This is a genomic window from Streptomyces sp. NPDC093094, from assembly GCF_044754345.1.
Classification (GTDB): Bacteria; Actinomycetota; Actinomycetes; order Streptomycetales; family Streptomycetaceae; genus Streptomyces.
The window spans coordinates 521,769-577,606 of the sequence record NZ_JBIVOX010000002.1; the positions used below are offsets into that span (position 1 = coordinate 521,769).

At 71.7% G+C, this 55,838-nt stretch carries 49 protein-coding genes, 3 tRNA genes and 2 pseudogenes (1 of these 54 only partly in view); 25 read left to right on the plus strand and 29 right to left on the minus strand.

Annotation, left to right across the window (positions count from 1 at the left end):
- Positions 1–205 precede the first annotated feature (205 nt).
- The 3 genes from ACIQGV_RS05125 to ACIQGV_RS05135 all read left to right on the plus strand — a co-directional run bounded on the left by ACIQGV_RS05125 (position 206) and on the right by ACIQGV_RS05135 (position 1,383).
- Positions 206–571, plus strand: coding sequence for a hypothetical protein (locus ACIQGV_RS05125; RefSeq protein ID WP_402490634.1), 366 nt, complete (start codon positions 206–208; stop codon positions 569–571).
- 121 nt (positions 572–692) lie between these two features.
- Positions 693–1,319: a hypothetical protein gene (locus ACIQGV_RS05130; protein ID WP_402490636.1), complete on the plus strand. Its 627-nt coding sequence runs from the start codon at positions 693–695 to the stop codon at positions 1,317–1,319.
- Positions 1,310–1,383: transfer RNA gene (locus tag ACIQGV_RS05135), tRNA-Lys, on the plus strand. The genes ACIQGV_RS05130 and ACIQGV_RS05135 overlap by 10 nt, the downstream gene beginning before the upstream one ends.
- Positions 1,384–1,459: 76 nt before the next feature.
- Here ACIQGV_RS05135 and ACIQGV_RS05140 read toward each other — a convergent pair.
- Positions 1,460–2,722 carry a M6 family metalloprotease domain-containing protein gene (locus ACIQGV_RS05140; protein ID WP_402490639.1) on the minus strand — a complete coding sequence of 421 codons (1,263 nt, stop codon included), beginning with the start codon at positions 2,720–2,722 and terminating at the stop codon, positions 1,460–1,462.
- 379 nt (positions 2,723–3,101) lie between these two features.
- Between ACIQGV_RS05140 and ACIQGV_RS05145 the strand changes: the two genes are divergently transcribed.
- Positions 3,102–4,934, plus strand: coding sequence for a putative bifunctional diguanylate cyclase/phosphodiesterase (locus ACIQGV_RS05145; protein ID WP_402490641.1), 1,833 nt, complete (start codon positions 3,102–3,104; stop codon positions 4,932–4,934).
- A 34-nt stretch (positions 4,935–4,968) separates the two neighbouring features.
- On the opposite strand, the gene ACIQGV_RS05150 is transcribed toward ACIQGV_RS05145, so the two are convergent.
- From ACIQGV_RS05150 to ACIQGV_RS05160, 3 genes are all read right to left on the minus strand, one after another.
- Complete coding sequence (locus ACIQGV_RS05150; RefSeq protein ID WP_402490644.1) at positions 4,969–6,057, minus strand: LLM class flavin-dependent oxidoreductase; 1,089 nt, start codon at positions 6,055–6,057, stop codon at positions 4,969–4,971.
- A gap of 118 nt (positions 6,058–6,175) precedes the next feature.
- Positions 6,176–6,862 carry a decarboxylase gene (locus tag ACIQGV_RS05155; protein WP_402490647.1) on the minus strand — a complete coding sequence of 229 codons (687 nt, stop codon included), beginning with the start codon at positions 6,860–6,862 and terminating at the stop codon, positions 6,176–6,178.
- A 128-nt stretch (positions 6,863–6,990) separates the two neighbouring features.
- Positions 6,991–7,752, minus strand: a complete 762-nt coding sequence (locus ACIQGV_RS05160) for a hypothetical protein (RefSeq protein WP_402490650.1) — start codon at positions 7,750–7,752, stop codon at positions 6,991–6,993.
- Positions 7,753–7,847: 95 nt separating this feature from the next.
- On the opposite strand from ACIQGV_RS05160, the gene ehuB reads away from it, so the two are divergent.
- From ehuB to ACIQGV_RS05190, 6 genes are all read left to right on the plus strand, one after another.
- On the plus strand, positions 7,848–8,738 hold the full coding sequence (ehuB, locus tag ACIQGV_RS05165; RefSeq protein ID WP_402490652.1) for an ectoine/hydroxyectoine ABC transporter substrate-binding protein EhuB: 891 nt from the start codon (positions 7,848–7,850) through the stop codon (positions 8,736–8,738).
- Entirely contained in the window at positions 8,735–9,382 is a 648-nt protein-coding gene (gene ehuC, locus ACIQGV_RS05170) for an ectoine/hydroxyectoine ABC transporter permease subunit EhuC (RefSeq protein ID WP_402490654.1), read from the plus strand. Before ehuB ends, ehuC begins: the two co-directional genes overlap by 4 nt.
- A complete protein-coding gene (gene ehuD / locus ACIQGV_RS05175) occupies positions 9,379–10,029 on the plus strand; it encodes an ectoine/hydroxyectoine ABC transporter permease subunit EhuD (RefSeq protein ID WP_402490657.1) in 651 nt (216 codons plus the stop codon). The genes ehuC and ehuD overlap by 4 nt, the downstream gene beginning before the upstream one ends.
- Positions 10,019–10,750, plus strand: coding sequence for an ectoine/hydroxyectoine ABC transporter ATP-binding protein EhuA (gene ehuA / locus ACIQGV_RS05180; RefSeq protein ID WP_402490660.1), 732 nt, complete (start codon positions 10,019–10,021; stop codon positions 10,748–10,750). Before ehuD ends, ehuA begins: the two co-directional genes overlap by 11 nt.
- Positions 10,751–10,946: 196 nt before the next feature.
- Positions 10,947–11,705 carry an IclR family transcriptional regulator gene (locus ACIQGV_RS05185; protein ID WP_402490663.1) on the plus strand — a complete coding sequence of 253 codons (759 nt, stop codon included), beginning with the start codon at positions 10,947–10,949 and terminating at the stop codon, positions 11,703–11,705.
- A gap of 123 nt (positions 11,706–11,828) precedes the next feature.
- Positions 11,829–11,902: transfer RNA gene (locus ACIQGV_RS05190), tRNA-Lys, on the plus strand.
- A gap of 59 nt (positions 11,903–11,961) precedes the next feature.
- On the opposite strand, the gene ACIQGV_RS05195 is transcribed toward ACIQGV_RS05190, so the two are convergent.
- The 4 genes from ACIQGV_RS05195 to ACIQGV_RS05210 form a co-directional block, all read right to left on the minus strand.
- Positions 11,962–12,417, minus strand: a complete 456-nt coding sequence (locus ACIQGV_RS05195) for a hypothetical protein (protein WP_402490666.1) — start codon at positions 12,415–12,417, stop codon at positions 11,962–11,964.
- A gap of 106 nt (positions 12,418–12,523) precedes the next feature.
- The gene (locus tag ACIQGV_RS05200) at positions 12,524–13,129 is read right to left on the minus strand and encodes a lytic polysaccharide monooxygenase (RefSeq protein ID WP_402490668.1); all 606 of its coding nucleotides are present in this window, start codon (positions 13,127–13,129) and stop codon (positions 12,524–12,526) included.
- 97 nt (positions 13,130–13,226) lie between these two features.
- Positions 13,227–14,330 carry an SPFH domain-containing protein gene (locus ACIQGV_RS05205; RefSeq protein WP_402490671.1) on the minus strand — a complete coding sequence of 368 codons (1,104 nt, stop codon included), beginning with the start codon at positions 14,328–14,330 and terminating at the stop codon, positions 13,227–13,229.
- Between the two features lie 127 nt (positions 14,331–14,457).
- Positions 14,458–15,771, minus strand: a complete 1,314-nt coding sequence (locus ACIQGV_RS05210) for a peptidoglycan-binding protein (protein WP_402490674.1) — start codon at positions 15,769–15,771, stop codon at positions 14,458–14,460.
- Positions 15,772–15,965: 194 nt separating this feature from the next.
- Here ACIQGV_RS05210 and ACIQGV_RS05215 point away from each other — a divergent pair.
- The 3 genes from ACIQGV_RS05215 (at position 15,966) to ACIQGV_RS05225 (ending at position 20,260) form a co-directional block, all read left to right on the plus strand.
- Positions 15,966–16,039 (plus strand) — tRNA-Lys (locus ACIQGV_RS05215).
- 346 nt (positions 16,040–16,385) lie between these two features.
- Positions 16,386–18,326 (plus strand): glycosyltransferase family 2 protein, encoded by a 1,941-nt coding sequence (locus ACIQGV_RS05220; protein WP_402490677.1) that lies wholly within the window; start codon positions 16,386–16,388, stop codon positions 18,324–18,326.
- Complete coding sequence (locus ACIQGV_RS05225) at positions 18,323–20,260, plus strand: galactose oxidase-like domain-containing protein (protein WP_402490679.1); 1,938 nt, start codon at positions 18,323–18,325, stop codon at positions 20,258–20,260. The genes ACIQGV_RS05220 and ACIQGV_RS05225 overlap by 4 nt, the downstream gene beginning before the upstream one ends.
- Before the next feature lie 58 nt (positions 20,261–20,318).
- Here the strand turns inward: ACIQGV_RS05225 and ACIQGV_RS05230 are convergent, their stop codons facing one another.
- The 6 genes from ACIQGV_RS05230 to ACIQGV_RS05255 all read right to left on the minus strand — a co-directional run bounded on the left by ACIQGV_RS05230 (position 20,319) and on the right by ACIQGV_RS05255 (position 27,002).
- Entirely contained in the window at positions 20,319–21,365 is a 1,047-nt protein-coding gene (locus ACIQGV_RS05230) for a glycoside hydrolase family 6 protein (protein WP_402490682.1), read from the minus strand.
- Positions 21,366–21,504: 139 nt separating this feature from the next.
- Complete coding sequence (locus ACIQGV_RS05235) at positions 21,505–22,161, minus strand: class F sortase (RefSeq protein WP_402490685.1); 657 nt, start codon at positions 22,159–22,161, stop codon at positions 21,505–21,507.
- Between the two features lie 5 nt (positions 22,162–22,166).
- Complete coding sequence (locus tag ACIQGV_RS05240; protein WP_402490688.1) at positions 22,167–22,727, minus strand: hypothetical protein; 561 nt, start codon at positions 22,725–22,727, stop codon at positions 22,167–22,169.
- A gap of 104 nt (positions 22,728–22,831) precedes the next feature.
- Complete coding sequence (locus ACIQGV_RS05245) at positions 22,832–23,611, minus strand: HAD-IIA family hydrolase (protein WP_402490691.1); 780 nt, start codon at positions 23,609–23,611, stop codon at positions 22,832–22,834.
- Positions 23,612–23,881: 270 nt separating this feature from the next.
- Complete coding sequence (locus tag ACIQGV_RS05250) at positions 23,882–24,742, minus strand: hypothetical protein (protein ID WP_402490694.1); 861 nt, start codon at positions 24,740–24,742, stop codon at positions 23,882–23,884.
- 973 nt (positions 24,743–25,715) lie between these two features.
- Positions 25,716–27,002: an ROK family protein gene (locus ACIQGV_RS05255; RefSeq protein WP_402491051.1), complete on the minus strand. Its 1,287-nt coding sequence runs from the start codon at positions 27,000–27,002 to the stop codon at positions 25,716–25,718.
- 215 nt (positions 27,003–27,217) lie between these two features.
- On the opposite strand from ACIQGV_RS05255, the gene ACIQGV_RS05260 reads away from it, so the two are divergent.
- The 3 genes from ACIQGV_RS05260 to ACIQGV_RS05270 all read left to right on the plus strand — a co-directional run bounded on the left by ACIQGV_RS05260 (position 27,218) and on the right by ACIQGV_RS05270 (position 29,832).
- Positions 27,218–28,321 carry a Gfo/Idh/MocA family oxidoreductase gene (locus ACIQGV_RS05260; protein WP_402490696.1) on the plus strand — a complete coding sequence of 368 codons (1,104 nt, stop codon included), beginning with the start codon at positions 27,218–27,220 and terminating at the stop codon, positions 28,319–28,321.
- Positions 28,322–28,341: 20 nt separating this feature from the next.
- Positions 28,342–28,827, plus strand: coding sequence for a heme-degrading domain-containing protein (locus tag ACIQGV_RS05265; protein WP_402491053.1), 486 nt, complete (start codon positions 28,342–28,344; stop codon positions 28,825–28,827).
- A 150-nt stretch (positions 28,828–28,977) separates the two neighbouring features.
- Positions 28,978–29,832 carry a TIGR03620 family F420-dependent LLM class oxidoreductase gene (locus ACIQGV_RS05270; RefSeq protein WP_402490698.1) on the plus strand — a complete coding sequence of 285 codons (855 nt, stop codon included), beginning with the start codon at positions 28,978–28,980 and terminating at the stop codon, positions 29,830–29,832.
- A gap of 113 nt (positions 29,833–29,945) precedes the next feature.
- Here ACIQGV_RS05270 and ACIQGV_RS05275 read toward each other — a convergent pair whose 3' ends face one another.
- From ACIQGV_RS05275 to ACIQGV_RS05285, 3 genes are all read right to left on the minus strand, one after another.
- Positions 29,946–30,803, minus strand: coding sequence for a fumarylacetoacetate hydrolase family protein (locus tag ACIQGV_RS05275; RefSeq protein WP_402490701.1), 858 nt, complete (start codon positions 30,801–30,803; stop codon positions 29,946–29,948).
- A gap of 131 nt (positions 30,804–30,934) precedes the next feature.
- Positions 30,935–31,630 carry a YidC/Oxa1 family membrane protein insertase gene (locus tag ACIQGV_RS05280; protein WP_402490703.1) on the minus strand — a complete coding sequence of 232 codons (696 nt, stop codon included), beginning with the start codon at positions 31,628–31,630 and terminating at the stop codon, positions 30,935–30,937.
- A gap of 84 nt (positions 31,631–31,714) precedes the next feature.
- Positions 31,715–32,026: a DUF6412 domain-containing protein gene (locus ACIQGV_RS05285; RefSeq protein ID WP_402490706.1), complete on the minus strand. Its 312-nt coding sequence runs from the start codon at positions 32,024–32,026 to the stop codon at positions 31,715–31,717.
- Positions 32,027–32,321: 295 nt separating this feature from the next.
- On the opposite strand from ACIQGV_RS05285, the gene ACIQGV_RS05290 reads away from it, so the two are divergent.
- The gene (locus ACIQGV_RS05290; RefSeq protein ID WP_402490708.1) at positions 32,322–33,347 is read left to right on the plus strand and encodes an SEC-C metal-binding domain-containing protein; all 1,026 of its coding nucleotides are present in this window, start codon (positions 32,322–32,324) and stop codon (positions 33,345–33,347) included.
- Positions 33,348–33,356: 9 nt separating this feature from the next.
- On the opposite strand, the gene ACIQGV_RS05295 is transcribed toward ACIQGV_RS05290, so the two are convergent.
- Positions 33,357–34,346 carry a YDG/SRA domain-containing protein gene (locus ACIQGV_RS05295; protein ID WP_402490711.1) on the minus strand — a complete coding sequence of 330 codons (990 nt, stop codon included), beginning with the start codon at positions 34,344–34,346 and terminating at the stop codon, positions 33,357–33,359.
- Positions 34,347–34,502: 156 nt separating this feature from the next.
- On the opposite strand from ACIQGV_RS05295, the pseudogene ACIQGV_RS05300 reads away from it, so the two are divergent.
- Positions 34,503–37,381: pseudogene (locus ACIQGV_RS05300) on the plus strand (DUF3427 domain-containing protein).
- A gap of 14 nt (positions 37,382–37,395) precedes the next feature.
- Here ACIQGV_RS05300 and ACIQGV_RS05305 read toward each other — a convergent pair.
- Positions 37,396–38,052, minus strand: coding sequence for an ATP-binding protein (locus ACIQGV_RS05305; protein ID WP_402491055.1), 657 nt, complete (start codon positions 38,050–38,052; stop codon positions 37,396–37,398).
- Positions 38,053–38,274: 222 nt separating this feature from the next.
- On the opposite strand from ACIQGV_RS05305, the gene ACIQGV_RS05310 reads away from it, so the two are divergent.
- Positions 38,275–39,120: a helix-turn-helix domain-containing protein gene (locus ACIQGV_RS05310; RefSeq protein WP_402490714.1), complete on the plus strand. Its 846-nt coding sequence runs from the start codon at positions 38,275–38,277 to the stop codon at positions 39,118–39,120.
- Positions 39,120–39,359: a DUF397 domain-containing protein gene (locus tag ACIQGV_RS05315; RefSeq protein WP_402490717.1), complete on the plus strand. Its 240-nt coding sequence runs from the start codon at positions 39,120–39,122 to the stop codon at positions 39,357–39,359. Before ACIQGV_RS05310 ends, ACIQGV_RS05315 begins: the two co-directional genes overlap by 1 nt.
- Positions 39,360–39,375: 16 nt before the next feature.
- Here the strand turns inward: ACIQGV_RS05315 and ACIQGV_RS05320 are convergent, their stop codons facing one another.
- On the minus strand, positions 39,376–39,678 hold the full coding sequence (locus tag ACIQGV_RS05320) for a hypothetical protein (RefSeq protein ID WP_402490719.1): 303 nt from the start codon (positions 39,676–39,678) through the stop codon (positions 39,376–39,378).
- A gap of 307 nt (positions 39,679–39,985) precedes the next feature.
- Here ACIQGV_RS05320 and ACIQGV_RS05325 point away from each other — a divergent pair.
- A pseudogene (locus ACIQGV_RS05325) lies at positions 39,986–40,435 on the plus strand (DUF2267 domain-containing protein); the annotation flags it as partial.
- A gap of 215 nt (positions 40,436–40,650) precedes the next feature.
- Positions 40,651–42,318 (plus strand): glycosyltransferase, encoded by a 1,668-nt coding sequence (locus ACIQGV_RS05330; RefSeq protein ID WP_402490721.1) that lies wholly within the window; start codon positions 40,651–40,653, stop codon positions 42,316–42,318.
- Positions 42,319–42,333: 15 nt separating this feature from the next.
- On the opposite strand, the gene ACIQGV_RS05335 is transcribed toward ACIQGV_RS05330, so the two are convergent.
- Positions 42,334–42,855, minus strand: a complete 522-nt coding sequence (locus ACIQGV_RS05335) for a hypothetical protein (RefSeq protein WP_402490723.1) — start codon at positions 42,853–42,855, stop codon at positions 42,334–42,336.
- Positions 42,856–42,865: 10 nt separating this feature from the next.
- On the minus strand, positions 42,866–43,831 hold the full coding sequence (locus ACIQGV_RS05340) for a GlxA family transcriptional regulator (RefSeq protein WP_402490726.1): 966 nt from the start codon (positions 43,829–43,831) through the stop codon (positions 42,866–42,868).
- A 187-nt stretch (positions 43,832–44,018) separates the two neighbouring features.
- Between ACIQGV_RS05340 and ACIQGV_RS05345 the strand changes: the two genes are divergently transcribed.
- Entirely contained in the window at positions 44,019–44,468 is a 450-nt protein-coding gene (locus ACIQGV_RS05345; RefSeq protein WP_402490729.1) for a hypothetical protein, read from the plus strand.
- A gap of 376 nt (positions 44,469–44,844) precedes the next feature.
- Here ACIQGV_RS05345 and ACIQGV_RS05350 read toward each other — a convergent pair whose 3' ends face one another.
- Both ACIQGV_RS05350 and ACIQGV_RS05355 read right to left on the minus strand, forming a co-directional pair.
- Positions 44,845–46,383, minus strand: a complete 1,539-nt coding sequence (locus ACIQGV_RS05350) for an MFS transporter (RefSeq protein WP_402490731.1) — start codon at positions 46,381–46,383, stop codon at positions 44,845–44,847.
- 54 nt (positions 46,384–46,437) lie between these two features.
- Positions 46,438–47,781: a DUF445 domain-containing protein gene (locus tag ACIQGV_RS05355; protein ID WP_402490734.1), complete on the minus strand. Its 1,344-nt coding sequence runs from the start codon at positions 47,779–47,781 to the stop codon at positions 46,438–46,440.
- A gap of 178 nt (positions 47,782–47,959) precedes the next feature.
- Between ACIQGV_RS05355 and ACIQGV_RS05360 the strand changes: the two genes are divergently transcribed.
- The gene (locus ACIQGV_RS05360) at positions 47,960–49,336 is read left to right on the plus strand and encodes an SGNH/GDSL hydrolase family protein (protein WP_402490736.1); all 1,377 of its coding nucleotides are present in this window, start codon (positions 47,960–47,962) and stop codon (positions 49,334–49,336) included.
- A 30-nt stretch (positions 49,337–49,366) separates the two neighbouring features.
- Here the strand turns inward: ACIQGV_RS05360 and ACIQGV_RS05365 are convergent, their stop codons facing one another.
- The 4 genes from ACIQGV_RS05365 to ACIQGV_RS05380 all read right to left on the minus strand — a co-directional run bounded on the left by ACIQGV_RS05365 (position 49,367) and on the right by ACIQGV_RS05380 (position 53,240).
- The gene (locus ACIQGV_RS05365) at positions 49,367–50,146 is read right to left on the minus strand and encodes a DUF1707 domain-containing protein (protein WP_402490739.1); all 780 of its coding nucleotides are present in this window, start codon (positions 50,144–50,146) and stop codon (positions 49,367–49,369) included.
- 387 nt (positions 50,147–50,533) lie between these two features.
- On the minus strand, positions 50,534–51,562 hold the full coding sequence (locus ACIQGV_RS05370) for an ATP-binding cassette domain-containing protein (protein WP_402490741.1): 1,029 nt from the start codon (positions 51,560–51,562) through the stop codon (positions 50,534–50,536).
- 6 nt (positions 51,563–51,568) lie between these two features.
- Positions 51,569–52,333 carry an ABC transporter permease gene (locus ACIQGV_RS05375; RefSeq protein WP_402491058.1) on the minus strand — a complete coding sequence of 255 codons (765 nt, stop codon included), beginning with the start codon at positions 52,331–52,333 and terminating at the stop codon, positions 51,569–51,571.
- A gap of 106 nt (positions 52,334–52,439) precedes the next feature.
- Positions 52,440–53,240 carry an ABC transporter permease gene (locus ACIQGV_RS05380; RefSeq protein WP_402490744.1) on the minus strand — a complete coding sequence of 267 codons (801 nt, stop codon included), beginning with the start codon at positions 53,238–53,240 and terminating at the stop codon, positions 52,440–52,442.
- A gap of 204 nt (positions 53,241–53,444) precedes the next feature.
- Between ACIQGV_RS05380 and ACIQGV_RS05385 the strand changes: the two genes are divergently transcribed.
- A complete protein-coding gene (locus ACIQGV_RS05385) occupies positions 53,445–55,820 on the plus strand; it encodes a transglycosylase domain-containing protein (protein WP_402490746.1) in 2,376 nt (791 codons plus the stop codon).
- 4 nt (positions 55,821–55,824) lie between these two features.
- Here ACIQGV_RS05385 and ACIQGV_RS05390 read toward each other — a convergent pair whose 3' ends face one another.
- Positions 55,825–55,838, minus strand: partial view of a DMT family transporter gene (locus tag ACIQGV_RS05390; RefSeq protein WP_402490749.1) — the end only. It continues 307 nt past the right edge of the window; 14 of the gene's 321 nt are visible here — the last part of the coding sequence; the start codon falls outside the window, past its right edge; the stop codon is at positions 55,825–55,827.

The following is a 55,838-nucleotide window of genomic DNA, read 5'->3' on the forward strand; positions in this document are numbered from 1 at the left end:
ACACAGCCCGGACGGCTGGGAGGCCAACCACGCCGTACCGGCCCGCCTCGCGGAACACCGCATCCCCTGGCGCCCCTGAAAGCGCACGGCCCCGCCGCTGCGGTGGGTGAATCCGTCCCCCGAGGGCCCTCTTGCGCCCCCGCGGGACAATGGAGGGTGGTCCGCCCCCAGGCGCGCCATCGGACACGTACGAGGAGGACCTGACATGGCGGAGCCCACGCCGCGCCCCCACGAGCCGCGGCTACGCCCCGCGCCCCTGCTCTTCGAGCCCGCGGAGGCCGCCGGGGACCCGGAGCACTTCTTCGACCTGGAGTCGATCGACGACCCGCGGGCGCTGCTCGCGCGGGCGACGGAGCTGACACAGGCATTCCGTGCGGCGGCCGACCGGGCGATGGAGTTCCAGGCGATCGCGGCGGCCCAGCTGGCCGACCCGCGGCGCTTCGACCGGCTGACGGACGCGGAGATCGCGGAGCGGGCCGAGTGGACCGAGGACTATGCCAAGAAGATGGTCGAGTTCGGCCGGGACCTGCAGCGCGGCGAGAACGGCCTGGGCCGCGCCGAGCAGATCTGAGCCCCGCGCCCGCCTGGCATATGCCAGGCGGGCGGGCAAGATACTCCTCTCCACCCCCGTCTGTCCCGGATTCCGGCAACCCAGGGAAACCGGGTGTTCACACCCGGTACTTGTGGGTGGCATGAGCAGCTTTCGGAACGAACCGCACTCCGGTCTCCTCCCCGAGGGCCACGGCAGCACCGGCCTCACCCCGGACGGGGCCGCCTGGCTCGCCTCGGCAGGAACGTATCCGCGCAGCACGCTCGCGCTCTGGGAGGAGCGCCCGGACACACCCGCGGTCCTGCCCTGCGGCACCGCGTTCGACGTGGTGAGCGCCCCGGCGATGTTCGGCCGCAGGATGCTGGACCGGCTGTGGGACGACGGGCCCGGCTCCGGTCCGGTGGCGGCGTACCGCGGACGCATCCTGCTGTTCGCCGCGCCCGGCACGGCCCAGCGTCTGCCGTCGCTGCTGACGTGGGAGGAGTTCGGCTCCCGCGGCCCGGACGGCCGTACGGCGGCGGTCCCGCCCCTGCTCTGCCACGGCACCGGCGACGCCGTGACGGTCCCCGCGCCCGTCGGCGGCCCCGGTGCCCAGGGCCCGCTCGACTCCCGCTGGCTCGTCGCCCCCGACACCCGGCACCCCTGGCTGCCGGGCCCGGAGGTGCTGCTCTGGGCGGCCGTGCGGGCGGCCCGCGCGGCCGTGCGGATATCGATTTTTCCTCCCGCCGATCAGGATGCTAAGGTCTACGACGTCAGCAGGCGCCGCTAGCTCAGTTGGTTAGAGCAGCTGACTCTTAATCAGCGGGTCCGGGGTTCGAGTCCCTGGCGGCGCACAGCTAACAGGTCGCTGACCTGCAATGAGCACCCTCGGTTCTCCGAGGGTGCTCATTCGTCTGCCCGGCTCCGTTCTCAGGCCGGGACGATCTTCACCGTCCAGGCCCCCGCCGGGGTGCGGCCCTCGACCTCCACCCGGACCCCCTCACCGGGCACGGTGAAGCTCTCGCCGACGCCGACGGGCGCGTCCGCGAGGGGCGGATAGACGGAGTTCTCCCAGCACGCCTCGGTGCGCGGGTGCGCGTCGACCACCTCGACCGGGCCGCTGCCGGACGCGGCCGAGCTGCTCACCCGGTACACCAGCACTCCCGACCGGCAGGCGTCCTCGTCGTTGCCGAGCCGGCCGCGCGCCTCGAAGGCCAGCACGCTGTCCCGCCCGGTGCGCACCACCGCGAGCTTGGTGCCGCGGCCGAGCCCGAAGGACGGCGCCCCGGCGGCTCCGGTCACCGTCACCCCGGGGCCCGCCCCGAGCGGCTCCAGCGTGAGCCGGGCCGGATCGGGGCCGGGCACGCAGACCACCTGGCGCGGATCCAGCCAGCCCAGCTTCCACTTGTGCCAGCCGAAGAGATCCGGGGCGAGTCCGAACTGGCTGCCCATCAGGTCCCAGTCACCCACATGGGTGTCCCAGTCACCCTCGCCGTCGACGGGGCGGTGGTAGAGGTCGGGCAGGTCGAAGACATGCCCGGTCTCATGGGCGAGGACGAGCCGGTCCGGCGGATGCCTCTCGAACACGGTGACGAAGCGGCGGATGTCCGTGCCGTCGGCCCGCAGCGGCACGTTCAGGTTGACCACCTTGGTGGCGTCGGAGTCCACGCCGGGCGCGTCCGGGTCGGCGACGAAGTACACGATGTCGTACGCGGAGAAGTCGACCCGTTCGTCGGCGACGGCGAGGGCGTCGCGCAGGTAGGCGGCCCGGTGGACGGCGTTCCAGTCGCGCCGTATGGCGTACGCGGTGGAGGGGCGGGGCATGGTGAGCCACGTGCGCAGCGGCTTCGGGCGCAGGGTGAACCTGCCGTAGGAGGCGCGCGCGAAGAAGTCGCTGGTGGCGGGGAAATGATCGGCCGTCAGCTGGTCGGGGGTGGTGAGCGGGGCGGAGTCCGGGAAGGACAGGAAGATCAGCACGGCCTTGAGCTCACGGGCCGGCCTCGGATAGACGGCGTTCCAGGTGTCGACCCCTTCGGAGTGATGGACGTCGGTGCGCTCCAGGGCGCACGGGGAGGCCGAGAAGGGCTCGGCGACGGAGGGGGCGCCGATGAGGGAGGTGGCGGCGAGCGCCGACATCGTGGTGAGGACGGCCGCGGTGCTGCGCAGTCGAAGGCGCGGGAACTGACGCGGCACAGGGACCTCCGGATGCGGTTCGGGCACCCCCGCGCCGCGCGGCGCCGGGAAGCGGACTCCACATCCAGCTTGTACGACTTTAATGCTATATGTCCTATTTGCCTGCATCGGACGAGTGAGCAGCCCCTGGCCGCATCGGCGACACCCCCGAACCGCTCACGGTCCGTCACAATCGGTCGGTCGCAGAAGAAACCCGTCCAGCCAGGGCAGAAACGATCCGTCAGAAAGGCGGGTGATATCGCGGTGCACGGGGGACACTGGAGAACGGCTGGAAGGGCCAGAAGGCAGCCTCTATGATCGGCACACTTTCCTGACACTTCCTGCCCGGACAGAGATCGAGCAGAGACCCAGCAGATCGAGTGCACTGCGGGAGCGAGCGGTGAGCGGAACGTCCGAAGGGTCGACACCCGCGGCAGACCTCATCCGGCCGGCCGTCACAGAGAGTGATCACGAAGCATCTCGTCGTACCGGCGCCGAGGCCGTCGGCGCGAGCGACTCCTTCCGGTCCGCGTTCGCCTCGGCCCCGCTGGCGATGGCCGTCGTCGACCGGGACGGACTGGTCGTGAACGCCAACGACGGTTTCGCCGCCCTTTTCGGGACGCCCGCGCGCCCGCCGGCCGGACAGGTCGCCGCCGACCTGGTCGACCTGACCTCCGACGGCCGGACCTGGCACGCCTACCGCGAGGTGCTGCGCGGCCGCCGCGCCCGGCTGCGCTGCACCCGCCGGGTCAAGCACCCCGACGGGCACGCGGTGTGGGTCCAGGTCACGGTGTCGCCGCTGGAGGAGGGCGACGAGGGCGTACTGCTGTCCGTCAGCGACATCAGCGCCCGCCGTGAACTCCAGGCGCGGCTGCGGCACTTGCAGATGCACGACCCGGTCACCCGGCTGCCCAACCGCACCCTGTTCTTCGAGCGCCTGACCGCGGCTCTGGAAGCCGTGCCGGAGGAGCGCGGCGGCACCGGCCGGGTCGGCCTGTGCTACCTGGACCTGGACGGCTTCAAGGCGATCAACGACACCCTCGGCCACCGGGTCGGCGACCGGCTGCTGGCCGCCGTCGCCGAACGCCTCACCCGCTGCGCCGACGAGGCCGGGTACGCCCGCGCGGGCGCTCCCCTGGTCGCCCGGCTCGGCGGCGACGAGTTCGCCCTGCTGGTCGAGGACTCCACCGGCACCGACCAGCTCGCCGACCTCGCCGAGTCCGTGCTCGGCGCCGTGCGTGAGCCGTTCGACCTCTCGGGCCGCCGGCTGTCGGTCAGCGCCTCCGTCGGCGTCGTGGAGCGGCTCGCCGCCGACGCCACGGCGACGGGGCTGATGCAGGCCGCCGACACGACGCTGTACTGGGCCAAGGCCGACGGCAAGGACCGCTGGACGCTGTTCGACCCCGAGCGCAACGCCCACCGCATGACCCGCCAGGCCCTCGCCTCCACCCTGCGCCCCGGCATCGAGCGCGGCGAGTTCCGGCTGGAGTACCAGCCGCTGGTCGGCATGGCGGACGGCCGGCTGCGCGGGGTGGAGGCGCTGGTGCGCTGGGACCACCCGCAGTTCGGCACCCTGACGCCGAATCGGTTCATCGGACTGGCGGAGGAGGACGGCGCGATCGTGCCGCTCGGCCGGTGGGTGCTGGCCACCGCCTGCCGGCAGGCCCGCCGCTGGCAGCTCGAACACCCCGGCGAGGAACCCCTGTTCGTCAGCGTCAACGTCGCCGTCCGCCAGGTGTGGGACTCCGACCTGGTCACGGACGTGCGCCGGATCCTCGCCGAGACCGGGCTCGCCCCGGGACTGCTCCAGATCGAACTGACCGAGTCGGCCGTGATGGGCTCCGCCGGACGTCCTCTCCAGGTCCTCCAGGCCCTGAGCGCCATGGGCGTACGCCTCGCGATCGACGACTTCGGCACCGGCTACTCCAACCTCGCCTATCTCTCCCGGCTCCCGGTGGACGTGCTGAAGCTGGACGGCTCCTTCGTGCGCGGTTTCCAGTACGAGGGCGAGGGCGCACCGCCGAACCCCGCCGACGAGGTGGTCGTCGAGGCGATGATCCAGCTCGCCCACCGGCTCGGGCTGACCGTCACGGCGGAGTGCGTGGAGACGTCGTCGCAGGCCGAGCGGCTGCGGCGGATCGGGTGCGACACCGGCCAGGGGTGGCTGTACTCGCGGCCGGTGCCGCCGGACCGTATCTCCGGGCTGCGGGTGGGGACGTCCTGCGCGGGCTGACCGGTCCGCCGCCCGCGGCCCCGGAGCGGCCCCGCTACGCCGCGGGCAGGCCGTAGGCGTCGGCGATCAGCTCGTAGGAGCGCAGCCTGACCTCGCCGCTGTGGGCGTTGGCGGTGAGCATCAGCTCGTCGGCGCCGGTGCGCTTGTGCAGTTCGTCCAGGCCCGCGCGGACCTCGTCGGCGGTGCCGTGGACGACATTGGCGTTCCAGGAGTCCATGAACTCCCGCTCCAGGGGGCTGAACGCGTACGCCTCCGCCTCCTCCGGTGTCGGCACCAGGCCCGGACGTCCGGTGCGCAGCCGGATCATGTTCAGCGCGGCGGCCCTGACCTGGCGGCGGGCCTCCCGCTCCTCGTCGGCGGCGAGCGCCGAGACACCGATCAGCGCGTACGGCTCGTCGAGCACCGCGGACGGCCGGAACGACTCCCGGTACAGGTCGAGCGCGGGGACGGTGTTCTGCGCCGAGAAGTGGTGGGCGAAGGCGAAGGGCAGCCCGAGCGCTCCGGCCAGCCGGGCGCTGAACCCGGAGGAGCCCAGCAGCCAGACCGGCGGCCGGTGCGGGGACTGCACCCCGCCGGGCGCGGTCGCCTGCACCGGGCCGGGGACCGCGTGGATGCGGCGGTAGGGATGGCCGTCGGGGAAGTCGTCGTCGAGGAACCGGACCAGTTCGGCGAGCTGCTGCGGGAAGTCGTCGGCGCCTTCGTTCAGCGAGTCGGAGCGGCGCAGGGCCGCCGCGGTGGCGCCGTCGGTGCCGGGGGCGCGGCCGAGACCGAGGTCGATCCGGCCGGGGGCCATCGCCTCCAGGGTGCCGAACTGCTCGGCGATGACCAGGGGGGCGTGGTTGGGCAGCATGACGCCGCCGGAGCCGAGCCGGATGCGGCCGGTGTGCGCGGCGAGATGGGCGAGGATCACGGCCGGGGAGGAGGAGGCCACCCCGGGCATGGAGTGGTGCTCGGCGACCCAGTAGCGGTGGAAGCCGCGGGACTCCGTCAGTGTGGCGAGCCGCACGCTGGTGCGCAGGGCGTCGGTGGCGGTGCGGCCGGAGCCGACGGTGACGAGGTCCAGCACGGAGAGGGGGACGGGGGCACTGCCCCGGGTCGTTCCTCGGATCTCGTCCGCCGTCATCGGGAGCCTCCTGCTCGTCGCCGTGTCCTGCTCGGCCGCACCACCGGGCCTCGCCGCCGGTCCTTAACAGGAGACTGTCTCCGTTTATTCCCCCGGGTCCGTCCGGTGCGCGGGGAGCTCAGACCTGGACGACCGGCTCCCTGGTGAACAGGGCGCCCAGCCTCGGCGCGTTCACCCTGCGGTCGGTCAGACGCAGGCCCTCCCACACGGTGACCTGGTGGGCGGTCAGCAGGGGTTTGTCCAGGGAGCGCTCCAGCGCGGGGAGGTGGGCGACCGTGCTGAGGCCGGTGTCCGGGAGGAGGATCGCGTCGGTGCCGGGGGCGTCGGCGGCGCGGGTCAGGGCGAGGAGACGGGCCTCGTCCCCGGCCTCCTCGCCGGCCGCGGCGCCCGCGCTGTGCACGGCCGTCACCTCCAGGCCGCCCGCGCGCAGGAACGCGGCGAACTGCTCGGCGGCCTCGCGCGGACCGGGCGCGGCGACGGCGACCCGGCGGGCCTCGATCTCGGCCGCGGCGTGCACGAAGCCGAAGGGGGTGGAGGAGGCGGGCATGCCCGCAGCCTGCGCCAGGACGCGGATCTCGGCCTGGGCCTCCTCCCGGCGGGGTGTGGTGCCGTCCGCCGGGCCGGCCCACACCAGCGCCTCGGCTCCCGTCAGCCGCAGTTGCTCGACGTCGGCCCTGAGGCGCCCGGAGTCGGCGATGTCCGTGTGCACCACGTCGACCCGGATGTCGCTGCCCAGAAGCTGCTCGATCCGCGGATAGTCGTCCTCGGCCGCCTGGCCCGGGTGGAGGATTCCGAGTGCGGTCATGTCCTGCCTTTCCTGGTGTCCGTCGGGCGTCGGGGCCCGCGCGCCCTCTTGTCGAGCAGCGTCGGACACGGACCCTTCCCCCGGGTACCCAGCAGGCGGAGTGCCGCGCCCGGCATCACCCGGTCGGGTCACAGGAACGGGAACAGGGCCCCGGCCAGGCCCAGCGCGAGACAGCCGAGCGCACAGACCGCGCCGGCCAGGAACTGCAGCGCCACCAGGACCCACCACTGCCGCGCGACCTTGCGGCCGGGGCGCTGCGGGTCGTAGACGACGAGGAGGGTCTCCCCCTTGCGGCCGGAGTAGTGGTGGTGCGGGGCGCCGGCCGCGTCGGTGTAGGCGTGGTGGCCGAGGGCGCGCCCGTCCGCCCCGTAGGCCCGGACGGCCCGGACGGTGATGCCGCGCCGGGCCAGCACCAGCCGGTCGTACAGGGAGGTCAGCAGCGCGAAGGTGCCGAGCAGGCCGAGCAGGAGCGGCAGGCCGGAGACGAACACGAAGAACCAGCTGCCCGGTTCGCGCGAGCCGGCCCACACGGTCCAGCCGGTCCACGGGAGCACGAGGGCCGCGAGCGCACCGGTGACGTAGCGCATCTTCAGCGGCACGCCCGCGGGCTCGGTGACGACCGAGGCGCTGCCGGCCGGGTCCCGCTCCTCGGGCAGGGCGGCGTCGAGCGCACCGAGGAACGCGGCGGTGGCGGTGGGGTTGGGCCCCTCCAGCCGGTGCACGACGCCGTCGGTCAGGACGACCTCGATCGCCGTGGCCCCGTCCGGCCGTGCCTCGCGGACCGCCGCGAGCGGGATCTTCGTGTACGTCCGGTCCCGTTCGACGGTGATCCGGTCGGGGTCGAGACGCGCGCTGGCGTACCCCTTGACGAGGACTTGTGCAGAGGCCATGACCTGATCGACTCGTGTGCCGGGCGCCGGGTTGTACGCGAACGCCCTTGAACTGCCGGGGCATAACTCATGAGACCCCGGGTAGCCGCGCGGCCATGGCTCGTTCACTTGTCTCGACCACCTCACGCCGGTCGCTGCTCGCGGGGGTGGCGGCGCTCGGCGCCCTGGGGGCCGCGGGCTGCTCGCGTGTGGCCTCGGCCTCGGACACCCCGGGGGGTGATCTGCTGGAGCGGCTCAGAGCCCAGGGGGTCGTCCGGCTGGGCATAGCCGGGGAGATCCCCTTCGGATACATCGACACCGACGGCCGGCTGACCGGTGAGGCGCCGGAGCTGGCGAAGGCCGTGTTCAAGCGGCTCGGGGTGGACCGGGTGCAGCCCGTGCCGACCGAGTTCGGATCGCTGATACCCGGGCTGAACTCGCAGCAGTTCGACGTCGTCGCGGCCGGGATGTACGTCAATCCCGAGCGGTGCGAGCAGGTCGTCTTCGCCGATCCCGACTACCAGATGCTCGACTCGTTCATCGTGCGCAAGGGCAATCCGCTGGGCCTGCGCGACTACCGGGACGTCGTCGCCAGGAAGGCCCGGTTCGCCACCGGCACCGGGTACGCCGAGATCGACTACGCCGTCGGGGCGGGGTACGACGAGGGCGACATCCTCGTCGTACCGGACCAGGTCGCCGGCCTGAACGCCGTGGAGGCGGGGCGGGTGGACGTGTTCGCGGGGACGGCCGTCACCGTGCGGGAGGTGGTGAAGAAGTCCCGCAAGGCCGAGGCCACGAAGCCGTTCGCGCCGCTGGTGGACGGAAAGCCCCATGTCGACGGGGGCGCGTTCGCCTTCCGGGCCTCCGAGACCCGGCTGCGCGACGCCTTCAACCGTGAACTGCGCGCGCTGAAGAAGAGCGGCGAACTCCTGCGCATCCTGCGGCCGTTCGGCTTCACCGAGGCCGAGATGACCGACCTGACCGCGAAGGAGCTGTGCGGACCGTGACGCCGGGACTGTGGGAACTCGTGCTCAGGGGCACCTGGACGACGGTCCAGCTGCTGGTGTGCAGCGCGCTGCTGGCCGGTGCCGTCTCCTTCGTGGTGGGGGTCGCCCGCGTCCACCGCCGGTGGGCGGTCCGCTTCCTCGCGGGCTTCTACACCGAGGTGTTCCGCGGCATCTCCGCCCTGCTGATGATCTTCTGGGTGTTCTTCGTGCTGCCCCTCGCCTTCGGCTGGCAGCTGGTCCCGCTGTGGGCGGGCACGCTCGCGCTGGGGCTGACGTACGGGGCGTACGGCGCGGAGATCGTGCGCGGTGCGCTGAACGCGGTCGATCCGGCGCAGGCGGAGGGCGGGATCGCGCTGAGCTTCACGCCCTGGCAGCGGATGCGGCTGATCCTGCTGCCGCAGGCGGTGCCGGAGACGGTGCCGTCGTTCTGCAACCTGCTGGTCGAGCTGCTCAAGGGCACCGCGCTGGTGTCGGTGATGGGCATGGGCGACCTGGCCTTCAGCGGCAACCTGGTCCGTCTCGCGCTCCAGGAGAGCGCGGAGATCTACGGCTATGTCCTGCTGATCTACTTCGTGATCGCTTTCGTGCTCACCCGGCTGATGAAGGGCCTGGAGCGCCGGCTGAAGGCGGGGGTGGCCCGGTGAACTGGGACTGGAACGCCGTACGGGACTTCATGCCGTACTTCTGGGACGGGCTGCTGGTCACGCTGCGGGCGCTCGCGCTCGGCTCGCTGGTGTCGTTCGCGCTGGGGCTGGTGTGGGCGCTGCTGATGCGCACGCCGACCCGGTGGGTGCGCTGGCCGGTGGGTGCGGTGACGGAGTTCGTCCGCAACACCCCGCTGCTGGTGCAGCTGTTCTTCCTCTTCTACGTGCTGCCCGAGTGGGGGCTGGCGTTCTCGGCGCTGACCACCGGCATCCTCGGCATCGGGCTGCACTACTCGACGTACACGATGCAGGTCTACGGAGCCGGTATCGACGCCGTGCCCGCCGGGCAGTGGGAGGCGGCGAAGGCGCTGAGTCTGCCGCGACGGCGGACCTGGACGGCGGTGATCCTGCCGCAGGCGGTCCGCCGGGTGGTGCCCGCGCTCGGCAACTACGTCATCGCGATGCTCAAGGACACTCCGCTGCTGATGACGATCACCGTGCTGGACATGCTGGGCCGGGCGCGGCTGTTCTCGCAGTCGAACTTCCGGTTCACCGAGCCGCTGACCGTGATCGGCGTGGCCTTCGTCCTCATCTCCTACCTCGCCTCCGTCCTTCTGCGCACCCTGGAGCGTCGCCTTGTCCGTTGAGATCAGCAATGTCACCAAGAGGTTCGGCGATCAGACGGTCCTCGACCGGCTGGACCTGACCGTGAAGGCCGGCAGTCACGTCACCCTGATCGGGCCGTCCGGGTCCGGCAAGACCACGATCCTGCGGATGCTGATGACCCTGACCAAGCCCGACGAGGGCACGATCACGGTCGACGGGCAGCGGCTGTACCCCGCGTCCGACAAGGAGTGCCGCGAGGTCCGCAGGAACATCGGGATGGTGTTCCAGCAGTTCAACCTGTTCCCGCACATGAGCGTGCTGCGCAATGTCACCGAGGCGCCGGTCACGGTGCTCGGGCTGTCCCGGGACGAGGCCGAGCGGCGGGCCCGGGAGCTGCTGGAACTGGTCGGGCTCGCCGACAAGGCCGGCGAGAAGCCGGGTCGGCTGTCCGGCGGGCAGCAGCAGCGGGTGGCGATCGCGCGGGCGCTGGCGATGCGGCCGAAGGTGCTGCTGCTGGACGAGGTGACCTCGGCGCTGGACCCTGAGCTGGTCGCGGGCGTGCTGGACGTGCTGCGGGACATCGCGCGCAGCACCGACATCACGATGCTGTGCGTGACCCATGAGATGAGCTTCGCCCGGGACTTCTCCGACCAGGTGCTGATGTTCGACTCGGGGCGGATCGTGGAGTCGGGGCCGCCGGAGAAGATCTTCAGCGACCCGGCTCAGGAGCGGACCCGGGAATTTCTCGGGGCGGTGCTCTGACGACAGGGTGTGAACGCTCGAACACCCCAGGTCTCGACACCAGCTCATGACACGGGCATGTGCCAGAGTGCCGGCGTCCCAGACGGGAGGGCCGCTTTCTCGCCAACAACCGCTCCACATCAGCCGTTTGACGGTTATCGTTGAGTGGGTCCGACCCTCGGACCACGGCCCTAGGAAGCGACCGCAGGGGGAAACCGTGGCGCTGAAGCACGAGCCGACCACGCCGTACCACTCGGCACAGGACGCCCTGCGCGTCCTGGAGACCGTGGCACGGCACACCGCCGGCGTCACCGACGCCGAGCTCGCCCGCGAGACCGGCCTCGGCACGGAGCGCCTGACCAGCCTCCTGCCGATGCTGCGCCGCGAGGGCTATGTCGAGCAGACCTCCGACGGGGTGTACGTCACCGGCGAGGCGCTCGGCCGTCTGGGCTCGGCCCATCATCACGAGGAGGCACTGCGGGACAAGCTCCAGCAGACGCTCGACCGGCTGCGCGACTCGGTCGGCGCCGCCGTCTACATCAGCCGCTACGTCGACGGCGAGGTGAAGGTCACCCAGTACGCCGCGGGCCCGGCCACGCCCGCGGTGAACGAGTGGGTGGACTTCCGCTACTCGGCGCACGCCACCGCGGTCGGCAAGAGCCTGCTGGGCCAGCTCGACCACAACGGCCGGCGTGACCATCTCTCCCGGCACAAGATGGCCCGTCTCACCTCGCGCACGATCACCAGCGACGCGCTGCTGCTGTCCCGGCTGGAGGCCCAGCCCCCGACCGTGCCGGTCCTCGACCTCCAGGAGTACGCGGTGGGCACGGTCTGCGCGGCCGTCCCGATCACCGCGGGCTCCTCGGTCGGATGTCTGGCGCTGTCCCTGCCCGTCGAGCACGCCCACCGCCTGCGCCAGGCCGCCGACACCCTGAACCGGAACGCGGCGCCGGTCCTGCTGTCGCTGGCGATCTAGGACCCTTCCGGCGGGCTCCGGACGTCCTGGACCCGGTCCCGGTGCAGGTGGTCGGAAGCACCGGCCGGGACCAGGTAGTATTTTCCTCGTCGCCGACCGCGGAAAGCGGAAGGCGAGGGTCATGCGCCGCTAGCTCAGTTGGTTAGAGCAGCTGACTCTTAATCAGCGGGTCCGGGGTTCGAGTCCCTGGCGGCGCACGGAGGAAGGGCCTCTCGCGAGAGCGAGGGGCCCTTCCGGCATGTCCGGCGCGACCCGCTCAGCCGGGGAAGTCCTGGAAGACGGTGGCGTAGGTCACCATGAAGCCGACGCAGAACGCGACGATCACCCCGAGGAAGACCAGGGTGCCCACGGCGCCCGCCGCGGCCCTGCCGTGGCGGGGGGCCAGGGCCGTGGCCACCACCTCCGGGCCCTCCGCGTAGCGCACCGTGACGTAGTCGCCCTCGACGGTGGTCCCCGGGCCGCCCTCCTCCTCGAAGCGGACGGTGCGGCCGTCGCGGGCGGTGAACTCGTAGACGTGGTGCAGCGCCGTGCGCACGGAGGTGTCGCCTCCGCCGCCGTACGTGGTCGTGTACGTGCGCAGACAGCGGGCCTCCGCGGTCAGTCCGCTGTTCCAGGCCGCGCCGAGCTGGAGCCAGCGGCGCACCACGCGGGAGGCCATGAAGAGCGCGCCGGCGATCATGACGCCCGGCACCAGAAAGAAAAAGACGTCCATCACGCTTCCCCCTGAAGTCGTGTCGGTGTTCCCCCTGCGCCGCCCTGGTCGGGGCGGCGCAGGAGGAACGTACCCGCGGGGGGAGACGGATTCGCTCAAGCAATGCTCAGAAAGTGACGTCCGAGCAGGCATAGAACGCGTTGCCCGTGTCGGCGATCGTCCACACCGCGAGGATCACGTGCCGACCGCTGAGCCCGGACGGCACCCTTCCGCTGTGCGAGAGCGTGGCCGGAGGCCGCTGACCGCCGTAGGGGACGGTGAAGAACGGGGTGAGGTTGAGGTCGGACCGGGCCAGATTGTGGTTCTGGTTCCAGCCCTGCCTGGTGATGTAGTACTTGAAGTCGGTCGTGGCGTGCATGGCGGTGAACTGCCAGCGGAAGGTGTAGTTCTGGCCGCCGGTGACGCGGGTGGCCGGCCAGGCGGCGCCCGACGGGGTGCGCGGCGAGCTGAGCGGGGCGAACTGGCCCAGGCCCGCGTTGCAGAGGGCTCCGTCGGCGGGGCCCGAGGCCGGGAAGCCCTTCGGGCCCTCGACGCTCTGCGGCTCCCACTGGATCGAGCCGCAGCCGGTCACGGTGCCGTTCTGACAGAGCTTCTGCCGGCTGACGGGGAGGTCGGTGTAGCCGTGACCGCTGGCGCCGCCGGAGGAGAGCACGATCGCTCCGGTGGTGGCGAGCCCCACCGCCGCGGCGTACAACTTGGTCCTTTTTCGCATTCTGCCGCTCCTGGAGAACGTGGGGGAGGTTCAGTGAGCCGTGCAGGTCTAGACCAAGTCTGAGGTTATTGCCGTTAGTTGAACATGTCCATACCAATCACGAGCCTGTTTCCCCGCGCCCCGCGCAGAAGGCGACCGTCAGATCCTTCACCAGCGCCTTGCGCTCGTAGTCGTCCAGCTCGACCAGGCCGCGCATGGTCAGCCGGGTCACCGTGTCCTCGACGGAGTCGACCACCGAGGTGAGCACGGTCGCCCGGTGCCGGGCGTCCAGGGCGGCGATCCTGCGGCGGTGCATCGCCGCGGCCACCTCCGGGGCGTACTCCACCCGCACCGGCTGCACCGAGAACACCTCAAGACCCACCGGCGCAGCCTCCGCCGCCACCAGCCGGGTCAGCCTCTCCCCCGCCGCCGCCACCGGTCCCTCCCCCGGCATCTCCAGCGGCACCCGGACGAGCGCGGCCTCCACGCACTCGCGCAGATAGCCCTCGTGGTCCTCCACCCCCAGCACGGCCCGCGCGGTGTCCCGCACCCGCCACACCACCAGCACGGCCACCCGCAGCGCCACCCCGCTCGCGTCGGCCGCGGGCATCGCCTCACTGCGCCAGTGCCGCAGCCGCACGTCCACCCGGCGGCGCAGCAGCAGCGGGTTCACCCACATCAGGCCGGTGCGCCGGACGGTCCCCCGGTAACGGCCGAACAGGCCCAGCACCGAGGCCCGCCCGGTCCGGCCGCGGGCCAGCCCGCCGAAGCCGAACAGACCGAGGGCGCCGGCCCCGGCGTAGGCGGCCCACTGGACGGGGCCGAGGCCCACCGCCGCGGACGCCGGCAGCCCGAGCGCGGCCGGCGCGGACGCCGGCAGCGAGCCCGCCCACCAGGAGGTGGCCAGGGCGCCCGCCGCACCGCAGGCCCCGGCGAGCACGCCCGCCGCCCCGGGCAGCACCCGGGCCCGCCGTTCCACCAGCTCGGGGTCGACCTGGGGCAGCGTGCGCGCCTTCGCCGGGCCGGGCCGGCGCACCCGGGGCTGCTCGCCGGTCCCCTGGCGGCGGGCCACCACCGCGGGGGCGAGGGGCACCGGGGCGGGGTCCGGCTCGTCACGGAACAGCAGATGGACGGGGATCTCGGTGGTCGACTCGTTCTGGATGAGGCGGACTGGCCTCGGGGGGCCCTCCGGCTCCGGTGTCGGGGAAGTGGTCGTACTCATGCGTGCCTCCAGCCTCCGCGCCAGATACGTCATGACAGTGGGTGGTTCCGCGATCCGCGGGTGCGGGCCGTGCGCGGCCGGCCGTGCGGTTGCCCGCACGACCGGCCCGGACCGGTCCGTGCGCCCTCTAGAGGAACAGGCGCCTCCAGGTCTCCGGGCCCGGGTAGCCGTCCGCCGCCGCGCCCCGCCAGCCCTGGACGCGCTGGAACGCCTCCACCGCGCGGCGGTCGGCCTCGCCCCAGCGGGGGCCCGGGCCGGTCGTGTAGTACCTGCCGAACCCTTTCTTCACCAGGTGCCGGCCGAGCAGCGTGATGCGCTGGTCGACCGCCCCGGGCCGGAACAGCGCCCGGCCGGGGAACGCGGGGACCCCGGGCGAGGAGGGCGCGGGCGGCCCCGCGGCCCCGCCGACGATGTCCCGCCCCTGACCGCCGGCCAGCAGGGCCCAGGTGTGCGACCCCGGCAGGCCGTCCGCCTCCGCGCCGGTCCAGCCCTGGGCCTGCTGGAACGCCTGGGTCGCCCTGCGGTCGGCGTCCGTCCAGCGCGGGCCGGGACCGGCCGTGTAGAAGCGCTTGCCGCCGCGCTCGACCAGCATGCGGCCCAGCTCCGTGACGTGCTTGTTGTTCGCGCCCGGCCCGAAGTACGCCGCTCCCGGGTACGGCTTGCGTGTCTCGGGCTCCGGGACGGGCTCCGGCTCGGAGCCTCCGGTCGAGGCGACAAGCCCTTTGTAGCGGTGGGCGACATACCGGTCGGAGTGACTCCAGTAGGCGTACGGGGTCGCCTGTCTGCGGGCGTGGGGACGGGTCGACTCGTAGGCGATGTAGTAGCTGTGGGTGTAGTCCGTCCAGCCGCCGAAAAGGACGACGTGCGAGCCCGACTGGGGGTTCGCGGGATTGTGGAACAGCAGAATGTCGCCGGGCTGGAGATCCTCCTTGGAAATCCGCTCCCCGTACGTGCCGAGGCTGCCCGTCCATTCGTTGCCCGGCAGGTTCCACGCCATCGACACGAACCCCGAGCAGTCCTGCCGGTAACCGTCGGACCAGTAGGCGGTCATGCTGTACGGCACTTTCGCCGCGACCCATTTCTTCGCCCGGTTGATGATCTCCGCACGGGTGATCGCGGGCGTCCTCGTCCCGGCCGTCTCCTTGGCCGGGACCCCCGCGGGGCCGTGCAGCGGGGCTACCTTGCCCTGCGGGGTATCGGGCTCGTCACCTGCGGGAACGCCGGGGATCCGGGGGGCGTGGGAAGCGGCCGCGGCCGGGAGGGCCTGCCCGGCGCCGAGAGCCGCGGCGGCCACGGCGACCGCGAGCACCCGGCGGGAGGCCGGGTGACCGACCGCCCCGGGACCCGGGGGGAGCAGGCGCCGGACGCGGGTGCAGCCAGGGCAGTCGCAATCGCTCGCGGGATCGAATTCCTCGAAAACCGGAGCCTCCGGAGCCTCCATGCGATTCCCCTCACACTCCAGGTGGAAATGTCCAGTCCTGTGCACAATGACGAGTTTCTCAACTGACTTATGGGTGCGCATGCTGACGGTCCGAATGGTGTACGCGCCCTTTTCCGGCCCCCGCCGGATCCCGGGGCCGCCCGGCATGGTCGGGAGCACCCCGGGAGGTCATGTAGAGTTCTCGATGTCAGCAGGCGCCGCTAGCTCAGTTGGTTAGAGCAGCTGACTCTTAATCAGCGGGTCCGGGGTTCGAGTCCCTGGCGGCGCACAGACACGGAGTAGGCCCCTCGCAGCAGCGGGGGGCCTACTTGCGCTTGGCATCTTGCGATCATGCCGAACGCCGTAGAACCCTGGCAGGCGAGCGGCTGCATGACCGCGCAGGCCGGGGGGACACGCGGAGAACGGTCGCGGTTCGACGGGGAGGGGGCCCCGTTCTCGAACCGATACCGAGGGGGCATCATGCAACCGGAGGGTCGGGGTTCCATGTCTATAGGCTGTGTGCACGACGTGGTGATCTGGCCCACCACGGACACGCCTGTGCAGGTCGAGGGGGACCGTAGACAGGTGAAAGGAACCGACATACACGCGGTGACCTGCGTGTGGGGGGATGACTCATGACGTCGACGCCGACGGGCGCCGGGCGGAACTCCGACCCGTCACAGACCACCCAGCTCAGGGTGCCATCACATCGGACGGGCAACACCGGCGCCTTCCGCCGGATCAAACGGACCCTGCCGAGATACGACTACGAGCACTACAGCCGGCTGTCCGGGCCCCTCACCCAGCCGGACCCGAACAAGCCCTACCGGGTGCAGTACCGCTCCCTGATATCCCAGGAGCCGCACCGCATCCGTGTGGCACTCATGCTGACGGCGGCGCCGGTGCTCTCGCTGGTGCTGCTGTTCTGGCTGCTCCAGCCCGAGCACTGGACCGAACGCGACTACCCGGCCTACGACTTCCTGCCGGCCCTCGACATCGTCATGCTTGTCTCGATCGGCCTGATCGAAACCTTCCGCTGCATGAACGTGGTGTCCAACGCGCACGCCACCCTGGTCGCCCGTGACCCGATCCCGGTGGTTCCCGAGACCGGCACCCGGGTCGCCTTCCTCACCTCCTTCGTGCCCGGCAAGGAGCCGCTGGAGATGGTGACGAAGACCCTGGAGGCGGCCGTCAAGCTGCGCCACCGGGGCCTGATGCACGTCTGGCTGCTCGACGAGGGCGACGACCCCGAGGTCAAGGAGGTGTGCGCCCGGCTCGGCGTGCACCACTTCTCCCGCAAGGGCGTCGCCAAGTGGAACCAGCCCAAGGGCCCGCACCGCGCCAAGACCAAGCACGGCAACTACAACGCCTGGCTGGAAGCGCACGGCGACGACTACGACTTCTTCGCCTCGGTCGACACCGACCACATCCCGCTGCCCAACTACCTGGAGCGGATGCTCGGCTTCTTCCGCGACCCGGACATCGGCTTCGTGATCGGCCCGCAGGTCTACGGCAACTACGACACCTTCGTCACCAAGGCCGCCGAGTCGCAGCAGTTCCTCTTCCACGCGCTGATCCAGCGCGCGGGCAACCGGTACGGCGCCCCGATGTTCGTCGGCACCTCCAACGCGGTGCGGATCAAGGCGCTGAAGCAGATCGGCGGCCTGTACGACTCGATCACCGAGGACATGGCGACCGGCTTCGAGATCCACCGCCACAAGAACCCGGCGACGGGCAACAAGTGGCGCTCGGTCTACACGCCCGACGTGCTGGCCGTCGGTGAGGGACCGAGCGCCTGGACGGACTTCTTCACCCAGCAGATGCGCTGGTCGCGAGGGACGTACGAGACGATCCTCAAGCAGTACTGGAGAGGCTGGGGCACGATGCCCCCCGGCAAGCTCTTCAACTACACGATGATGATCATCTTCTACCCGATCTCGTCCCTGAACTGGATCCTGGCCGCGCTGAGCTGCGCGCTGTTCCTGGGCCTGGGCGCCTCGGGTGTGAACATCGACCCGACCGTGTGGCTGATGCTCTACGGCAACGCCTCCGCGCTCCAGATCGGCCTGTACATCTGGAACCGCCGCCACAACGTCTCGCCGCACGAGCCGGAGGGCTCCGGCGGTGTGGCCGGCATGGTGATGTCCGCGCTGTCGGCGCCGCTGTACGCGAAGGCCCTGATCGACTCCGCGCTGCGCCGCAAGAGCAAGTTCGTGGTGACGCCCAAGGGCGACTCGGCCAGCCCTGACCGCTGGTTCGGCACCTTCCGGTACCACTGGTACTTCATCCTGATCTTCGGGGGCTCGATCGCCGCCGGCTTCGTCTTCGGCCACGCCCACCCCGCGATGATCATCTGGGCGTCCTTCGCCCTGCTGATCACCGCCACGCCGATCTTCGTCTGGCGCTACGAACTGCGCCAGGACAAGAAGAAGCCCGCCGCCGGGACCCCGGCACCGCAGGACGCCGCACCCGCGGCCACGCCCGCGCACGGGACGCCGCACCAGGAGTCGTGGGCCGCCTCGAACGGCGGCAACGACCAGACCATGCAGATCGCCCTTGGGGGACGTAAGGAATGAACGACCGTGCAGGCCGCCGTCGGGCTCGTCGACTTGCGATAGGCACGGCGGTGGTACTCGCGCTGGCCGGGATGAACGGGCCGTGGCTCTACCGCTTCGGCACCGAGAAATACCACCAGTACCAGATCAACAAGCCCGAGTACAAAGCCGCCAACGGCAAGTGGGAGATCGTCGATTTCCCCGAGGAGTACCGGCAGAACACCATCCACGCCGCACTGCTGCGCACCGGCAAGATCCTGCTGGTCGCCGGGTCCGGGAACAACCAGGACAACTTCGACGCGAAGAAGTTCGACACCCGGATCTGGGACCCCGTCAAGGGGACCGTCAAGAAGGTGCCGACGCCGAGCGACCTGTTCTGCACCGGCCACACCCAGCTCGCCAACGGCAATCTGCTGATCGCGGGCGGTACCAAGCGGTACGAGAAGCTCAAGGGCGACGTCACCAAGGCCGGCGGCCTGATGATCGTCCACAACGAGGACCCGGACCAGCCCATCACGCTGCCCGCGGGCACCAAGTTCACCGGCAAGGAGAACGGCAGGACGTTCGTCTCCAAGGACCCGGTGCTGGTGCCGCGTGCGAAGAAGGTCTTCGACCCGGCCACGGGCAAGTTCCTGCGCAACGACCCCGGCCTCGGCCGTATCTACGTCGAGGCGCAGAAGAGCGGCGCCGAGTACGAGACGGGTACGCAGGACAACTACCGCGTGCAGGGGCTCAGCGGGGCCGCCGCGCGCAACACGTACGGCATCGCGCAGAAACTCGCCCTGGACAAGAAGGACTTCCAGGGCATCCGGGACGCCTACGAGTTCGATCCGGTCGCCGAGAAGTACATCAAGGTCGACCCGATGAACGAGGCCCGCTGGTACCCGACGCTCACCACCCTGAGCGACGGGAAGATCCTCAGCGTGTCCGGGCTCGACGACATCGGGCAGCTGGTGCCGGGCAAGAACGAGGTGTTCGACCCGAAGACCAAGAAGTGGACCTACCTGGAGAAGACGCGTCAGTTCCCGACGTATCCGGCGCTGTTCCTGATGCAGAACGGAAAGGTCTTCTACTCCGGTTCGAACGCCGGCTACGGCCCCGACAACGTCGGCCGTGAGCCGGGTGTCTGGGACGTCGACACCAACAAGTTCACCAAGATCCCCGGGCTGAGCGACGCCGACCAGATGGAGACGTCCGGCACGGTGCTGCTGCCTCCGGCGCAGGACGAGAAGTACATGGTGATCGGCGGCGGCGGGGTCGGCGAGTCCAAGAAGTCCAGCAACAGGACGCGGATCGTCGATCTCAGGTCCGGCAGCCCGAAGTTCGAGGACGGGCCGACGCTGGAGAAGGGCACGCGCTATCCGCAGTCGTCGATCCTGCCCAACGACACCGTGCTGGTGTCGGGCGGTTCGGAGGACTACCGCGGACGCGGGGACTCCAACGTCCTCCAGGCCCGGATCTACCACCCGGACAGCAACTCCTTCGTCCAGGTCGCCGACCCGCTGGTGGGGCGCAACTACCACTCCGGGTCGATCCTGCTGCCCGACGGACGGGTGATGTTCTTCGGGTCCGACTCGCTGTACGCCGACAAGGCGAACACCAAGCCGGGCGAGTTCGAGCAGCGGGTGGAGATCTACACGCCGCCGTACCTGTACCAGGGTCCCCGGCCGTCGCTGTCCGGGGGGCCGGAGAGCATCGAGCGGGGCGGGTCGGGGACGTTCACCTCGCAGCACGCCTCCGCGATCAAGAAGATGCGGCTGATCCGGCCCTCGGCGTCCACCCACGTGACCGATGTCGACCAGCGGTCCGTCGCGCTGGACTTCGAGGTGAGCGGTGACAAGGTGACCGTCACCGTGCCGAAGAACCGGAATCTGGTGCAGTCCGGCTGGTACATGGTGTTCGCCGCGGACGACCAGGGCGTGCCGTCGGAGGCGCGATGGGTCCGGATTCCCTGACCGGCGACGACTGCTGATACGGGGAGGTGCGCGGGCGACCGCGCACCTCCCCGTCTCGCTAGGAAGCCGACTTCCCGGCAGCCAGCTTCATCGCGTAGTCGGGCCACCATTCGCCCGCCTTCGGGCCGCCCTTGCACTCGCCGTCGGACTCCCCCGGCCGCTTGACCCACAGATAGGCGTCGACCAGCGGGTCCACCGTCTTGGTGGTCGGGGTCTCGCCCAGGGCGCGGCCCGGCGGGTTGCACCAGCGCTCGGCCTCTTCGCCCTCGGTGTAGGGGCCGTTGCCGTTGCGGCTGGTGTCGATGACGAAGGGCTTGTTCCCGACCTTGGCGGAGAGCTGCTTGCCGTAGGCCAGGGAGTTCTCGGTGGTGTAGAAGTTCGACACGTTCACGGCGAAGCCGTCGGCCTTGTCGATGCCGGCCCACTTCAGGGGCTCGTGGATCTGGTCGGGGTGGCCCCAGCCCGCGTTGCCCGCGTCGAGGTACACCTTCGTCCTCGGCAGGGAACCCAGCTTGCCTATGGCGTACTCCAGGAGGTCGTAGCGCTCCTCGTGGAACTCGTCCGGGGTGCAGCCGTCGACCAGGTGCAGCACCGCGTCGGGCTCCAGGACGACCGTGGTGTCACGGTCCTCCACGCCCTTGGCTATGCCGTCGATCCACGCCCGGTAGGTGTCGCCGTCGGCGGCGCCGCCGCCCGAGTACTGGCCGCAGTCACGGTGCGGGATGTTGTAGAGGACCAGCAGGGCCGTGCGGTCGGCCTTCGCCGCGGCCTCGGTGAAGCCGCGCGCCTGCTCCTCGGGGTTCTCCGGGCTGATCCACTCGCCGGTGGGCTGCTCGGCGATCCTGCGGATCTGCCGGGCCTGCGCCTTCTTGCCGTCCTTCTCGTAGGACGCGACCTGACCGGCGGCCTTGCTGTCCGGGTTGACCCAGAACGGATCGGTCGCCTTGGGCTGCTGGCCGATTTTCGCCGCTGCGGGCTTGCCCTCGGTGTCCCCGCCGTCGCCGTCGCCGGAACAGCCCGCGATCAGCAGCGCCGCCCCCAGCACCGCCGCGGACGCCCGCGCTCCGGGGGCACAACGGAGCCCCGCCCCCCTCTTGCCGTACATCGAACTCCCCCTCGGAGTGCCTGTTGCAAGGCTCAATCCTGACATAGGAGCCGCGAGAGCCACGAGGTCGGCGGCTCCTGTGTCGGTGAGCTGTTACAGCCTGCCCGGCGCCCCGGGGAACCGGGGCGCCGGACGTCCCCTATACCCCGCTGTCGGTGAGATAGGCGGAGACGATCACGTTGGCGGTGTAGCTGCGGCTGGCGCGGTCGAACGTGCCGCCGCAGGTGATCAGCCGCAGTTCGGCACGGCCGGCCTGGCGGGGGCCGTATGCCTGGCGGGCGTCGAACCGGTCGCGGGCGACGACGTCGATGTCGTCGACGGTGAACTCGGCGACCGTGCCGTCGTCCCGCGTCACCCGGACCGTCTCGCCCGGCACCAGCGCGCTGACCTTGTAGAACACGGCCGGCCTGGTCTCGGTGTCGACATGGCCGACGAGCACCGCGGTGCCGGGTGCCCCGGGTGCGGCGCCGGCGGCGTACCAGCCGACGACACCTGGCTGGTCGAGCGGCGGCGGCTCGACGGCGCCCTCCCCGTCGAGGCCGCGCGGGACGACCGGGGCCTGGATGCCGAGGTGGGGGATGTCGATGCGCTGCGGAAGGGCGTCGGCGAGGGGCTTCACGGCGGGCGGCAGCCGGTCCCCGGGGGGCCGGCCGACCGCGGCCATGTCGCCGGTGGCGGGAGCCGCGGTCCCGCCGGTGACCCCCTGGCCCCACAGCCACAGGCCGACCAGCAGGACCGCCCAGGCCATGCCGACGAGCAGTCGGCCGCCGCCGGAGGTGTGTTCGTGACCGGACATGGCGGTCACTTCCCCGCGCGGCTCCGCCGGACCCGGGAAGTCCTGGCGGACCGTGCGAAGCCGAGGGCCCGGGGGAGCAGGAGGACGGCCGCGCCGGCGGCGCCGGCCAGGAGCAGGCCGGTGACCGTCTGCGCGGTGCCCGGGCCGGTGCTCCGGCTGTCGGCGGAGGCGAGCCGGTCGGCCGCGCCGCCGCCGCCCGCGCGTACGGGCGCGATCGGCGTGGCCGGGGCGGAGGAGTGCGCGGAGACGGTGATCGAGCCCTTGCCGCGCCGGTCCCCGCAGGTGATCGTCATGTCGTAGGAGCCGGGTTCGGCGTCCGAGCGGATCCGGGTCTCGCCGGCGAGGCTGCCCTCCGAGCCGGTGAGGCGGGCGTCCGAGACGAACGCGGGAGAGGCGGCGGTGGCGGTGCGGCCGGAGCAGCCGGTGACCTTCAGGGCCACCTCGGCACCGGGTGCGGGTTTCTGGGGCCGGATCGAGACGCCCGGATCGGCCGCGTGGGCGGCGGGGACGGTGAGGGCGGTGACGGCGAGGACCGCTGTGCAGAGAGTGACTTTCAGGGAACCCATCGTGAACCTCCAGTCATCTGGAGATTCCCCCGCGGGACCGGACCCCGCATCCTCTGGCGGGGTCCGGTTGCTCCGAACGGGTCACTTTTCGCCGGTGGGGCGTTTCAGATCCGGTCGACGAGATCCGCGATCGAGTCGACGATCCGGGACGGGCGATAGGGGAAGTTCTCGACCTGGTCGGGCCGGGTCAGTCCGGTGAGCACGAGGAAGGTCTGCATCCCGGCCTCCATGCCGGCGAGCACGTCGGTGTCCATGCGGTCGCCGATCATGGCGCTGGTCTCGGAGTGGGCACCGATGGCGTTCAGACCGGTCCGCATCATCAGGGGGTTCGGCTTGCCCGCGAAGTACGGCTGCTTGCCGGTCGCCTTGGTGATCAGCGCGGCCACGGCACCGGTCGCCGGGAGCGGGCCCTCGGTGGAGGGGCCGGTCTCGTCGGGGTTGGTGCAGATGAAGCGGGCGCCGGCGTTGATCAGCCGGACCGCCTTGGTCATGGCCTCGAAGGAATAGGTGCGGGTCTCGCCGAGGACGACGTAGTCGGGGTCGTGGTCGGTGAGGACGTACCCGATGTCGTGCAGGGCGGTGGTCAGTCCCGCCTCGCCGATGACGTAGGCGGTGCCGCCGGGGCGCTGGTCGTCGAGGAACTTGGCCGTGGCGAGGGCTGAGGTCCAGATGTTCTCCACCGGCACGTCCAGGCCCATGCGGCTGAGGCGGGCGTGCAGGTCGCGCGGGGTGTAGATGGAGTTGTTGGTCAGCACCAGGAAGGGCTTCCCGGACTCGCGCAGTTTCTTCAGGAAGCCGTCGGCGCCGGGGATCGGGACACCCTCGTGGATCAGGACGCCGTCCATGTCGGTGAGCCACGACTCGACGGGCTTGCGGTCTGCCATGTGTTTCGGTCTCCTGGCGTTGCGTGCGGGCATTGCTGGGGGCGCCGGAACCACGGCGTACCGACGCCCCCCAGCGTAGTCAGGAGCCGGTGATCCGTACCCCGCCGATCACCAGGAAACAGGTCCCGCCGCCTGTGCGGTGCTCGCCGGCGGCGGGGTGCGGGAGCCTCCGGGGCGCCCGGCTCGTGCGCAGGGGCGGGCAGGTGCGGGGCGCGCCGGCGTCGCCCGGCGGAGGGTGCGGGAGGAGGCCCTCCGGATCCGGGGGCTCCCTCAGCCGCGACGCTTTCTCCGGCCCAGCACGGCGGCGCCGGCGGCCGGCAGCAGGACGGCCGCGGCGGCGAGGGCGGCGGGCGGGACGGCGAGTCCGGTGCGGGCGAGTTCGCCGACGGAGGGGAAGCGGTCCGGGCGGGGGCTCGCGGAGGCGTCGCCGGGGCCGGGCGTCTCGCCGGGGGCGGCGGTGCCGGACGGGGCCGCCGTGCGGACCGGGTCCGCCGGGTCCCCGGTCCCCTCGGGGTCCGCCGGATCGACCGGATCGACCGGATCGACCGGATCGACCGGACCGGCCGGATCGGCTCCGACGGTGAAGCGGTAGTCGTTCGAGCGGCCGACCCAGTCCCCGTCGTCGCCCCGGCGCTGCACGACGGCCGCGGTGGCGGTGACCTCGTTCTCCGCGGCGTCCGGGGCCAGCGTCAGACGCACCTTCACCGAGAGCGTCTTGCCCGGACCCACGCTGAACCCGGGAAAGCGCGCGGCATCGTCGGCGAAGGCACCGACCAGCTCGTCCTCGTCCGTGACCTCGAAGCGGACCGGGTGCGGCCGGCCGTCGGCGTAGAACTCCAGCCGCGGCTGGCCGGGGCGCAGGACACGCCCGGCGTCGGCCAGCACGACGACGGGGTGGATGCCGGTGCAGGTGCGGTCGGTCCTGTTGGTCAGATCGAGGTACCAGACGCCCGGGCCGCCGCCCGCCACATAGGTCCCGGGGCCGCCGTGGATCCGGGTGGCCAGCGGGAACCCCTGCCCGCCGGGCGCCGCACAGGCGGGGCCGGCCGGCTCGGCGTGGGCGGCTGCCGGGTGGCCGAGCAGGCCGGTGGCCGCGGTGAGGCACAGGGCGGCGGGCGTTGACAGTCGCATGAACACATGAGCATCACGGCCGGGGCGCGGTCCGGGGACGCCGCACCGCGGAACCGCACAAGTGCGCCCGGTCGGCGCAAGGAAAGCGGCACCCGGACACCCGGACGGCGGAGCGAAGGAAGCGCCGACGCGCAGGGGTCGGCACTTCGGACGCCCGGACAGCCGGGACGCGGGGGGGGCGCCGACCGGCAGGAACACCGCACCCGGACACCCCGGCAGCGGCACGCAGGGGGCGCCCAGGGCCCGGACAGCCTGGACGCGGGGGGCGCCGACGTGCAGGGGCCGACACCTCGGACGCCCGGACAGCCGGGCAGCCGGGACGCGGGGGGCGCGGGGGGGCGCCGGGACGTCGACCGGCAGGAACACGACACCCGGACGCCCGGCAGCGGCACGCAGGGGGCGGCGCCCGGAAGCGCGGACGGCCGAGCAGCGGGCGCCGACGCGCAGGGGGCGGCACTTCGGACGCCCGGGACGCGGGGGGGGCGCCGGGGCGCCGACCGGCAGGAACACGACACCCGGACACCCGGCAGCGGCACGCAAGGGACGGCGCCCGGAAGCGCGGACGGCCGAGCAGCGGGCGCCGACGCGCAGGGGGCGACACCTCGGACGCCCGGGACGCGGGGGCGCGGGGGCGCCGACCGGCAGGAACACGACACCCGGACACCCGGCAGCGGCACGCAAGGGGCGGCGCCCGGAAGCGCGGACGGCCGAGCAGCGGGCGCCGACGCGCAGGGGGCGGCACTTCGGACGCCCGGGACGCGGGGGGCGCCGGGGCGCCGACCGGCAGGAACACGACACCCGGACGCCCGGCAGCGGCACGCAGGGGGCGGCGCCCGGAAGCGCGGACGGCCGAGCAGCGGGCGCCGACGCGCAGGGACGCCGTACCCGGTACGCCCGCACGACCGGACCGGAGCGCGCCGGCGCGCAGGGGAGCGGCTCCCAGGGCCGAGCCGGCGGAGCGGAGGGGCGGCGTTCAGACGCCCGGGCGGCCGAACAGGGGGGCGAGGAGGAGCTGGGCCGCGCCCTCCGCGACCGCGCGGGCGCCGCCGGGGGCTATGCGGACCGGGACGGGCGGGCCCTGGCCTCCGGCGCGGCGGGCGTGGGCGTCGAGGACGTCGCCGACACCTCGTACGAAGGTCTCCGGCGCGGCGGCGACCGTGCGGCCGCCGAGGAGCACGAGGTCGATGTCCAGCAGGCCGACCAGGTTGGCGGCACCGGCGCCCAGCACCCGGGCCGCCTCGGCGGTCTCGCCGCGGACGACGGCCGCGAGGCACAGCACCTCGACGCAGCCGCGGTTGCCGCAGGGGCAGGGCGGGCCGTCGAGGGCGATGACCTGGTGCCCGAACTCCCCCGCGCCGGTGCGTGCGCCCCGGTGCACGGCCCCGCCGATCACCAGTCCGGCGCCGAGTCCCGTACCGAGGTGCAGATACACGAAGGACCCGCCCTCGCCGGCCGCGGCGAGCCCGAGCGCGGCGGCGTTGGTGTCCTTGTCGACGACCACCGGCACGCCGAGCCGCTCCGCGAGCGCGTCCCTCAGCGGGAACCCGTCCCACTCCGGGAACCCGGTGACACGGTGCAGCACCCCGCGGGTGTGGTCGAGGGGCCCGGGCAGGGCGATCCCGAGCCCGAGGAGGGTGGACCGTCCCGTCCCGGACGGCACCGGCGTCCCGGAGGACGCCCCGGCCCCGGACGGCGTCCCGGCGTCCGGCACCGCCGGATCCGGTGCGGCCTCACCCGGCGGCTCGGCCGCCTCCCGCCCCGTGGTGTCCGGCGCCGTCGCGCCCCGTGTCCCCGGGCCTGTCACGGCGCCCCGCGCGGCCGCCCCGCGGGCCCCGGCGTCCGGCTCCGCCGCGCCCCGTGTCCTCGGGCCCCGCGTCTGCGCGCCCAGCTCCGTCGCCGCCCGCGCGACGGCGCCCAGCACCGCTTCCGCCCCGGCGCCCAGGTCCACCGGGGTGCGCCGCTCGGCGACCACCGTGCCCGCGAGGTCGACCAGGACCGCGCGCAGTTCGTCGCGGTCGAGGTGGACGCCGACGGCGTGACCGGCGGCGGGGACCAGGCGCAGGACGGTGCGGGGCTTGCCTCCGGTGGAGGCCCGGCGCCCCGCCTCCTCGGCCAGCCCGTCCCCGCGCAGCCGGGCCGTGATCTTGCTGACGGCCTGCGGGGTCAGCCCCGTCCGCTCGGCCAGCTCCAGCCGGCTGATCCCGTCCGCCCCGGCGGCCCGCAGCAGCCCGAGGACGACGGCACTGTTGTGACTCCGCAGGGCGGGGAGATTGACCCCGGCGCTCCCGGGGTCGACGACACCACCCCGTCCGACGCCGCCCCGTCCGACGCCGCCCCTGTCGGCACCGCTCCGGTCGGCACCACTCCGACCGGCCGCCGTCCCGGAACCGTCCACCCCGTGCGTCTCCACCCTGTCCACGCCCCCATTCTCCCTCACGCTTGCACTTTGGCAACAGTGTTGCGAAAGTGGGGAGCATGACTGCCAGCACTCCTCCCCCCGGCACCCCCGCCGGCCGCCCCCTGCGGGTGGGCCTCGTCGGATACGGCCTGGCCGGGTCCGTCTTCCACGCCCCCCTGATCGCCACGACCGACGGACTCGTCCTCGACACGGTCGTCACCTCCCACCCCGAGCGGCAGGAGCAGGCCCGGGCCGCGTACCCGGACGTACGGATCGTCGCGAGCGCGGACGACCTCCTCGGCCGGGCCGGCGAACTCGACCTCGTCGTCATCGCCTCCCCCAACAAGACGCACGTCCCGCTGGCGAAGGCCGCCCTCGCCGCGGGCCTCCCGGTCGTCGTGGACAAGCCGATCGCCGGCACCGCCGCCGAGGCGCGCGAACTGGCCGCCCTCGCCGAGAAGAGCGGCCTGCTCCTCTCGGTCTTCCAGAACCGCCGCTGGGACAACGACTTCCTCACCCTGCGCCGCCTCATGGACGAGGGCGAGCTGGGCGACGTCTGGCGCTTCGAGTCCCGCTTCGAGCGCTGGCGCCCGCAGCTCAAGGGCGGCTGGCGCGAGTCCGGCGACCCGGCGGAGATCGGCGGCCTGCTCTACGACCTCGGCAGTCACCTCGTCGACCAGGCGCTGGTCCTCTTCGGCCCGGCCGCCTCGGTGTACGCCGAGACGGACACCCGGCGCGACGGCGCGCAGACGGACGACGACACCTTCATCGCGATCACCCACGTGAACGGCGTCCGCTCCCACCTGTACGTCTCCGCGACCACCGCCCAGCTCGGCCCGCGCTACCGCGTGCTCGGCTCGCGGGCCGGCTACGTCAAGTACGGCCTGGACCCGCAGGAGGCGGCCCTGCGCGACGGCGCCCGGCCCGGCGACGGCTCCGACTGGGGCACCGAGCCCGAGCCGCTGTGGGGCACCCTGGGCTCCGGCGAGTCCCCGGCGACCGGCGGCGGCCGCCCCGTGCGGACGCTCCCCGGCGACTACCCCGCGTACTACGCCGCCGTCGCCGCCGCCGTGCGCGACGGCGCCCCGAACCCGGTGACCGCGCTGGAGGCGGCCGCCGCGCTCGACGTCCTGGAAGCGGCCCGCCGTTCGGCCCGGGACGCAGTGGTGGTGTCCCTGTGAGCAGCACGCACAAGACGGCGATGACGCCGAAGATCGCGCCCGAGCTGACGCCGGGCGTGGAGGAACTGGAGGCGCAGGAAAGGCGCCTGGTCTTCCGGGAGTTCACCGCCGACGACGCCTGGCGGCTCGGCTCGCTCCTGGTGGAGCTGGCCCGCGAGCGCCAGGCCCCGGTCGCGATCGACATCCACCGCGCCGGCCAGCAGCTCTTCCACGCCGCGCTGCCGGGCGCCACGCCCGACAACGACGCCTGGATCGCCCGCAAGCGCCGGGTCGTCGAGCGCTACCACGCCTCCTCCTACCTGGTCGGCGCCCGCTTCCGCGCCAAGGGCACCTCCTTCGAGGACTCCTCCCGCCTGGACGCCGACCTGTACGCGGCCCACGGCGGCTCGTTCCCGATCAGCGTCGAGGGCGTCGGCGTCATCGGCGCGGTGACGGTGTCCGGGCTGCCGCAGCTCCAGGACCACCGGTTCGTGGTGGAGGCACTGGAGGAGTTCCTGAAGGTCTGAGACCTCCGGAAGTCCGCCGCGGGGCGGAACCCTCCGGGGCCGGGGAGCAGTTGGAACCTGCTGCACTGGTTGCCGTACGCGCACCGGACGTACGCGCGGCCGCGGCACGCACCCACCCGCACGCACCCCACCCCGGAGGGACCGCACCCGATGAAGCAGAACGTTGGACGGTACGGCATCTGGAGCATCGGCCTGCGCTCCGACGATCCCGGCCGCCGCTCCGAACTGACCGAGGCGGCCGCCGAGCTGGAGCAGCTCGGCTACGGCGCCCTGTGGCTGGGCAGCAACAGCACCGCCCGCCACGCCGCACCCCTGCTGGAGGCGACGACCCGGATCGCGGTCGGCACCAGCATCCAGAACATCTGGCAGTACGAGGCCGCCGTCTCCGCCGACGCGTTCGCCCGGGTCGACGCGGTCCACCCGGGCCGGTTCGTGCTGGGCCTCGGCGTCGGCCACGGCAGGACGCCGCAGCAGTTCCGCGGCCCGGTCTCCGCCCTGGCCGCCTACCTCGACGCCCTGGACGCCGCGGGCGTGCCCGCCGGCCGCCGGGTCGTCGCGGCCATCGGCCCCCGCTCGCTGCGGCTGGTCCGCGAACGCGCCGCCGGCACGGTCCCCTACCTCGTCACTCCCGACCACACGGCCGCCGCCCGCGAGATCCTCGGCGACGCACCGCTGCTCGCGCCCGAGCTGAAGGTCGTCCCGGAGGCGGACGCCGGCCGCGCCCGTGCCCTGGCCCGCGCCTTCCTCGCCCCGTACCTCACCCTCCCCAACTACACGTCCAACTTCCTGCGGCACGGCTTCACCGAGGACGACCTGCGCGGCGGGGGCAGCGACCGCCTGGTCGACGCGGTGTTCGCGTGGGGCACGGACGACGCGATCCGCGACCGGATCGAGTCGTTCCACCGGGCGGGCGCCGACCACGTGGCGCTCCAGGTGGTGGACGGCCGACCGAGGGACGCCCTGCCGAGGGGCACCTGGAAGAGGCTCGCGGATCTGCTGGCCTGAAGGAACGCCCCCGGGAGACGTCCTCGGGGGCGCGGGGAACTGCGCGACCAGTCACGACGTACGGCACGCCGACGGCCGGCCGCAGTCCCCTGCTCCTCGGGCACCTTCCCCGCTCAGGCGTCCTTCAGCTCCTGCCGCTGCCGTCCGAGCCCCGGGATCTCCAGCTCGACCACGTCCCCGACCCGCAGATACGGCCTGGGCTCGGGCCGCCCCATCGCCACCCCCGCGGGCGTCCCCGTGTTGATGACGTCCCCGGGGTACAGCGTCATGAACTGGCTGACGTACCGCACGACCTCCCCGACGGGGAAGATCTGCTCCGCGGTCGTGCCGTCCTGCTTCAGCTCACCGTTCACCCACAGCCGCAGCCGCAGATCCTGCGGGTCGGCCACCTCGTCGGCGGTCACCAGCCACGGGCCCAGGGGGTTGAACGTCTCGCAGTTCTTCCCCTTGTCCCAGGTGCCGCCCCGCTCGATCTGGAACTCCCGCTCGGAGACGTCGTGCGCGACGGCGTACCCCGCGACATGCGCGAGCCCCTCCTCGGCGGAGTCCAGGTAGCGGGCCGTACGGCCGACGACGACCGCGAGCTCGACCTCCCAGTCGGTGCTGACCGACCTCCGCGGCACGAGCACGGTGTCGTTCGGGCCGACGACCGTGTCCGGCGCCTTGAGGAAGACGACCGGCTCGGTGGGCGGCTCGGCCCCCGTCTCACGGGCGTGGTCGTGGTAGTTCAGCCCGATGCACACGATCTTGCCGATCCGCCCCAGCGGCGGCCCGATCCGCAGCCCCGTCGCGTCCAGCACGGGCAGCTCACCGGCAGCGGCGGCGGCACGGACCCGGTCCAGCGCGGCCTCGTCGGCGAGCAGCGTCCCGTCGATGTCCGGGACGAGGCCGGACAGGTCCCGCAGGGTGCCCCCGGCGTCGAGCAGGGCGGGTCGCTCCGCTCCGGCCGTACCGACACGCAGCAGCTTCATGGTCACCGTCTCCCTCGATCACGTACGCCCAGCCGATGGGTGCGGCCATCCGAGGACCGGTCGATCCTCCAAGCTGTACGTCCACTCCGCAAGACCCCGTTCACGTACTGGACCGGCTGCCGGCGGAGGCCCTACGGATACAGCAGGGCCCGTTCCACCGCGCTCCAGGCCGTGCTGGTCACGATGTACAGCGCCGCCGCGAGAGGAACGACGGCGACGGTGACCAGCGTGAAGAAGGACAGGAACGGCATGACCCGGGCGACGGCCCCGGCCCCCGGCGCGTCCAGCGGCGCGCTGTCGGCGAGGGAGACCTTGGACCTGCGGTAGTTGAAGACGGCGATGCCCGTGACCAGCGCGAACAGCGCCATGTACACCAGGCCCGCCCCGCCGAGCACCCCGCCGGCGCCCAGCGCGTCGAACCAGCGGTCGCCGAGGGGCGCGGACAGCAGCCGGTGCGAGAGCAGCGCGTTGGGCTCGCCGCCGATGTCCGAGCTGGAGAACAGGTGGTAGAGCAGGAAGAACGCGGGCGCCTGGAGCAGGCTCGGCAGACAGCCCGACAGCGGCGACACCTTCTCCTTCGCGTGCAGGTCCAGCACCGCCCGCTGGAGCTTCTCGGGGTTCTTCGCGTGCTTCCTGCGCAGCTCGGCGATCCTCGGCTGGAGCGCGGCCCGCGCCCGCGCGCCGCGTGCCGAGGCCCGGGACAGGGGGTGGACGAGGAGTCGTACGAGAGCGGTGAACAGGACGATCGCGGCCGCCGCCGCGGAGGCGTGGAACACGGGCTGGAGCAGGTCGGCGAGCTGCTCGACCAGGCTGGCGAAAACGGACATGGGTGAGCCCTCCGGGGGTCTCGTCGTGCGCCGGTTGAAGAGGTGGAGACATGGCGGCATGACGACCCACGCGGGTCAGGTGTCTCAGGAGTGCTGTGCGAGGGCCGCCGGGAGGGCGTGTCCGGGCGCCCTCGGGCGGCGGCGGCCCCGGGCGTCGGGGTCGCGCTGCGGCAGGAACGCCGTACGGCGGTCACGGTCACGGATCGCCGTACGCACGCGGGTGGGCGGCACGGACGGGGCGCACCGCGCCACGATCACCGCGGACACGGCGAGCGCGGCCCCTGCGGCCGCGGTGGCGGCGAGCGCGACGGTGGCGTAGAGACCGCCCGAGTCGAGGAGGACGGCACCGAGGGCGAACAGCAGGAGCAGCAGCACGTCGGCGTGACGACGGATCACCGGCTGCCCCCTCTCCCGGCCCCACGGGCCTCCACGGGCCTCCACGGCCCTTCGGCCTTCCGGTCCTACGATCTTTGATCGTACGTCACCGGCCCGCGTCGGTGTACGGGGACCGAGGCCGGTCCTCGCCGCACGACGAGGCGGTACGCCGGGCGCGGTGCCGCAACGACGGGCACCCGCGGGGACGCCTCCCGGGCGGGGCCGCCCGCACGGCGAGGGCGGCGGGCGAAGGCGGCCTGAACCGTGCGCGGGCGATGGCTCACCTTTGTCGGCGCCCGGCAGTACGGTGTGGACCATGCGCCCCGACACGCCTGCCGAGAACGTCGACCACTCCGCCGAAGCGGCACGCCTGGAGCGAACCGCCGACCTGTATCCCGAGGACGCCGAGGCCCTGCTGCTGCGCGCCGCGGCCCATCTGGAACTGTCCGGCGACCGCCCCGCGGCGACCGCGCTCTACGACCGCCTGCTCGCCTCCGCCCCCGCGGACTCGCTGGACGACCCGGCCCTGGTCAGAGCCCTGAAGGCGTCGAACCTGTGGGAGTACGGCCATGAGGCGGAGGCCCGGGCGATCATCGAGGGCGTCCGCGCGGCCGCGCCGCGCGACCCGGCGCCCTGGGTGATCGTCGCGGAGGCCCTGGAGTCGCACGACGAACTGGAGTCGGCGGAGGAGACGTTCACGGCGGGCGCGCGTCTGCTCGTCGCGGACACGCAGGAGCCGGACCGGGCGACGCACCCCCTGCTCTTCGGCCGCCACCGCGTCCGCAGGATGCTGGGCCTCTCGCACGACGCCTGGGACGCCCTCGCGGACACCCTGCACGTGTCCCCGGTCTCCCTGGACGAGCTGCACGACCCGAAGCGGGTCTGGTCCCTGGGCTCGGACAACCCGGCGGAGCTGGCTGCCGAGATCACCCGCCTCCGCGCCGAACTGGGCACCTACCGCGAGGCGTTGTCCCGCCCCTTCCCCGTGGCGGTCCTGCACTGGCCGGCGGCGGAGCTGCACGAGCTCCTGGAGACGTACCCGCCCCTCGTCGCGGAGTACCCGTCCCACGAGGGACACCTCTCGACGATAGAGGAGGCCCTGCGCGAGCTGGCCGCCTCCGGCACGCCCAACCTCGGCATCGTCACCGGCACGGTCCCCTCCTACGAGGCGTTCGCCGCCTCGGAGGGCACGTCCCCCACCGACCCGGCCCTGCTCCCCCAGTACGCCACCACCCTCGCGGCCCGCGGCCGGGCAGAGGCATGGCCCCCGAGCCGGGGGACGGAGTGCTGGTGCGGGTCGGGCCGTGTCTATGGGGAGTGCCATGGGGTCGTGGGGGGCTGAGGCTGCGACTCAGCCCTGCCCCAGCCACCACTCCCGGTGGTAGTGCACGTAGTCCGGGTGAACTCGATGCCAGCCCTTGGTCCTGAGCTTCGGCAAGAGCGCTTCTCCGAACAGATCTGCACGCACGATGACGGACCAGTCCGTGTCGATGACGACTGCCCCGATGTCCAGCCGCACATGACAGTTGGGGCAGACGCAGAGAATGTTCTGCTCTACGTCCGGTCCGTTATGAGGCTTGCCCAGGGGCTTGATGTGCGCCCCTTGGCTGTGAGGCTCACCATCCGGGCCCAGCAGCCGTCGACCGCAGAGCTGGCATTCCCCGCCATAGAGCGTCTTGACTCGCCGTGCCGTAGCGACGCTGCGTATGAGGCGCTGAACGGCCGTAGTCCGCACCTCCGGGTACCTCTCCTCGCCCAGTTCCTGTGCGGACAGGTCTTCTAGCTCCTCAAGGGCCTTAGCGACGTGAGCTTCTACGGGCGTGTGTCCCTGCTGAGACTCTGGCATGCGTTCAAGGTCGAACTGGCAGATCTCGATGTCGCTGCCGTCGGGAGCCGGGGACTGGGAGATCGCCGTACGGATAGCCGTGATCCGGTAGAGGCCGTCGTAACGGTAGCCCTTGGGCGGTGAATAACGCTCGTCGCCCTCGTATCCACGAATCACGCGAATCGGGTAACTGCGTTCATAACTACGCTTTAGGGCATCGTTGTCGACATACGACCATGACTGACTGCACAGAAGTCGGCCGGTGTTGGGGTCGCGCTCCTTACCTATCGACGCTCCCGTGTACTGCATCCAGGTCCAGTGGTCGTCATCATCGACATAGCCACCGTTGAGGACGATCGCATCGGCGACCGGAAGGCCATCCTTCTCGTCCTTGAGCCACGAGATGCCCTTCTGGTTGGTCTGGTGGAGCATGGCACGCTTCACGTCCATGCGACTGTCGAAGCAGTCCCCCACGGCGACACCCTGAATACGACCGACAGTTCGTTCGATTCCCATGAGGGCATACTCGATCGAACTAGATCACCGATGTCAACTTGTATTTAACTATGGCCGGTTATCGACAAGAATCCTTCCATGACACCCAGGACGCCTCCGGGTTGGCGACCTCTGTTACACAGGGGGCAGCGTCCGAGTGAGCAGGGGGAAGCCGGCATGACCGAACAGGGAGAGCCACAACCGTTCGCAGGTCTCTACGAGCAGTTGATCACGTTGCGTTTTCAGCAGCAGCTGAAGGACCTAGCCAAGGACGATTGGCGCCCTCCGAGCGAAGCCGTAGGACAGGAGTCGGTACCTCACACCCTCGCTCGGCATGCGGCAGGCACGGTCCGTCGCGCCCTTCAAGCCCTTCCTAGCGAGGAACGCATCTATGCCGCGAACCACACCCTGGAGTCCATCAGCACCCTGGAAGGCAGCCCACAAGCGAAACGTGCCGATATGGGTGATCACTACGACCTACATCGGCGCCACCGAGCGGCGCGCTCTCGACCGATTGGTCGAGGAATTCAATGCCGAGGTCAAAGTCAACTACGAGACGCGGTCGACACGGCTCCATGCAAAAGAATGGCTCTTTCGCCGTAACAGCGGCTACGACACTGCATGCGTTGGAAGTTCCAACCTCTCCAAGGCGGCCCTTCTCGATGGCCTGGAGTGGAACGTTCGGCTGTCCTCCGTAACCACTCCCGATGTGCTGCGCAAGTTCGAGGCGACCTTCGATGCCTACTAGCGACCCTTCCTTCGAGACCTACAACCCCGCAACCGACAGCAACCGCCTTCAGGAGGCGCTCACCAGCGCCGCTACACGAGGCATCACTCTCTCTGATCTAGAGGTGCGGCCGTATCCACACCAGCGCGACATGCTGGAGAGACTGGAGGTCGAGAGAGGGGTACACGGCCGCCACCGAAACCTGCTCGTAGCGGCCACGGGCACGGGCAAGACGGTCATGGCAGCCCTGGACTACAAGCGTCTACGAAAGCAGTACGGCCGCGATCTGCGACTACTGTTCGTGGCTCACCGCAAGGAGATCTTGCAGCAGTCAATGCGGACGTACCAGGACGTGCTGATTGACCCGAACTTCGGCGAATCTTTCCACAGTGGCGACATCCCGGAGCGTTGGACCCATGTGTTCGCGAGCGTGCAGTCGCTGAACTCCAAGGCACTCGATCGCCTGTCCGCAGATCACTTCGACGTGATCGTGATCGATGAGTTCCATCACGGCACATCGCCCACCTACCGTAAAATCGTTGACCACTTCGCCCCCGTGGAACTTCTGGGCCTCACTGCCACGCCTGAACGCATGGACGGCAAGAACATCCAGGACGAGTTCTTCGACGGCCGAATCGCAGCAGAGATGCGTCTTTGGGAAGCCCTCGAAAATGATCTCCTCAGCCCGTTCCGCTACTTTGGGATCAGCGACAACACGGACCTGAGTACGGTCGCATGGAAGCGAGGGGCCTACGACCCAGGTGCCCTGAGCAACGCCCTAGCAGCCCATGAGGGGCGAGCCCGCCAGGTCGTGAAGTCCGTCCAGGAGAAGGTCGCCGAGCCCGGGAAGATGAGGGCCCTCGGATTCTGCGTGTCGGTTGCACATGCTCACTTCATGGCCGACGCCTTCCGCACGGTCGGCCTCAGCGCGGTTGCCCTGTCTGGTGAGACTTCTACCGAAGAGCGCAAGCAGGCACTGGCCGACCTGCGGTCCGGAGCGATCCAGGTGATCTTCTCTGTCGACCTCTTCAACGAAGGGCTCGACATCCCCGATGTAGACACGCTGCTCCTCCTCCGTCCCACGTCTAGCGCCACCGTCTTCCTCCAGCAGCTCGGCCGCGGGCTGCGCCGCACCGAGGACAAAGCCGTCCTTACCGTGCTCGACTTCATCGGACAACACCGCAAAGAGTTCCGCTTTGAGAACCAGTTCCGAGCCCTGACGAACCTGACCCGTAAACGGCTACTGGACAACATCGAGCGCGACTTCCCTCAGCTTCCCTCCGGCTGCCAGATCATCCTTGAGGCGAAAGCGAAGAGCGCGATCATCGCAAACATCAAGGAGCAGATCGGCATCAACGTCACGGCCCTCGCGCGCGAGGTCGCCTCATACGCCGAACCACAGCTCAGCCGGTACTTGGACGAGAGTGGTCGCGAGCTGAAGGAGCTCTACAGAGGCAATGGCAACTCCTGGACCGGGTTGCTCCGCCGCTCCGGACTACTCAAAGGCGAGGCACCCGACGGCGAAGCAGCCCTCCTCAAACGCGTGCCCTCGTTCCTCCATGTCGACGACCCGCAGCGAGTGGCCGCTTACACGCGCATGCTCGCAGACGATGCACCTACCTACGCCGATCTCGATGAGCTGGAGCAGGCGTATGCCCGCATGCTCTTCTTCCAGCTGTGGCCTCTCGGTGGAATAGTCCGCAAGGGGTTCGCCAGTTACGACGCCGGGTTCCAACTGCTTCACGCGCACAGTGCGGTACGCAGTGAACTGCGGCAGGTGCTGGCACACAATCTTGCGCACACCGAGCACGTACCGATCCCACTCTCAGGTTTGGGAAGCACAACCAACCTCCCGCTGACCGTGCACGCCTCGTACACCCGCGAGGAAATTTTGCCCGCCCTCGGCCAGTCGGCTATCGGCGGCTTCATGCCGGGAGACTTCCGTGAGGGAGTCAAATGGTGCGATGCCATCAAGACCGACGCCCTGTTGATCACCTTGGAGAAGGACGAGAAGGACTTCTCTCCCCAAACCCGCTACCACGACTATGCGCTGAGCGAGGTCCGGTTCCACTGGGAGTCTCAGAATCAAACCTCTGAGACATCACGCACTGGGCTGCGCTATCAGCATCATATGGAGCAAAGCAGTCATGTGCTCCTCTTCGTGCGGCGTTACAAGAACACGGACATCGGCGGGGCACAGCCATGGATGCTGCTTGGCCCCGCCGAGTACGAAGGGCACACCGGCAGCAAGCCGATGTCGGTCACGTGGCGGCTGAAGCACGAAATCCCGGCGGAGGTGTGGTCGTACTCGGCCATTGCGACCGGCTGATCGAACCGGGCCCATCATTCGGTTCGCCCGACCCCTCCGCCTCGCCCCCCAACAGCGCCTTCGAACCGCGTCTGCGCCAGATCCAGCACCTCGTCCCCGTCCCACCCGTGGGCACGGAGCCAGTGGAGGAAGTCCGTCACGGCGTCGATCACCGCCTCCTTGGCGAGGGTCGCGCCGAGTCGGCCCGGGGCGGAGGAGCAGTGGGGCCAGGCGTGCGTGTAGAGGCTGAGGACGGACTCGGCGCGGGTGACGCGCGGGTCGGGCAGGTGGCCGTCGGGGGCCGTGAGTCCCGTGGCCAGCTCGCACCAGGTGACCTTGAGGTCGCCCCGGAGTTGGACTCCCCAACGATCGGCGAGGGCCGCGACGAGGGCCATGCCGCGCCCGTGCTCCGCGTCGGGCGCGGGGTCGGTCAGGACAGGGAGGGCGCGTGTGTCGGGGTCGTGGACCTCGATGCGCAGACGAACGCCGCGCATCGAGACGACGAGCACGGCCGGTGTGCCCGGGCCGACGTGCGTGATGACGTTGGTGACCAGTTCGCTCACACAGAGCTGCGCCTCGTCCGCGATCGCGTCCAGCCCCCAGGTAATCAGGTGCAGTCGTAAGACGCGTCGCACCGCAGCCACCTCCTGGGGCTCGGCGCGAAAGTGCAGGTCCCAGGACTTCCGGGGCATACACGCGATGTAGTCCACGCTCACTCCTCCTTCAAAGGAATGGATTGCGCTCCGCATCCTTTCTCTCACAGAGAGTTGCATTGAGACTCTCAAAATGGAACTCTCATAGCGACTCAAGAGGAGCGCATCGAATCAGTACGCGCCCCCGGCGCACCCCGCGCGGCTTGCCGACGCGCTGACGCAACCGCCACGATCGGACTGATCGACCGAAGGGCTGAGGCCATGCCAGTTGGACCCACCACACGCAGGCGCCAACTGGGTGCCGATCTCCGTAGACTTCGCGAAGCCAAGGGCCTGACCCTTGAGGAGGCGGGTGGCCGTGTAGGCATCTCCAAAGCCACACTCAGCCGGTACGAGACCAAGGAAGGCACGGTCAAGTGGCCTGCCGTGGACGCCCTGTGTCGTGAATACGGCGCGTCCGACGAGGAGCGTCTCGCTCTGGTGGAGCTTGCCAAAGGAGCCAAGATTCAAGGGTGGTGGCGCTCGCTCGCCGATCCCATTCCGGACTCCATGAATCTGATGCTGACGCTCGAAGACGAGGTCGTTCGCGAGGATCACTACGCATGCATGTACATCCCGGGGCTCCTCCAGACGCGGGCGTACGCTGAGGCTGTCCATCGCGCTTCCGAGGCTCAGTGCCCGGAACGCGAAGTGCAGCACATGGTCGACATCCGCATGAAGCGTCAAGAGTTGCTGGAGCGAGCTGATCCGCCCCACCTGTGGTGCGTGATCGATGAGGCAGCGCTACGACGACGCGTGGGCGGCCGACAGGTCATGCGAGATCAGCTGAGCCACCTCCTCACCATGGCCCGACGCCCGCACATCACCGTGCAAGTACTGCCTTTCTCAACAGGTGCGCACGCAGCGGCCGTCGGTAGCTTCGCCATGCTCCGCGGTCCCGCGAGGGAACTGGACGTGGTCTATGTGGACCTGCTCGGCGGAGGTCTGTTCATGGAGAAGACCCAAGAACTGGAGCGCTATAGGTTGGCGTTCGAGTACCTCAGCGCGCAGGCACTCGACCTGGAGACCTCGGCCGAAACGGTCGACCGCATAAGCAAGGAGCTGTGATGACGGCGTCCTCGACGCACCAGTGGTTCAAGTCCTCCTACAGCGGTGGCAGTGGAACCGAGTGCGTGGAGGCCGCCCTCACCCCCACAACGGTGCTTGTCCGCGATTCCAAGCGTACTGGTGGCCCCCTTCTGTCGGTGGGGTCACTGGCCTGGTCGCAGTTCGTCGCATGGGGAGGGACCCAGCCCGCGGGGGCGGCACCTCGGGGTGCCTTCCCCCGGGCGAGGTCGGCTGGGTAGGAGGGCGGCGCGCGGCTCAGCCCCGGCGGTCCGCCACCGCCCAGGACGCCAGTGCCATCGCCCCGGCCACGCCGAACACCGCCGGCCACGCGCCCACCTTCTTCGCCAGCGGATGCGACCCCGCGAAGGCGGCGACGTACGCGGCGCCCAGTGCGCCCGCGGCCGGGCCGCCCGCGCTTCGGTGCCACTGCCGGGCCGCGGTGGCTCCCGCGGCGGCGAGGACCACGCCGCCGAGCGGCCGCTGTCTGGTCCAGCGGGCCACGGCGTACCCGCCGACGAGTCCGCTCGCGGCGACGACCGCGCTGGGGATCCGGTCCATGACTGCCTCCGTGCCGAAGTCGGGAAAGCCGAGAAAGGGGGCCGCCGCACCGGCGGACGCACCCGCGCCCAACCTACGCCCGGGCGGTGTCCCGCCCTCGGCCCGGGTCCGGCCCGGGTCCGGCCCGGGTCCGCCCCCGAAGAAACCGGCTCGTCCGCCCCACGGGACACATCGTCCACAGAACGAGCCGTTCCACGGCCGAACGTCCGATTGTCGGCCGCTCGTCGGCGCTCGTGTGTTTGGCGGCCGATCATCTGGTGACTGAACCGCTTGGCGAACGAGCGCCGGGCGAGGAGGAATCCCCACCATGACCACCACGACACCGGAGCGGCACACCGGGACGGACGGCCCGCGGTCCGCGAAGGCCGATCACGACGGCTGGGACAGATTCGTCGAGTCCGTCCGGGAGGCCGGCCGGTACCCGACCGGCGCCGAGGCGGACCGGGTCACCCGGATCGTCCTGTCCGCGTTCGGCGGACAGGTGACCGGCGACGAGCGTGTCGCCCTGGCCGGGGCGCTGCCCGAGCGGGCCGCCCGGCTGGTGGCGGGGCAGATCCCGGCCGCCCGCCCCCTCCCCGCCCCCGACTTCGTCGAATCGGTCGCGGCCCGTGTCGAGGGCGCGACCTCCGCCACCGCCCGCTGGGACGTCAGCTCCGTGCTGGGGGCGCTGCCGCCCCTGGTCGGCGACGACCTGACCGACCGCCTCCTGGCGGCGCTCCCGCCCGGCTACGCCCTGCTGTTCGGCCGCGCCGACCTGATCGGCCGTACCGACTCGACCGGCCGTACGGACCTGAGCGGTCGTGCGGACCTCAGCGGTCGCGCCGGTCTGAGCGGTCGTACGCGCATCGGCCGAACGGTCTGATCATCACACTCGCACGCACTCCCGGTGACCGCTCGATCTGCGGGCGGTCACCGGCCGTCCTAGGCTGAACGGCGTCACGGACCACCCCCGATCCGCTCCCTGGGGGCAGGATGATCAAGGTCAGCGTCGTCGTGCCGGTCTACAACGCCGGTGCCTACGTCGAGAGCTGCGCGCCCTCGCTGGTGGGCCAGTCGCTCGGTCCGCAGTCGTACGAGGTCGTCTACGTCGACGACGGCTCGACGGACGACTCGCTGCGGCGCCTGGAGCGTCTCGCGGCCCGCCACCCGCACGTACGGGTCCTCACCCAGGAGAACTCCGGCTGGCCCGGACGGCCCCGCAACGTCGGGGTCCGTGCCGCCCGCGGCGAGTACGTGCAGTTCGTCGACCAGGACGACGAACTCACCCCCCAGGCCCTGGAGAGCCTCTACCGTCTCGCCTCCCGCAACGGCTCCGACATCGTGCTGGGCAAGGTGACCGGCACCATGCAGGGCCCGAGCCGGGTCTTCAAGCGGACGCGCGAACGGTGCACGGCCTCCGACGCCCCGCTGTTCGACAGCCTCACCCCGCACAAGATGTTCCGCCGCCGCTTCCTGCTGGACCACGGCATCGAGTTCCCCGAGGGGCGGGTCCGGCTGGAGGACCAGATCTTCATGGCGCGGGCCTACGTACGCGCCAGAACCGTGTCGATCTTCGCCGACCATCCCTGCTACATCTGGAACCGCAGGGCGGACGGCGGCAACACCAGCTCCCGCGGGTCGACGCCCGAGACGTACTACGGCCATCTGCGGTCGGTCGTGGACGCCGTCAAGGGGGCCACCCGTCCCGGCGCCCACCAGGACCACCTCCTGCGCCGCTCCTACCGCGTCGAGCTGCTGCGCCCGGTCATCGAACCCCGGGTGCTCCAGCGCAAGGGCGAGGACCTGGACCGCTACTTCCGGGTGGTCCGCCGGATGGCCGAGGAGTGCTTCCCGCCGGGCGTCCCCGAGGGGCTGCCCGCGATCACGGCGCTGAGGGCGCGGCTGCTCGCGGACGGCCGCCTGGACTCCCTGATCGAACTGGCCCGCCGGGTCCAGCGCATCCGGCCCCGGGTCACCGTCTCCGACGTCCGCTGGGAGGACGGTCGGCTGTCCGTGACCACGACCCTGCGCATGGTCCACTCCGGCGGCCGGCCCCTGGTCCTGCGCGAGCGGCGGGGCCGGCTGCTGCTGGACCCCGACCTGGTGTCCGGCATCGAGGGGGCCGAGGACTGGGAGGTGCCGGACCCCTTCACCTCCGCGTTCGGCGACCTGCTCGTGCACGACACGGCCCGTGACCTGTGGTGGTTCGACCACACGGACCTCACTCCGGCCCTGGAGAGCGTGCCGGGCGCCGGCCATGCGGTGGCGCTCTCCGCCACCGTCGCCCTGGACCCCCTCACCCTGGCCGGAGGCCGTCCGCTGCCTCCCGGCACCCACCATGTCTGGGTCAGCGGCCAGCTCCTCGGCGTGGGCCGCAGGTCCCGCCTGGCCGTGCCCGGACTGCGTCCCAGCGCACGGGCGCTGGGAACCCCGCCGCGCCTGGTCGTCCCCACCCGGACGCTCGACGACTCCCAGCTCTTCCTGGCCGTGGGCCCGACGGGCCGTACGGCGCTCCCGTCCCGCCTCCTGCTGCGGGCCACGACCGAACCCGTCGTCCGCCGCACGGCCCGTGACCTGGTCCGGCGTACGCCCGAAGGGCTGCGGCCGCTGGTCCGCGGGGCGGACCCCTGGACCCGGCGGCGCGCCACGCGGAGCGGCTGACGGGCCCGGCCGGGTTCACAGCACCGCGCGCAGATCCACCAGAGCCCGGTCCTCCCCGGCGTCCCGCACGAGGTGGGCGCGGGCGCGGCCCTCGGCGAACAGGTCGCGCAGGAACATGCCCGGATGGTCGAGGAGTTCCTCGCGTCCGGCCAGGGCGATGCGGACCCGGTAGCGGGTGTCGCCGTCCAGGAGGAGGAGGTCGCACCGGTCGGGATGCGGCGCGTCGAGGCCCTGCACGACGACGCGGTCCTCGGCCATCTGCCCGGCCCAGGCCGCGAGATCGTCGAGGAGCCAGGCCAGGTTCATCCATGCCGGGGCGTCGGCGGCGGGCTGCCAGTCGTGGGTGCGGCGGCCCTCCCGGCCGGTGTCCGGAGGCTCGCCGTGCTCGTACGCGGGCGGCGGCAGGGGCTGCGCGGTCTCGGCGAACTCGATGCGCCGGGAAGGGATGTCGAGCGCGCGCAGGCGTAACCGGTCACGGCCGAGGTCGAAGGCCACCTCCGAGGCGTGGCTGAGGAACTCACTGTCGCCGGCGGTCATGGGGCTCCGTTCATGCGGTGGCCCCCGCGCCTGTCCGGAACGCCCTCCGGTAGGCCAGGGGACTCGTCCCCGCCACCCTGCGGAAGCGTTCGCGGAAGGCGGTCGGGGAGCCGAAGCCGGACTGGAGGGCGATGCGTTCCACCGGATAGGACGTCGTCTCCAGGAGGTGCTGGGCGCGGCGGATCCTGGCCCGGTGGAGCCACTGGAGCGGTGTCGTGCCGGTCTGGTCGCGGAAGCGGCGGTTGAGGGTGCGGGTGCTCATGCCGGCCCGGGAGGCGATGTCGTCCAGGGTGAGGTCGCGGTCGCAGTGGGCCTCCAGCCAGTGCAGGAGGGGTTCCAGGGTCGCGCCCGACGGCGCCGGGGGCAGGTCGTGGGCGATGAACTGGGCCTGGCCGCCCTCCCGTTCGAGGGGCATCACGGACAGCCGGGCGGTGTGGGCGGCCACGGCCGAGCCGTAGTCCTTGCGGACCATGTGCAGACACATGTCGAGGGCCGCGGCGGCGCCCGCCGAGGTGAGGAACTGCCCGTTGTCGACGTAGAGCACGTTCGGGTCGACCGTCACCTCCGGGTGGCGTGCCGCGAGGTCCGGCGCCGCCAGCCAGTGGGTCGTGGCGCGCAGCCCGTCCAGCAGGCCCGTCGCCGCGAACAGGAACGCGCCCACGCACACCGACGCGATGCGCGTGCCGTTCGCCGCCGCCGCGCGCAGGGCCTCCGCAACGCCCGGGGGCAGCACCTCGGGCGGGTCCTGCACACCGGGCAGCACGATCGTGTCGGCCTCCGCCAGCAGGTCCAGGCCGTACGGCGCCCGGAGCGTGAACGCGCCCGCGCGCACCTCCTCGCCCTCCCGCACCGAGCAGACCCGGACGTCGTACGGCGCCCGGCCGTCCGGCAGCCGCGCCCAGCCGAACGCGTCGATCGGGGCGGAGAGGTCGAAGGGGATGACGCCGTCCAGCGCCAGTACGGCCACGATGTGCATGGCATCAATCTAGGCGCTCACCCGGTTCTCGCCAATCGGCCGCCGGGCTCCTGCGTACCTGTTCAAGGGGAGTGTCCTCGCCGGACGGCGCCATGAGCTCCTTCCTCTCCGTCCTGGCGAGAATCCGTCGGACCCTGGCACTCGTGCCGCTTCTCCACGGTCCGCGCGGGGCCTAGCGTCCTGCCTCGTGACCAAGTTCCTGCTCGCCGTCCATGTCCTGGCCGCCATCGTCGCGATCGGCCCCGTCACCGTCGCCGCCAGCATGTTCCCGCCCGCCGCGCGCAGGGCGCTGGCCGCGCCCGAGGACACACGGGCCGCGGAGACCGTGGGGCTGCTGCACCGCATCTGCCGGGTGTACGCCGTCGTCGGCGTCGTCGTGCCCGTCTTCGGGTTCGCCACGGGGAGCGCGATGGGCGTGCTCGGCGACACCTGGCTGATCGTGTCCATCGTGCTGACCGTCCTGGCCGCGCTGGTCCTCGGCGGCCTCGTGCTGCCCCGTCAGGAGGCGCTCGCCGAGGGCGGGGGCACGCGGGAGACGACCGTACGGCTCGCCATGCTGACGGGGGTGTTCAACCTGCTGTGGGCGACGGTGACGGTGCTGATGATCGTGCGGCCGGGATCCACCACCGGGGCCTGAGCACCGCCCCGGACCCGAGCACCACCGAGGAGACTGAGCACCACCCCTGGCCCGGGCACCACCGAGGGCTGAGCGCCATCGAAGGCCGAGGGCCACCGGGGCCCGAGCATCTCCCGGCCCGAGCACCGCCCCGGGCCCGAGCACCACCGAGGGCTGAGGGCCACCGGACCCGGGCACCACCGAGGGCTGAGGGCCACCGGGCCCGAGCACCACCGAGGGCTGAGGGCCACCGGACCCGGGCACCACCGAGGGCCGAGGGCCACCGGACCCGGGCACCTCCGAGGGCTCTCGTCCCCGAAGGCTCCCCGTCTCCGGCGGTGGCTCCCTGGCTCCGGCAACCCCCGGGCCCCGGCGGCTCGGCTGCGTGTCCGCGCCCCTACGCGTTCGCCGTGCCCGGTCCCGCCGGTCCCGTGGGTCCGGCCGGACCCCTGGCCCCGGCGGTCTCCTTCACCTTCGCCGCCGCCGCGCTGAGCGGCCGGGCGATGTCCTCCAGCGAGCGGCGTTCCGCCTTGACCGCGAGGAAGGCCGCGACCAGGCCCGCCGCGCACATCAGGCCCGCGCCGATCTGGAAGGCGAGGACCGTGTCGGCGACCTTGCCGGTCTCGGTGAGCTTGGCGAACAGCAGCGGCCCGCTGATGCCGCCGGCGGCGGTGCCGAGGGCGTAGAAGAAGGCGATCGACATCGCGCGGGTCTCCATCGGGAAGATCTCGGAGACCGTCAGATAGGCGCTGGAGGCGCCGGCGGAGGCGAAGAACAGCACCACGCACCAGCAGGCGGTCATCGTCCCGGCGGTGAGGGAGCCGCGGTCGAAGAGCCAGGCCGTGCCGAAGAGGAGGATGCCGGAGAGCAGATACGTGGAGGAGATCATCACCCGGCGGCCGACGGTGTCGAAGAGCTTGCCGAGCAGCAGCGGCCCGCAGAAGTTGCCGACCGCGATGACGGCGAAGTAGTAGCCGGTGTTCCCGGACGGCACGTCGAAGAACTGGGTGAGGATCGCGCCGAAGCCGAAGGTGATCGCGTTGTAGAGGAACGCCTGGCCGATGAAGAGGGAGAAGCCGAGGGTCGCGCGGCGGCGGTACCTGGCGAACACGGTCCTGGCGATCTCCACGAAGGTCACGCTCTTGCGCTGGTGGATCGTGAGCTCGCCCTCGGGGCGCGGCAGCGGTTCGCCTTTCTCCTCCTGCACCTGCCGTTCGACGGCCGTCACGATCTCCTCGGCCTCGCGGTCCCTGCCGTGGATCAGCAGCCAGCGCGGGCTCTCCGGGACATGGCGCCGTACGAGGAGGATGACCAGGGCGAGGACCGCGCCGAGGGCGAAGGTCAGCCGCCAGCCGAGGTTCGCGGGGAAGATGTCCGTGTCCAGGGCGACGATCGACAGCAGCGAGCCGCCGACCGCGCCGAGCCAGAAGCTGCCGTTGATGATCAGGTCGACCCGGCCGCGGTAGTCCTTCGGGATCAGCTCGTCGATCGCGGAGTTGATCGCCGCGTACTCGCCGCCGATGCCGAAGCCGGTCAGGAAGCGGAAGAGGAAGAACCACCAGGCGTCGAAGGAGAGCGACGTCAGCGCGGTCGCCGCGAGATACACCGCCAGGGTGATCATGAACAGCTTCTTGCGGCCGAAGACGTCGGTCAGACGGCCCCAGAACAGGGCGCCCAGGCAGGCGCCGGCCACATAGAGGGCCGCCGCGGTGCCGGTGATCTGGGCCGAGGTGATCGACAGTCCACTGCCGGACTCGGAGAGCCGGCTCGCGATGTTGCCGACGACCGTGACCTCCAGGCCGTCCAAGATCCATACGGTGCCGAGGCCGATGACGATCGTCCAGTGCCAGCGGGACCACGGAAGGCGGTCGAGCCGGGCGGGGATGTCCGTGGTGATGGTACGACCGGGCGCGGCCGCTGCTGCCGGACTGGGCATGGGCTCCCTCCTCGTCGGGCGGAACGCCCCGTCGAGTGCCCCCGACCGGCCCTTCTACGCGCCCAGCGCCTGCGACAGCGTGTAGATCAGCAGGCCGGCGAGCGAGCCGACCACCGTGCCGTTGATCCGGATGAACTGGAGGTCGCGGCCGATGTTCGCCTCGATCTTGCGGGTGGTGTGCTCGGCGTCCCAGCCCGCCACGGTGTCGGTGATCAGGGAGGTGATCTCCCCCCGGTACGTCGTCACCACATGCACCGCCGCGCCCTCGACCCAGCTGTCGACCTTGTCCTGGAGGCGCGGCTCGGTCGCCATCCGGGCGCCCAGGGAGAGCAGCGAGGCACGGACCCGCAGCCGCAGCTCGCTGCGCTCGTCCTCCGCCGCCGAGACGATCATGGACCGTACGGCCGTCCAGGCGGACCTGATCAGGTCCTGCACCTCGCCGCGGCCGAGCACCTCGCCCTTGAGCCGCTCGACCCGCGCGCGGGTGTCGGTGTCGGACTGGAGGTCGGAGGCGAAGTCGGACAGGAAACGGTCGAGGGCGCCGCGCGCGGGGTGGGACGGCATGTCGCGCATCTCCGCGCAGAACCGCAGCAGTTCCTTGTAGACCCGCTCGCCCACCTTCTTGTCGACGAACCGCGGGGTCCAGCCGGGCGCGCCGCCCTGCACGGCGTCCATCACGGAGTCCGCGTGCAGCACCAGCCAGTCGTGGGCGCGGGTCGTCACCAGGTCGACGGCCCTGTGGTGGCCGCCGTCGGCGACGATCTTCTCCAGCATCTTGCCCATGCCGGGCGCGACCTCCTGGGCGTCGGCCCGCCGGGTGATCGCCTCGGCGACGACGGCCTGGACGTCGGAGTCGCGCATCACGGTCAGCGCGCCCCGCAGGGCCGTCGCCAGTTCGGCGGTCACCCGGTCGGCGTGCTCCGGCTCGGCGAGCCAGGCGCCCAGACGGCTGCTGATGCCGACGGCCCGCAGCCGCTGCCGTACGACGGCCTCGGACAGGAAGTTCTCGCCGACGAACTCCCCCAGCGAGACCCCGAGCTGGTCCTTCTTGGTGGGGATGATCGCGGTGTGCGGGATGGGCAGGCCGAGCGGGTGCCGGAACAGCGCGGTCACCGCGAACCAGTCGGCGAGCGCGCCCACCATGCCGGCCTCGGCGGCCGCGGCGACGTAGTCCGCCCAGGGGCCCGCGCCCCGGTGGGAGGCCCAGGTGGCGAGGACGTAGACCAGCGCGACGAACAGCAGCAGTCCCGTCGCGGTGAGCTTCATCCGGCGTACGCCGCGCTGTTTCTCCTCGTCGGCGGCGCTGAAGACGCTCATCGTCCGCGCGGCCGGGGCGCCGGCGCTCCCCCGCGGGGCCGTCCCCGCTGCCCCGGTCGCTTCCGCTTCCGTACGGTCCATGCACTCCACCCGTTCATGAGCCCCGACTGCACCATTGTCCCTTCCTGACCGACTCCTGGAACGGAACGGAAGTTCCCGGCGTCTGTCAGATGCACCCCATGACGCATCATGTGGTGATCGCACCGGAACCCGACGGGGGTTCCGGCTGTCCGAGGAGATCCGAGGAGAGACACGCCGCATGGCCAGGCGTCATCAGGGTTGTGCACTGCTCGCCGGCGTCACCGCCCTGATCGTGGCCCTGTCGGCCGCCCTCTACGTCACGGTCGCCTCCGGCGACGGCACCGCCCGGACCACGTCCGCCGCCGGACGGCCCCACGGCTCCGCCGCTCCCGCCTCCTCCGGGACGTGGGTCGGCACCTGGTCGGCCTCCCCGGTGGCCGCCGAGCCCGGCACCGGCGTGACGGGGCTCGCCGGACGCTCGGTGCGCAATGTCGTGCACACCAGCGTCGGAGGGACGAGTGCCCGTGTCACGCTGTCCAATCTCTTCGGCCGGCGGCCCCTCACCCTCACCCATGTCTCCCTCGCGCTCGCCGCGGACGAGGACGGCCCGGCCGCCGCGGCCGGGACGATGCGCCGGCTGGCCTTCGGCGGCCGCACCACCGTCGTCGTGCCGGCCGGGCGGCAGGTCGTCAGCGACCCGGTCGCGCTGCACGTCCCGGCCGACGCGGACGTCCTGGTCACCACCTATTCGCCCACCCCGTCCGGGCCCGTCACCTCGCACCCGCGCGCCCGGCAGATCAGCTACGCCGCCGTCGGCGAGCGCACCCGGGACCTCGGCGGAGCCGCCTACACCGAGCAGACAGAGACCTGGCGCTACGTGACCGCGCTGGACGTGCTCGGCGACGAGGCCGACGGCACGGTCGTCGCCTTCGGGGACTCCCTCACCGAGGGCGCCGACTCCGGCGTGGGCGAGAACCGCCGCTGGCCCGACGTGTTCGCCCGGCTGCTGCGGGAGGCGGCCGAGGAGGGCCGGGACGTGCCGCGCCTCGGCGTGGTCAACCAGGGCATCAGCGGCAACCGGGTCCTCGCCGACGGCTTCACGGGCGGCCTCACGGGCCACGGGCTCGCGGGCGGCGGGCCCCGGGCGGGCGTCCCCGACAACCCCAGCGGCCTGCGCCGGTTCTCCCGGGACGCGCTGGACCGCCCCGGGGTGAGGACCGTCGTCGTGGACCTCGGGGTCAACGACATCCTGCGCCACCCGGACGTCGCCGACCCGGACCGGATCCTCGACGGGCTGCGCACCCTCGTGCGCCGGGCCCACGCCCGGGGCGTCAAGGTCGTCGGCGCCACCCTGATGCCGTTCAAGGGGCACCCCCGCTGGAGCGGCGACCGCGAGGAGGTGCGGCAGCGGATCAACGCCGAGATCCGCGCCGGCCGGGTCTTCGACGCCGTCGCCGACTTCGACCGGGCCGTACGCGACCCGTACGACCCGCGCCGGCTGCGCTCCGACTACGACTGCGGCGACCACCTGCACCTCAGCGACCGCGGCTACGCCCGTATGGCGCAGGCCCTGGACCCGGACGACCTGGAGGGCGGCCCGCCGGTACGGCGGTGAGGCCCTCGCGGCGCCCTGCCGCGGGAGGAGCTAGTCGTCGTCCCGGCGGCGGTCCCGCAGGAGGTCGCGGTGGCCGTCCAGCATGCGGCGGTGGGCGTCCTGGACGTCCTCGCGGAAGTTCTCGTGCAGCTCGCGCATCGCGGCCTTGCGGTCCCGCTTCTCCTGGCGCCGCTCCAGCCGGCGCCGCTCCCGCTCGGCACGGGTGAGCTTGCGCTCGACACCGACCCCGCCCCAGAAGGCGAACCCGGTGATGACCACGCGCGGGGCGCCCGGCTCGCCCGGCACGCCCTCCTCCCGGTGGTCGAAACCGCCCATGACACCGATGCCGCGCACGACGACCTCGACCCCGGGCGGCACCGTCACCTGCATGCCGCCCATGATCGCCACGCACCGGATCTCGACCTCGCCGCCGGCGAAGTTCGCCTCGCGCAGGTCGAGTTCGCCGCCGCCCCAGAAGGTGAAGGCGGTGAACCTCCGCGGCACGGTCCAGCTGCCCTTGCGCTGGAACCCGCCCATGACCGCGAAGGCGCCCGTGGACGAGCCCTCGCCGCCGACGATCCGCGCGGCCCAACTGCCGGGCTCCGCAGGCGGCTTGGACATGTTCACCACGGCAGGCGGGCCGCCCGGCACCGGGAGGTCACGCGTGATCGGCGCCAACTCGCCGTAGGTGCGGGCCTGGTAGGTGGCCTCCAGCCGTTCCTCGAACTCCGCCATGTCGAGCCGGCCCTCCGCGAGGGCGTCCCGCAGGACCTCGGCGACTTGCTCACGATCGGCATCGGAGGCCCGCAGGTCCGGGGCATCGTCGGTCATGACAGCAGCCTACGAGGTCCGCGCGCCGGACACTATGCCGCTCACCTGATCATGAGCATGAGAAAAACACCCCGGCACCACCGCCCGGCCCGGCCACGGCGTCGGCCGCCGCGCCACCTCGTCGGTGCAGCGGCCACCGCGTCGGTGCCGGCCGCGTCGCCGCCGTCCGGCCCGGCCGTCGCACCGGCCGCCGCACCCTCGTCCGCCCGGTCACCGGATCGGCCACTGCATCGCCGCCCGCCCGGCCGTCACACCGGCCGGCCCGGGCATCGCACCACCGCCCGCCCGGCCACCGGACCACCGTCCGGACAGCCACCGGACCAGCATCCGGCCCGGCCACCGCATCGTCGTCCGCGCCGCCACCCGGCCCGGCCACCTCATCGGCCGCTACACCGCCGTCCGCCCCGCGTACATCTTCGCGATCACCGCCTCGATGTCCGGCTCCCGCACCGACAGGTCCACCAGCGGATAGCGCGCCGCGATCGCGGCCACCAGCGGCGCGGCCGACTGCGACGCCGGGAAGGCCAGCCACTGCCGCGGCCCCTCCACCCGCACCACCCGGGCCGGGGCCGCCTCGATCGGCGGCAGCTCCCGCTCCAGGTCGACCACCAGCGTCCGCTCGCTCTCCCCCGCCTCGTGCAGCCCGCCCAGCGGACCGTCGTACATCAGACGGCCGTGGTCGATGACCATCACCCGGGAGCACAACTGCTCGATGTCCTGGAGGTCGTGCGTGGTCAGCAGCACCGTCGTGCCGCGCTCGGTGTTCAGCTCCCGCAGGAACTCGCGCACCCGGGCCTTGGAGATCACGTCCAGGCCGATCGTCGGCTCGTCCAGGTACAGCACCTCCGGATCGTGCAGCAGGGCCGCCGCGATGTCGCCCCGCATCCGCTGGCCGAGCGAGAGCTGACGCACCGGGACCTCCAGCAGCTCCGCCAGGTCCAGCAGTTCCACCAGCCGGTCGAGATCGGCCCGGTACCGGGCGTCCGGGATGCGGTACATACGGTGCATCAGCCGGTAGGAGTCGATCAGCGGCAGGTCCCACCACAGGGTCGTGCGCTGCCCGAACACCACCCCGATGCGGTGCGCCAGCCGGACCCGGTCACGGGCGGGCTCGATCCCCGCCACCCGCAGCCGGCCCCCGCTGGGCGTGAGGATGCCGGTCAGCATCTTGATCGTGGTCGACTTCCCCGCGCCGTTCGGGCCGATGAAGCCGACCATCTCACCGCGCCCGACCGTGAAGGAGAGCCCGTCGACCGCCCGCACCTGCGTCCGCTCACGCCGGAGGAACCCGGTCCTGCGGTGTACGTCGAAGACCTTCTCGACGCCCTCGGCCTCGATGAAGCCCCCGCCGCCGGAAAGCTCGCCGCCCGCCCCGGCCGGACCCTCGCCGCCCGCCCCGATGAATCCCTCGGTCATACGCCCTCAGCTCCCCGTGCTCCGATACGCCCTCAGCCCCGCCCGCCACGCCAGCCCGGACAGCGCGCAGAATCCCAGCGCCACCAGCGGCGGCAGGAACGCCGCCCACTGCGGCAGGTCCACCGGGTAGGGCCGCTCCAGCACATAGGCGGCGGGCACCCAGTTGACGAAGGCCAGCGGCAGCACGAACGTCACCCCGCGCACCAGTTCCTTGCCGAACACGCTCGGCGGATACTGCAGCAGCGTGGTGCCGCCGTAGGTGAACGCGTTCTGCACCTCGGCCGCGTCCTGCGCCAGGAACTGGAACGCCGCGCCCGCCACGAACACCGCCCCGAAGATCACCGCGCCGCTCACCAGCATCACCGGCACCAGCAGCGCCTTCGGCACGGTCCAGTCGATGTCCGCCGCGAACAGCCCGTAGCCCAGCACCAGCGCGCCCTGGGTGATCCGGCCCAGCCGGCGCAGCGCGAAATGGTCCGCGCCGACCTGCGCGAGCACCGGCACCGGCCGCACCAGCAGCGTGTCGAAGGAGCCGTCGCGGATCCGGCCGCCCAGCGCGTCCATCGAACCCAGCGTCAGATCGGCCACGCCGAACGCGGTCGCCGACAGCCCGTAGAGAAAGGCGACCTCGGGCAGGCTCCAGCCGCCGAGCGAGTCGACCTGCGAGAACATCAGCAGGATCCCGACGAAGTCCAGCCCGGTCAGCAGCAGGTTGCCGACCACCGTCAGCACGAACGACGTGCGGTAGGCCACGGTGGAGCGGATCCACATCCCGGCGATCAGCCCGTACGCCCGCACCCCCTCCCTGAACCGGAACACGGCCTCCCGTACGGCGCTCCCGCGCACGCCGGCCTCCCGCCTCTCCCGTACGGCGGTCTCAGCCACCCTGCACCACCACCCGCCGCGTCGCCGCCCGCTGCAGCGCCCGCCCGGCCGCCAGCAGCGCCACCGCCCACGCGAGCTGGAAGGCGTACGCCGACAGGACCCCGGTCTCCCCCATCAGCACGTCCGCCGGCATCTGGAGCTGCGCCGCCCACGGCAGCGCCCGCACGACCTCGCCGAAGCCGCCCGGGAACGCGTTCAGCGGCAGCAGCATCCCCGAGAAGAACACGCCCGTGACCATGACGGCCTGGGACACGCCCCGGTCGTCCATCAGCCAGAACACGCACAGCGCGGCCAGGTAGCGGATGCCGAAGCTGACCAGCATCGCCAGCAGCAGCGACACCAGGAAGGCCGCCCAGACGGTGAGGTCGGCCGGCAGCGCCATGTCGAAGACCAGCGCGCCGAACACGAACGGGATCACCCCGCGCCCCAGTATCTGGAACAGCGATCGCCCCAAGTCGCTCGCCAGCCACCACAGTTGGAGATCGGCCGGCCGGTACAGATCGATCGCGATCTCGCCCGTGCGGATCCGGGCCATCAGGTCCTTCTCCGCGCCGCCGCCCTGGATCGCCAGGGTCGAGTACAGCGCCTGCCCCAGCCACGCGTAGGTGACGGCCTGTGTCTGGTCGTACCCGCCGAGGTGAGGTTTCTCATCCCACAGCGCCAGGTACGTGGAGACGATGATCACGCCGAACACGGTGTTGGTGAACACCCCGGCGGCCGTCGCCGCCCGATAAGTGGCGTAACGTCTGAATCCTCCCGCCACAACGGCCGCGTACAACCGTGCCGCGCCCACACCGCACCGCCCTCCAGGATCCGTCCGCACACCGAAGCGCAGGAGCCTAGCCGGGCCGCAGTGGCGGCCGCCACACGGTTTTCCGGCGAAAGCGTGCCGCTCACCGGGAACGGAACGCAGGGTGCGAGAGTCTTCATCCGGGGGCGCACAAGGCGTACGAGGCGTACCGGAACGTACGACGCGAAACAGGAGTCCGTGCACGAGATGAGCGACGAGCCGCAGCCGCAGAGACCCGCCGAGCCGCAGGGGCCGGGGGCGCCGGGGGGAGAGGTGTCCGGCGACAGCCGGCCGAAGCGGCCCGGGCGCACCGGCTGGCGCCGGCTGGTGCCGACCTGGCGGATGGTGCTGGGCACCTTCGTCCTCGGCATCGCCCTGGTGGCCGGCCTGTTCTTCCTCGGCTACTCCGTCGTCAAGATCCCGCCCGCGAACGCGCTCGCGACCAAGCAGAGCAACGTCTACCTCTACGCCGACGGCAGCCAGCTGGCCCGCGACGGCGAGATCAACCGGGAGAACGTCAGCCTCGCCCAGGTCGCCGTGGAGGCCCAGCACGCCGTCCTGGCCGCCGAGGACCGCGACTTCTACTCCGAGTCCGCCGTCGACCCCAAGGCGATGGTCCGCGCGGCCTGGAACACCGCCACCGGCAAGGGCAAGCAGTCCGGCTCGACGATCACCCAGCAGTACGTGAAGAACTACTACCTCGCCCAGGAACAGACTGTCACCCGCAAGGCGAAGGAGTTCTTCATCGCGATCAAGCTGGACCGCGAGGTGACCAAGGACGAGATCCTCCAGGGCTACCTGAACACCAGTTACTTCGGCCGCAACGCCTACGGCATCCAGGCCGCCGCCCAGGCGTACTACGGCATCGACGCCACCGAGCTCGACGCCGCCAAGGGCGCCTACCTCGCGGCGCTGCTCAACGCCCCGAGCGAGTACGACGTGGTCGCCCACCCGGAGAACCGGCGTGCCGCCGAGGCCCGCTGGGACTACGTCCTCGACGGCATGGTCAAGGAGGGCTGGCTGGACGCCGCGAAGCGCCAGGGGCTGAAGTTCCCCACGCCCAAGGAGGCCACCGTCTCCATCGGCCTGTCCGGGCAGCGCGGCTACGTCGTCGACGCGATCAAGCAGTACCTGACCGAGCACGACGTCCTCACCGCCGAGGAACTGGAGCGCGGCGGCTACCGCATCACCACCACGCTCCAGCGCGGCAAGCAGAACGCCTTCGTGAAGGCCGTGAACGACCAGCTGATGTCCAAGCTGGACAAGAAGAACCGCAAGGTCGACACCTACGTCCGCGCGGGCGGCGCCGCCGTCGAGCCGAAGACCGGCAAGGTCGTCGCGATGTACGGCGGCATCGACTACGTCAAGCAGTACACCAACGGCGCCACCCGCCGGGACTTCCAGGTCGGCTCCACCTTCAAGCCGTTCGTGTTCACCGCGGCCGCGCAGCACGGCGCCGCCACCCAGGACGGCCGCCAGATCACACCCAACACGGTCTACGACGGCACCAGCTCGCGCCCCGTGGAGGGCTGGGACGGCCACTACGCGCCCGAGAACGAGGACCACGCCGACTACGGCGACATCTCCGTGCGCGAGGCCACCGACAAGTCCGTGAACTCGGTGTACGCGCAGATGGCCGTGGACGTCGGCCCGCAGCAGGTGAAGAAGACCGCGATCGCGCTCGGCCTGCCCGCGAAGACCCCGGGCCTCCAGGAAGCCGGTCCCTCCGTCGCGCTCGGTGTCGCACAGGCCAGCGTGCTGGACATGGCGGAGGCGTACGCGACGCTCGCCAACCACGGCGAGCACGGCACGTACACCCTGATCGAGAAGATCACCAAGGACGGCAGCGAGGAGATCCGGCTGCCCGCCCGCCGGACCCGGCAGGTCATCAGCCGGGAGGCCGCCGACACCACCACGTCGATCCTGCAGAGCGTGGTCGACAACGGCACCGCGTTCGCCGCCCAGGAGGCCGGCCGCCCGGCCGCCGGAAAGACCGGTACGGCCGAGGAGGACAAGGCCGCCTGGTTCGCGGGCTACACCCCCGACCTGGCCACCGTCGTCGCGGTGATGGGCCAGAACCCCGAGACGGCCGCGCAGGAACCGCTGTACGACGCGCTGGGCCTGCCCCGCATCAACGGCGGCGGGCCGCCGGCGGAGATCTGGGCCCAGTTCACCCGGGACGCCCTGGAGGGCACCGAGGCCACCGACTTCGACCTGTGGGTGCAGGAGGAGGAAGGCACCTGGGACCTGCCCACCGCCGACCCCACCGAGGAGGAGCCCACGGAGGAGCCGGCCGAGGAGACCCCGAGCGCGAAGCCGACGGACCGCGGCGAGGAGACGCCCGCCCCGCCGAGCATCCGGCCGACCGACGGCTCCGCGTCCACCGGCGGCGACACCACGGGCGGCACCACCACCGAGGGCGGGACCACCACCGGCGGCGACACCACGGGCGGCGGGACGACCGGGGACGGGAGCAGCACCGGCGACACCGGCACCACCGGGGAGACGACCGAGGGCACCACCACCGGCGACGTCGGCGACACGGGCCTGATCACCGGCGGCGGGGACGGGCGCCGCGGGTGACGGGTCAGTGACCGGAGG

Coding starts and splice junctions, on each gene's coding strand:
- ACIQGV_RS05280 (WP_402490703.1), bottom strand. CDS start 31,630: ATGTCCGTTTTCGCCAGCCTGGTCGAGCAGCTCGCCGACCTGCTCCAG.
- ACIQGV_RS05235 (WP_402490685.1), bottom strand. CDS start 22,161: ATGTCCGGTCACGAACACACCTCCGGCGGCGGCCGACTGCTCGTCGGC.
- ACIQGV_RS05260 (WP_402490696.1), top strand. CDS start 27,218: ATGACTGCCAGCACTCCTCCCCCCGGCACCCCCGCCGGCCGCCCCCTG.
- ACIQGV_RS05225 (WP_402490679.1), top strand. CDS start 18,323: ATGAACGACCGTGCAGGCCGCCGTCGGGCTCGTCGACTTGCGATAGGC.
- ACIQGV_RS05200 (WP_402490668.1), bottom strand. CDS start 13,129: ATGCGAAAAAGGACCAAGTTGTACGCCGCGGCGGTGGGGCTCGCCACC.
- ACIQGV_RS05340 (WP_402490726.1), bottom strand. CDS start 43,831: ATGCACATCGTGGCCGTACTGGCGCTGGACGGCGTCATCCCCTTCGAC.
- ACIQGV_RS05245 (WP_402490691.1), bottom strand. CDS start 23,611: ATGGCAGACCGCAAGCCCGTCGAGTCGTGGCTCACCGACATGGACGGC.
- ACIQGV_RS05290 (WP_402490708.1), top strand. CDS start 32,322: ATGCGCCCCGACACGCCTGCCGAGAACGTCGACCACTCCGCCGAAGCG.
- ACIQGV_RS05365 (WP_402490739.1), bottom strand. CDS start 50,146: ATGACCGACGATGCCCCGGACCTGCGGGCCTCCGATGCCGATCGTGAG.
- ehuB (WP_402490652.1), top strand. CDS start 7,848: ATGGCTCGTTCACTTGTCTCGACCACCTCACGCCGGTCGCTGCTCGCG.
- ACIQGV_RS05155 (WP_402490647.1), bottom strand. CDS start 6,862: ATGACCGCACTCGGAATCCTCCACCCGGGCCAGGCGGCCGAGGACGAC.
- ACIQGV_RS05205 (WP_402490671.1), bottom strand. CDS start 14,330: ATGAGTACGACCACTTCCCCGACACCGGAGCCGGAGGGCCCCCCGAGG.
- ACIQGV_RS05160 (WP_402490650.1), bottom strand. CDS start 7,752: ATGGCCTCTGCACAAGTCCTCGTCAAGGGGTACGCCAGCGCGCGTCTC.
- ACIQGV_RS05240 (WP_402490688.1), bottom strand. CDS start 22,727: ATGGGTTCCCTGAAAGTCACTCTCTGCACAGCGGTCCTCGCCGTCACC.
- ACIQGV_RS05370 (WP_402490741.1), bottom strand. CDS start 51,562: ATGACCGAGGGATTCATCGGGGCGGGCGGCGAGGGTCCGGCCGGGGCG.
- ACIQGV_RS05250 (WP_402490694.1), bottom strand. CDS start 24,742: ATGCGACTGTCAACGCCCGCCGCCCTGTGCCTCACCGCGGCCACCGGC.
- ACIQGV_RS05125 (WP_402490634.1), top strand. CDS start 206: ATGGCGGAGCCCACGCCGCGCCCCCACGAGCCGCGGCTACGCCCCGCG.
- ACIQGV_RS05385 (WP_402490746.1), top strand. CDS start 53,445: ATGAGCGACGAGCCGCAGCCGCAGAGACCCGCCGAGCCGCAGGGGCCG.
- ACIQGV_RS05230 (WP_402490682.1), bottom strand. CDS start 21,365: ATGTACGGCAAGAGGGGGGCGGGGCTCCGTTGTGCCCCCGGAGCGCGG.
- ACIQGV_RS05360 (WP_402490736.1), top strand. CDS start 47,960: ATGGCCAGGCGTCATCAGGGTTGTGCACTGCTCGCCGGCGTCACCGCC.
- ACIQGV_RS05310 (WP_402490714.1), top strand. CDS start 38,275: ATGCCAGTTGGACCCACCACACGCAGGCGCCAACTGGGTGCCGATCTC.
- ACIQGV_RS05220 (WP_402490677.1), top strand. CDS start 16,386: ATGACGTCGACGCCGACGGGCGCCGGGCGGAACTCCGACCCGTCACAG.
- ACIQGV_RS05350 (WP_402490731.1), bottom strand. CDS start 46,383: ATGCCCAGTCCGGCAGCAGCGGCCGCGCCCGGTCGTACCATCACCACG.
- ACIQGV_RS05320 (WP_402490719.1), bottom strand. CDS start 39,678: ATGGACCGGATCCCCAGCGCGGTCGTCGCCGCGAGCGGACTCGTCGGC.
- ACIQGV_RS05150 (WP_402490644.1), bottom strand. CDS start 6,057: ATGACGGCGGACGAGATCCGAGGAACGACCCGGGGCAGTGCCCCCGTC.
- ACIQGV_RS05315 (WP_402490717.1), top strand. CDS start 39,120: ATGACGGCGTCCTCGACGCACCAGTGGTTCAAGTCCTCCTACAGCGGT.
- ACIQGV_RS05305 (WP_402491055.1), bottom strand. CDS start 38,052: ATGCCCCGGAAGTCCTGGGACCTGCACTTTCGCGCCGAGCCCCAGGAG.
- ACIQGV_RS05355 (WP_402490734.1), bottom strand. CDS start 47,781: ATGGACCGTACGGAAGCGGAAGCGACCGGGGCAGCGGGGACGGCCCCG.
- ACIQGV_RS05265 (WP_402491053.1), top strand. CDS start 28,342: ATGACGCCGAAGATCGCGCCCGAGCTGACGCCGGGCGTGGAGGAACTG.
- ACIQGV_RS05130 (WP_402490636.1), top strand. CDS start 693: ATGAGCAGCTTTCGGAACGAACCGCACTCCGGTCTCCTCCCCGAGGGC.
- ACIQGV_RS05210 (WP_402490674.1), bottom strand. CDS start 15,771: ATGGAGGCTCCGGAGGCTCCGGTTTTCGAGGAATTCGATCCCGCGAGC.
- ACIQGV_RS05375 (WP_402491058.1), bottom strand. CDS start 52,333: ATGTGGATCCGCTCCACCGTGGCCTACCGCACGTCGTTCGTGCTGACG.
- ACIQGV_RS05195 (WP_402490666.1), bottom strand. CDS start 12,417: ATGGACGTCTTTTTCTTTCTGGTGCCGGGCGTCATGATCGCCGGCGCG.
- ACIQGV_RS05330 (WP_402490721.1), top strand. CDS start 40,651: ATGATCAAGGTCAGCGTCGTCGTGCCGGTCTACAACGCCGGTGCCTAC.
- ACIQGV_RS05275 (WP_402490701.1), bottom strand. CDS start 30,803: ATGAAGCTGCTGCGTGTCGGTACGGCCGGAGCGGAGCGACCCGCCCTG.
- ACIQGV_RS05335 (WP_402490723.1), bottom strand. CDS start 42,855: ATGACCGCCGGCGACAGTGAGTTCCTCAGCCACGCCTCGGAGGTGGCC.
- ACIQGV_RS05270 (WP_402490698.1), top strand. CDS start 28,978: ATGAAGCAGAACGTTGGACGGTACGGCATCTGGAGCATCGGCCTGCGC.
- ACIQGV_RS05295 (WP_402490711.1), bottom strand. CDS start 34,346: ATGGGAATCGAACGAACTGTCGGTCGTATTCAGGGTGTCGCCGTGGGG.